The 55,949-nt window shown below is 72.7% G+C and carries 55 protein-coding genes, 1 pseudogene and 1 riboswitch (1 of these 57 only partly in view); of the genes and pseudogenes, 26 read left to right on the forward strand and 30 right to left on the reverse strand.

The window, feature by feature from the left end:
* Positions 1–3: 3 nt before the first annotated feature.
* Complete coding sequence (locus tag OG580_RS07635) at positions 4–120, reverse strand: SGM_5486 family transporter-associated protein (protein ID WP_267042871.1); 117 nt, start codon at positions 118–120, stop codon at positions 4–6.
* 17 nt (positions 121–137) lie between these two features.
* Complete coding sequence (locus OG580_RS07640) at positions 138–1,499, reverse strand: MFS transporter (RefSeq protein WP_267042872.1); 1,362 nt, start codon at positions 1,497–1,499, stop codon at positions 138–140.
* Between the two features lie 72 nt (positions 1,500–1,571).
* On the opposite strand from OG580_RS07640, the gene OG580_RS07645 reads away from it, so the two are divergent.
* Positions 1,572–2,279, forward strand: coding sequence for a FadR/GntR family transcriptional regulator (locus OG580_RS07645; protein WP_267042873.1), 708 nt, complete (start codon positions 1,572–1,574; stop codon positions 2,277–2,279).
* Here the strand turns inward: OG580_RS07645 and OG580_RS07650 are convergent.
* The 3 genes from OG580_RS07650 to fabG all read right to left on the reverse strand — a co-directional run bounded on the left by OG580_RS07650 (position 2,230) and on the right by fabG (position 4,286).
* Complete coding sequence (locus OG580_RS07650) at positions 2,230–2,634, reverse strand: hypothetical protein (protein WP_267042874.1); 405 nt, start codon at positions 2,632–2,634, stop codon at positions 2,230–2,232. The two genes, OG580_RS07645 and OG580_RS07650, sit on opposite strands and share 50 nt — an antisense overlap.
* Before the next feature lie 151 nt (positions 2,635–2,785).
* Entirely contained in the window at positions 2,786–3,562 is a 777-nt protein-coding gene (fabI, locus tag OG580_RS07655) for an enoyl-ACP reductase FabI (protein ID WP_267042875.1), read from the reverse strand.
* Positions 3,563–3,566: 4 nt separating this feature from the next.
* A complete protein-coding gene (gene fabG, locus OG580_RS07660) occupies positions 3,567–4,286 on the reverse strand; it encodes a 3-oxoacyl-[acyl-carrier-protein] reductase (RefSeq protein ID WP_267042876.1) in 720 nt (239 codons plus the stop codon).
* Positions 4,287–4,549: 263 nt separating this feature from the next.
* Between fabG and OG580_RS07665 the strand changes: the two genes are divergently transcribed.
* From OG580_RS07665 to tyrS, 3 genes are all read left to right on the forward strand, one after another.
* The gene (locus OG580_RS07665) at positions 4,550–6,073 is read left to right on the forward strand and encodes a TldD/PmbA family protein (RefSeq protein WP_267042877.1); all 1,524 of its coding nucleotides are present in this window, start codon (positions 4,550–4,552) and stop codon (positions 6,071–6,073) included.
* A gap of 82 nt (positions 6,074–6,155) precedes the next feature.
* Positions 6,156–7,547 (forward strand): metallopeptidase TldD-related protein, encoded by a 1,392-nt coding sequence (locus tag OG580_RS07670; RefSeq protein ID WP_267042878.1) that lies wholly within the window; start codon positions 6,156–6,158, stop codon positions 7,545–7,547.
* 65 nt (positions 7,548–7,612) lie between these two features.
* Positions 7,613–8,887 (forward strand): tyrosine--tRNA ligase, encoded by a 1,275-nt coding sequence (gene tyrS, locus OG580_RS07675; protein ID WP_267042879.1) that lies wholly within the window; start codon positions 7,613–7,615, stop codon positions 8,885–8,887.
* Between the two features lie 90 nt (positions 8,888–8,977).
* On the opposite strand, the gene OG580_RS07680 is transcribed toward tyrS, so the two are convergent.
* Entirely contained in the window at positions 8,978–9,253 is a 276-nt protein-coding gene (locus OG580_RS07680; RefSeq protein ID WP_267042880.1) for a GlsB/YeaQ/YmgE family stress response membrane protein, read from the reverse strand.
* Positions 9,254–9,422: 169 nt separating this feature from the next.
* On the opposite strand from OG580_RS07680, the gene OG580_RS07685 reads away from it, so the two are divergent.
* The gene (locus OG580_RS07685; RefSeq protein WP_267047930.1) at positions 9,423–9,767 is read left to right on the forward strand and encodes a DUF3099 domain-containing protein; all 345 of its coding nucleotides are present in this window, start codon (positions 9,423–9,425) and stop codon (positions 9,765–9,767) included.
* Positions 9,768–9,949: 182 nt separating this feature from the next.
* The gene (locus tag OG580_RS07690; RefSeq protein ID WP_267042881.1) at positions 9,950–10,189 is read left to right on the forward strand and encodes a hypothetical protein; all 240 of its coding nucleotides are present in this window, start codon (positions 9,950–9,952) and stop codon (positions 10,187–10,189) included.
* On the opposite strand, the gene moaA is transcribed toward OG580_RS07690, so the two are convergent.
* The 3 genes from moaA to OG580_RS07705 form a co-directional block, all read right to left on the reverse strand.
* Positions 10,172–11,161, reverse strand: a complete 990-nt coding sequence (gene moaA / locus OG580_RS07695) for a GTP 3',8-cyclase MoaA (RefSeq protein ID WP_267042882.1) — start codon at positions 11,159–11,161, stop codon at positions 10,172–10,174. The genes OG580_RS07690 and moaA overlap by 18 nt on opposite strands.
* A gap of 160 nt (positions 11,162–11,321) precedes the next feature.
* Positions 11,322–12,962, reverse strand: a complete 1,641-nt coding sequence (locus OG580_RS07700) for a cation acetate symporter (RefSeq protein WP_267042883.1) — start codon at positions 12,960–12,962, stop codon at positions 11,322–11,324.
* The gene (locus OG580_RS07705; protein WP_267042884.1) at positions 12,959–13,333 is read right to left on the reverse strand and encodes a DUF485 domain-containing protein; all 375 of its coding nucleotides are present in this window, start codon (positions 13,331–13,333) and stop codon (positions 12,959–12,961) included. The genes OG580_RS07700 and OG580_RS07705 overlap by 4 nt, the downstream gene beginning before the upstream one ends.
* Positions 13,334–13,606: 273 nt before the next feature.
* Between OG580_RS07705 and OG580_RS07710 the strand changes: the two genes are divergently transcribed.
* The gene (locus tag OG580_RS07710; RefSeq protein WP_267042885.1) at positions 13,607–15,145 is read left to right on the forward strand and encodes a S8 family serine peptidase; all 1,539 of its coding nucleotides are present in this window, start codon (positions 13,607–13,609) and stop codon (positions 15,143–15,145) included.
* 83 nt (positions 15,146–15,228) lie between these two features.
* A complete protein-coding gene (locus OG580_RS07715) occupies positions 15,229–16,572 on the forward strand; it encodes a CoA transferase (protein WP_267042886.1) in 1,344 nt (447 codons plus the stop codon).
* A 13-nt stretch (positions 16,573–16,585) separates the two neighbouring features.
* Here OG580_RS07715 and OG580_RS07720 read toward each other — a convergent pair whose 3' ends face one another.
* The 8 genes and pseudogenes from OG580_RS07720 to OG580_RS07755 all read right to left on the reverse strand — a co-directional run bounded on the left by OG580_RS07720 (position 16,586) and on the right by OG580_RS07755 (position 24,485).
* Positions 16,586–17,629, reverse strand: a complete 1,044-nt coding sequence (locus tag OG580_RS07720) for a zinc-dependent alcohol dehydrogenase family protein (protein ID WP_267042887.1) — start codon at positions 17,627–17,629, stop codon at positions 16,586–16,588.
* Between the two features lie 18 nt (positions 17,630–17,647).
* Positions 17,648–18,469: a lysoplasmalogenase gene (locus OG580_RS07725; RefSeq protein ID WP_323182680.1), complete on the reverse strand. Its 822-nt coding sequence runs from the start codon at positions 18,467–18,469 to the stop codon at positions 17,648–17,650.
* 72 nt (positions 18,470–18,541) lie between these two features.
* Positions 18,542–19,366, reverse strand: a pseudogene (locus tag OG580_RS07730) (sterol desaturase family protein); the annotation flags it as partial.
* A 114-nt stretch (positions 19,367–19,480) separates the two neighbouring features.
* Entirely contained in the window at positions 19,481–20,206 is a 726-nt protein-coding gene (locus tag OG580_RS07735; RefSeq protein ID WP_267042888.1) for a VIT family protein, read from the reverse strand.
* A gap of 24 nt (positions 20,207–20,230) precedes the next feature.
* Positions 20,231–21,454, reverse strand: a complete 1,224-nt coding sequence (locus OG580_RS07740; protein ID WP_267042889.1) for an amidohydrolase family protein — start codon at positions 21,452–21,454, stop codon at positions 20,231–20,233.
* Positions 21,454–22,737, reverse strand: coding sequence for an amidohydrolase family protein (locus tag OG580_RS07745; RefSeq protein WP_267042890.1), 1,284 nt, complete (start codon positions 22,735–22,737; stop codon positions 21,454–21,456). Before OG580_RS07745 ends, OG580_RS07740 begins: the two co-directional genes overlap by 1 nt.
* 12 nt (positions 22,738–22,749) lie before the next feature.
* Positions 22,750–23,688, reverse strand: coding sequence for an SDR family NAD(P)-dependent oxidoreductase (locus OG580_RS07750; protein ID WP_267042891.1), 939 nt, complete (start codon positions 23,686–23,688; stop codon positions 22,750–22,752).
* Positions 23,688–24,485 (reverse strand): acetoacetate decarboxylase family protein, encoded by a 798-nt coding sequence (locus OG580_RS07755; protein ID WP_267042892.1) that lies wholly within the window; start codon positions 24,483–24,485, stop codon positions 23,688–23,690. Before OG580_RS07755 ends, OG580_RS07750 begins: the two co-directional genes overlap by 1 nt.
* 95 nt (positions 24,486–24,580) lie before the next feature.
* On the opposite strand from OG580_RS07755, the gene OG580_RS07760 reads away from it, so the two are divergent.
* The 6 genes from OG580_RS07760 to OG580_RS07785 all read left to right on the forward strand — a co-directional run bounded on the left by OG580_RS07760 (position 24,581) and on the right by OG580_RS07785 (position 30,116).
* Positions 24,581–25,249, forward strand: coding sequence for a TetR/AcrR family transcriptional regulator (locus tag OG580_RS07760; protein ID WP_267042893.1), 669 nt, complete (start codon positions 24,581–24,583; stop codon positions 25,247–25,249).
* Positions 25,246–26,250, forward strand: a complete 1,005-nt coding sequence (locus OG580_RS07765) for a DEDDh family exonuclease (RefSeq protein WP_267042894.1) — start codon at positions 25,246–25,248, stop codon at positions 26,248–26,250. Before OG580_RS07760 ends, OG580_RS07765 begins: the two co-directional genes overlap by 4 nt.
* Before the next feature lie 63 nt (positions 26,251–26,313).
* Complete coding sequence (locus OG580_RS07770; protein ID WP_267042895.1) at positions 26,314–26,547, forward strand: hypothetical protein; 234 nt, start codon at positions 26,314–26,316, stop codon at positions 26,545–26,547.
* 84 nt (positions 26,548–26,631) lie between these two features.
* A complete protein-coding gene (locus OG580_RS07775; RefSeq protein ID WP_267042896.1) occupies positions 26,632–27,537 on the forward strand; it encodes an SURF1 family protein in 906 nt (301 codons plus the stop codon).
* 34 nt (positions 27,538–27,571) lie between these two features.
* Positions 27,572–29,356, forward strand: a complete 1,785-nt coding sequence (locus OG580_RS07780; protein ID WP_267042897.1) for a glycoside hydrolase family 15 protein — start codon at positions 27,572–27,574, stop codon at positions 29,354–29,356.
* Positions 29,357–29,360: 4 nt separating this feature from the next.
* Positions 29,361–30,116: an SDR family oxidoreductase gene (locus OG580_RS07785; RefSeq protein ID WP_267042898.1), complete on the forward strand. Its 756-nt coding sequence runs from the start codon at positions 29,361–29,363 to the stop codon at positions 30,114–30,116.
* Between the two features lie 7 nt (positions 30,117–30,123).
* Here the strand turns inward: OG580_RS07785 and amaP are convergent, their stop codons facing one another.
* Genes amaP through OG580_RS07810 form a run of 5 tightly spaced genes read right to left on the reverse strand, consistent with a single transcriptional unit; the run spans position 30,124 to position 32,418 of the window.
* Entirely contained in the window at positions 30,124–30,711 is a 588-nt protein-coding gene (gene amaP / locus OG580_RS07790; RefSeq protein ID WP_267042899.1) for an alkaline shock response membrane anchor protein AmaP, read from the reverse strand.
* Between the two features lie 6 nt (positions 30,712–30,717).
* A complete protein-coding gene (locus tag OG580_RS07795; RefSeq protein WP_267042900.1) occupies positions 30,718–31,356 on the reverse strand; it encodes a DUF6286 domain-containing protein in 639 nt (212 codons plus the stop codon).
* Positions 31,353–31,697 carry a hypothetical protein gene (locus OG580_RS07800; RefSeq protein WP_267042901.1) on the reverse strand — a complete coding sequence of 115 codons (345 nt, stop codon included), beginning with the start codon at positions 31,695–31,697 and terminating at the stop codon, positions 31,353–31,355. The genes OG580_RS07795 and OG580_RS07800 overlap by 4 nt, the downstream gene beginning before the upstream one ends.
* Before the next feature lie 6 nt (positions 31,698–31,703).
* Positions 31,704–31,895: a hypothetical protein gene (locus tag OG580_RS07805; protein ID WP_024756245.1), complete on the reverse strand. Its 192-nt coding sequence runs from the start codon at positions 31,893–31,895 to the stop codon at positions 31,704–31,706.
* A 46-nt stretch (positions 31,896–31,941) separates the two neighbouring features.
* Entirely contained in the window at positions 31,942–32,418 is a 477-nt protein-coding gene (locus tag OG580_RS07810) for an Asp23/Gls24 family envelope stress response protein (protein WP_267042902.1), read from the reverse strand.
* Between the two features lie 93 nt (positions 32,419–32,511).
* Between OG580_RS07810 and OG580_RS07815 the strand changes: the two genes are divergently transcribed.
* Positions 32,512–33,225: a hypothetical protein gene (locus tag OG580_RS07815; RefSeq protein ID WP_267042903.1), complete on the forward strand. Its 714-nt coding sequence runs from the start codon at positions 32,512–32,514 to the stop codon at positions 33,223–33,225.
* 31 nt (positions 33,226–33,256) lie between these two features.
* Here OG580_RS07815 and OG580_RS07820 read toward each other — a convergent pair whose 3' ends face one another.
* From OG580_RS07820 to OG580_RS07830, 3 genes are all read right to left on the reverse strand, one after another.
* Positions 33,257–34,057: an enoyl-CoA hydratase/isomerase family protein gene (locus OG580_RS07820; RefSeq protein WP_267042904.1), complete on the reverse strand. Its 801-nt coding sequence runs from the start codon at positions 34,055–34,057 to the stop codon at positions 33,257–33,259.
* Positions 34,058–34,187: 130 nt separating this feature from the next.
* Positions 34,188–34,409 (reverse strand): helix-turn-helix domain-containing protein, encoded by a 222-nt coding sequence (locus OG580_RS07825; RefSeq protein ID WP_267042905.1) that lies wholly within the window; start codon positions 34,407–34,409, stop codon positions 34,188–34,190.
* A gap of 375 nt (positions 34,410–34,784) precedes the next feature.
* On the reverse strand, positions 34,785–36,383 hold the full coding sequence (locus OG580_RS07830) for an ABC-F family ATP-binding cassette domain-containing protein (protein ID WP_024756250.1): 1,599 nt from the start codon (positions 36,381–36,383) through the stop codon (positions 34,785–34,787).
* 264 nt (positions 36,384–36,647) lie between these two features.
* On the opposite strand from OG580_RS07830, the gene OG580_RS07835 reads away from it, so the two are divergent.
* Positions 36,648–37,538, forward strand: coding sequence for a neutral zinc metallopeptidase (locus OG580_RS07835; RefSeq protein ID WP_267042906.1), 891 nt, complete (start codon positions 36,648–36,650; stop codon positions 37,536–37,538).
* An 81-nt stretch (positions 37,539–37,619) separates the two neighbouring features.
* Positions 37,620–38,021: a VOC family protein gene (locus OG580_RS07840; RefSeq protein ID WP_267042907.1), complete on the forward strand. Its 402-nt coding sequence runs from the start codon at positions 37,620–37,622 to the stop codon at positions 38,019–38,021.
* 36 nt (positions 38,022–38,057) lie between these two features.
* Here the strand turns inward: OG580_RS07840 and OG580_RS07845 are convergent, their stop codons facing one another.
* Both OG580_RS07845 and OG580_RS07850 read right to left on the reverse strand, forming a co-directional pair.
* On the reverse strand, positions 38,058–39,410 hold the full coding sequence (locus OG580_RS07845) for a hypothetical protein (protein WP_267047932.1): 1,353 nt from the start codon (positions 39,408–39,410) through the stop codon (positions 38,058–38,060).
* 274 nt (positions 39,411–39,684) lie between these two features.
* Positions 39,685–40,812, reverse strand: coding sequence for an alpha/beta hydrolase (locus OG580_RS07850; protein ID WP_267042908.1), 1,128 nt, complete (start codon positions 40,810–40,812; stop codon positions 39,685–39,687).
* 408 nt (positions 40,813–41,220) lie between these two features.
* Between OG580_RS07850 and OG580_RS07855 the strand changes: the two genes are divergently transcribed.
* The 7 genes from OG580_RS07855 (at position 41,221) to OG580_RS07885 (ending at position 49,674) form a co-directional block, all read left to right on the forward strand.
* Complete coding sequence (locus OG580_RS07855) at positions 41,221–42,498, forward strand: inorganic phosphate transporter (RefSeq protein ID WP_267042909.1); 1,278 nt, start codon at positions 41,221–41,223, stop codon at positions 42,496–42,498.
* 12 nt (positions 42,499–42,510) lie between these two features.
* Entirely contained in the window at positions 42,511–42,732 is a 222-nt protein-coding gene (locus tag OG580_RS07860; RefSeq protein ID WP_267042910.1) for a hypothetical protein, read from the forward strand.
* 124 nt (positions 42,733–42,856) lie between these two features.
* Positions 42,857–42,989: riboswitch (cobalamin riboswitch) on the forward strand.
* Positions 42,990–43,022: 33 nt separating this feature from the next.
* The gene (locus OG580_RS07865) at positions 43,023–43,997 is read left to right on the forward strand and encodes a cobalamin biosynthesis protein (protein ID WP_267042911.1); all 975 of its coding nucleotides are present in this window, start codon (positions 43,023–43,025) and stop codon (positions 43,995–43,997) included.
* Positions 43,994–45,502 (forward strand): cobyric acid synthase, encoded by a 1,509-nt coding sequence (locus OG580_RS07870; protein WP_267042912.1) that lies wholly within the window; start codon positions 43,994–43,996, stop codon positions 45,500–45,502. Before OG580_RS07865 ends, OG580_RS07870 begins: the two co-directional genes overlap by 4 nt.
* A 91-nt stretch (positions 45,503–45,593) precedes the next feature.
* Positions 45,594–47,666 (forward strand): putative cobaltochelatase, encoded by a 2,073-nt coding sequence (locus tag OG580_RS07875; RefSeq protein ID WP_267042913.1) that lies wholly within the window; start codon positions 45,594–45,596, stop codon positions 47,664–47,666.
* Positions 47,666–48,274, forward strand: coding sequence for a cob(I)yrinic acid a,c-diamide adenosyltransferase (gene cobO / locus OG580_RS07880; RefSeq protein ID WP_267042914.1), 609 nt, complete (start codon positions 47,666–47,668; stop codon positions 48,272–48,274). Before OG580_RS07875 ends, cobO begins: the two co-directional genes overlap by 1 nt.
* On the forward strand, positions 48,268–49,674 hold the full coding sequence (locus OG580_RS07885; protein ID WP_267042915.1) for a cobyrinate a,c-diamide synthase: 1,407 nt from the start codon (positions 48,268–48,270) through the stop codon (positions 49,672–49,674). The genes cobO and OG580_RS07885 overlap by 7 nt, the downstream gene beginning before the upstream one ends.
* A gap of 2 nt (positions 49,675–49,676) precedes the next feature.
* Here OG580_RS07885 and OG580_RS07890 read toward each other — a convergent pair whose 3' ends face one another.
* On the reverse strand, positions 49,677–50,405 hold the full coding sequence (locus OG580_RS07890) for a ZIP family metal transporter (protein ID WP_267042916.1): 729 nt from the start codon (positions 50,403–50,405) through the stop codon (positions 49,677–49,679).
* 21 nt (positions 50,406–50,426) lie between these two features.
* Between OG580_RS07890 and cobC the strand changes: the two genes are divergently transcribed.
* Positions 50,427–51,977: an Rv2231c family pyridoxal phosphate-dependent protein CobC gene (cobC, locus tag OG580_RS07895; RefSeq protein WP_267042917.1), complete on the forward strand. Its 1,551-nt coding sequence runs from the start codon at positions 50,427–50,429 to the stop codon at positions 51,975–51,977.
* A 158-nt stretch (positions 51,978–52,135) separates the two neighbouring features.
* Here cobC and OG580_RS07900 read toward each other — a convergent pair whose 3' ends face one another.
* Positions 52,136–53,161, reverse strand: a complete 1,026-nt coding sequence (locus tag OG580_RS07900) for an SCO1860 family LAETG-anchored protein (protein WP_267042918.1) — start codon at positions 53,159–53,161, stop codon at positions 52,136–52,138.
* A gap of 319 nt (positions 53,162–53,480) precedes the next feature.
* Positions 53,481–54,200 (reverse strand): siderophore-interacting protein, encoded by a 720-nt coding sequence (locus tag OG580_RS07905; RefSeq protein ID WP_267042919.1) that lies wholly within the window; start codon positions 54,198–54,200, stop codon positions 53,481–53,483.
* Between the two features lie 90 nt (positions 54,201–54,290).
* Here OG580_RS07905 and OG580_RS07910 point away from each other — a divergent pair, with 90 nt between their 5' ends.
* Positions 54,291–55,949, forward strand: the 5' portion of a protein-coding gene (locus OG580_RS07910; RefSeq protein WP_267042920.1) for a penicillin acylase family protein. It continues 549 nt past the right edge of the window; the window shows 1,659 of its 2,208 coding nt (coding positions 1–1,659); it begins with the start codon at positions 54,291–54,293; its stop codon lies off the right edge, out of view.

The following is a 55,949-nucleotide window of genomic DNA, read 5'->3' on the forward strand; positions in this document are numbered from 1 at the left end:
GGGTCACGGCGAGGCGAGAGAGGCGATGACGGCGATGACCACCGTGATGCCGAGCATCGCGCCGAGCACGACGAGCAGCTTCTTCTGGCCGTTCTGGGGATTGGGTTCGAGGACTGGCATGGGACCAGTCTCGCATCTCAGCATTCGTCCTCGACCGTCCGGTCCCTCCCCGCGAGGGTGCCCACGATCATCTGCGGCACCATCAGGCCGCCCATGAGCGCGATGGGCAGTCCCCAGCCGCCGCTGTGCTGGTAGAGCACGCCGACGAGGAGGGGGCCGGGGATGGAGATGAGGTAGCCGACGCTCTGCGCGAAGGCGGAGAGCCGGACGACGCCGACGCCGGTCCGCGAGCGCATCCCGATCATGGTGAGGGCGAGCGGGAAGGCGCAGTTGGAGACGCCGAGCAGCACCGCCCAGACCCAGGCTCCGGCGGCCGGGGCGAAGAAGAGGCCGGTGTAGCCGCCGAGTCCGCACAGGCCGAGGGCGACGACGATCGGGCCCTGGTTCTTCATCCGGGTCGCGAGCCGGGGGATGACGAAGGCGAGCGGGACGCCCATGACCATGGTGACGGCGAGGAGCACGCCGGCGGTGGAGGCGGGGACGCCGGCGTCACGGAAGATCTGCGGCATCCAGCCCATGGTGATGTAGGCGCCGGTGGCCTGGAGGCCGAAGAAGCAGCCGAGGGCCCAGGCGGTGCGGCTGCGGGTGACGCGGGGGGCGGGTGCGGTCGTCTTCTCCGTACGGGGCGCCCGGTCGCGGTCTCCGGCGCGGTCGCGGTCGCGGTCGCGTACGAGCGGGATCCAGGGCAGGACCGCGAGTGCGGCGACGACGGCCCAGATGCCGAGGCCGACGCGCCAGTCCCCGCCCAGGGCCGCGGTCATCGGGACGGTCGCCGCCGCGGCGACGGAGGTGCCGAGGGCGAGCGCCATGGAGTAGAGGCCGGTCATGGTGCCGACGCGGTCGGGGAAGTACCGCTTCACGATCACGGGCATCAGGACGTTGCTGACGGCTATGCCCATGAGGGCGAGGGCGCTGGCCGCGAGGAAGGCGGCCGTGCCGGAGGCGAAGGGGCGGGCGGCGAGGCCCACGAAGATCGCCGCCATGCCGGCGCAGACGACGGCGGCGGGGCCGAAGCGGCGGGCGAGGCGCGGGGCGGTGATGCCGAAGACCGCGAAGCAGAGCGGGGGGACGGAGGTGAGGACGCCGGCGACGCTGCCGCTCATGTGGAGGCCCGCGCTCACCTCTTCGAGGAGCGCGCCGAGGCTGGTGATGGCGGGGCGCAGGTTCAGTGCGGCGAGGACGAGGCCGACGGTGACGAGCCCGAGGGTCCAGCGGGACGCGGAACCCGGCACGGGCGTCGGACCCTCGGGGGACGCGGCGACGGACCGGTCCCGTGCGGAGGGCTTCCCCGCGCCGGCGGTCGGTACGGCGGTGGCCGTGTGTGCGGTGGTCCGGGCCGGCGGTGCGGCGGGGTCGAGGGTCTTCGGCTCGTCGGGCATGAGGCCATCATAGAATCATGGGATGATTGGTTGTCCAATCTCGAACATCTCGCACGAATGGGAAGGTGCCCCATGGCCCTCGGCCACCCCCGGCGCGCAGGACTCTCCGATCAGGTGATCGCCGAACTGCGGAACCAGATCACCTCCGGCGAGTGGCCGGTGGGTTCACGCATCCCGACCGAGCCCGAGCTGGTCGAGCAGCTGGGCGTGGCGCGCAACACCGTGCGCGAGGCGGTCCGGGCGCTCGCGCACAACGGGCTGCTCGACATCCGCCAGGGCTCGGGAACGTACGTCATCGCCACCAGCGAGCTGGCGGGCGTCATGCACCGGCGGTTCGCCGGATCCGATCCCCGGCACGTCGCCGAGCTGCGCTCGACCCTGGAGTCCGCCGCGGCGCGCTTCGCGGCGGAGCGGCGCACGGAGCGGGACCTGAAGCAGCTCGACGCCCTGCTGGTACGGCGCGAGGAGGCCTGGGAGTCGGGTGACGCGGAGCGGTTCGTGACGGTCGACGCGGCCTTCCACCACGCGGTGGTGGCGGCCTCGGGCAACGACGTGCTGACGGAGCTCTACGCGGACCTGGGCGATCTCCTGCGGGAGTGGCTGCGCGGCGACGTGGGGCAGGAGCTGCGGCCGGAGAACCACATGGACCACGCGCGACTGGTGGAGGCGATCCGCGAGGGCGATGCCGAGCGGGCCGGCACGGAGGCGGCCGGCTATCCGTTCATGTGCCTCAAGAGCCCGGAACCCGCTCCTGAGGCAGGTCCGCCGGCTGGTGGGTGACCCAGGCGGACCGGACCTCCTTCCAGCAGCGGCCGGTGAGCTTGGCGTAGTCCGCGGGTCCGACGTCGACGGGGGCGCTGTCGGTGTCGACGTCCCACCAGCGGTCGCACTCGACGTGGAGCCGGACGCGGTCGGTGCCGGGGTACGGGTTCTGGCAGCGGGCGGTGACCTTGGAGCCCTGGACGACGGTGCGGCAGGAGGCCCCGAAGTACTCCGGCTCCTCCGCCGCCGGGGCGGTGGCGGGGAGCTCCTCGGCCGGCGCGGGAGCCACGCGCACCTCGGCGGCGACGGCTATCCCGGTGAGCAGCACGGCGACCGAGGCGAACGCGCCGAACCCGTTACGTATCGCGCGCATGCCCGTACCTCCTCCCCGTCAGCAGCAGAACGTCACGCTCTGCCCCAGTCTGGGGTGATTCGCGCGACTTTTCGAGTCGGGGACGGAAGAGGGCCCGTGCGTCCGCCCCGCCAGGGGAGACACACGGGCCCTGCTGCCGTGCTGTGGGCGCTTACGCGCCGATCGCGTGCAGGCCGCCGTCGACGTGGATGATCTCGCCCGTCGTCTTCGGGAACCAGTCGGAGAGCAGCGCCACGATGCCGCGGCCCGCCGGCTCCGGGTCGGCGAGGTTCCACTCCAGCGGGGAACGGCTGTCCCAGACCGCGGCGAGCTCACCGAAGCCGGGGATGGACTTCGCGGCCATCGAGCCGAGCGGGCCCGCCGAGATCAGGTTGCAGCGGATGTTCTGCTTGCCCAGGTCACGGGCCATGTAGCGGCTGGTGGCCTCCAGGGCGGCCTTGGTCGGGCCCATCCAGTCGTACTGCGGCCAGGCGTACTGCGCGTCGAAGGTGAGACCGACGACGGAGCCGCCCTCGCTCATCAGCGGCAGCAGCGCCATCGTCAGCGACTTCAGGGAGAAGGCGGAGACGTGCATGGCGGTGGCCACGGACTCGAACGGCGTGTTCAGGAAGTTGCCGCCGAGGGCGTCCTGCGGGGCGAAGCCGATCGAGTGGACGATGCCGTCGAGGCGGTCGCCGAACTGCTCACGGACCTGGCCCTCAAGGCGCGCGAGGTGCTCGGCGTTGGAGACGTCGAGCTCCAGGACCTTCACGTTCTCGGGCCTGGGGAGCTTCTTGGCGATGCGCTCGGTCAGCGTCGGCCGGGGCCAGGCGGTGAGGATGATCTCCGCGCCCTGCTCCTGGGCCAGCTTCGCGGCGTGGAAGGCGATGGAGGACTCCATCAGCACGCCCGTGATCAGGATGCGCTTGCCCTCGAGAATTCCGCTCATGTGATCAGTGACCCATGCCCAATCCGCCGTCAACCGGGATGACGGCTCCAGTGATGTACGAGGCGTCGTCGGAGGAGAGGAACTTCACCGCGGCGGCGACCTCCTCCGGCTTCGCGTAACGGCCCAGCGGCACCTGGGCCACGATGCCCGCGCGCTGCTCGTCCGAGAGCACCGCGGTCATGTCGGTGTCGACGAAACCGGGGGCGACGACGTTGAACGTGATGTTGCGCGAGCCGAGCTCACGCGAGAGGGAGCGGGCGAAGCCGATCAGGCCGGCCTTGGAGGCGGCGTAGTTGGCCTGGCCCGCGGAGCCCAGCAGACCGACGACCGAGGAGATCAGGACGACGCGGCCCTTCTTGGCGCGCAGCATCCCGCGGCTGGCGCGCTTGACGACCCGGAAGGTGCCGGTGAGGTTGGTGTCGACGACGGACGTGAAGTCCTCCTCCGACATGCGCATCAGGAGCTGGTCCTTCGTCACGCCGGCGTTGGCCACGAGGACCTCGACCGGACCGTGCTTCTCCTCGATCTCCTTGTACGCCTGATCCACCTGCTCCGTGTCGGTGATGTCGCACTTGACGGGAAGGCAGCCGAGTTCGACCAGGGCGACCGGCGGCTCGCCGGAGCGGTACGTGATCGCGACCTTGTCGCCGGCTTCGGCGAACGCGCGGGCGATGGCGAGGCCGATGCCCCGGTTTCCTCCGGTGACGAGAACCGAGCGGCTCAACGGATCACCCTTTCGATAGCGGTCTGATAGCCGAAAACCTATCGGTATCGCTCCCGACATGAGGAATCGACCTCCGACAGTGGCGTAGGAGCGTCACTGTCGGATCCCTACAGCTCGGGGGTGGTGCGGGGACCCCCGGGGAGGGCACTCGGGGACGCGGCTCGCGACGGCGCCCCGGCGCGCCCACCCGGCCGCCCTGTCCCGTGATTGACTTCCCGGACAGCTCAATTGCCGTCTTCCGATCACCGAGAGCGAGGCCGCTCGTGGTCCATCAGATCGACCCTACGTTCGTCGCGCTGCCGCTGCGGGCGCTCGCCGACGCGGCGCTCGCCCGGGCGCGCGCGCTCGGCTCCGAGCACGCGGACTTCCGCCTGGAGCGCGTGCGCAGCGCCTCGTGGCGGCTGCGGGACGCGAAACCGTCCGGTTCCTCGGACACCACCGACCTCGGCTACGCGGTCCGGGTGGTGCACGGCGGCGCCTGGGGGTTCGCGTCCGGGGTCGACCTGACCATGGACGGTGCCGCGCGGGTCGCCTCGCAGGCGGTGGCCATGGCCAAGCTGTCGGCGAAGGTGATCGCCGCGGCGGGCTCCGCCGAGCGCGTGGAGCTGGCGCAGGAGCCGGTGCACTCCGAGCGCACCTGGGTCTCCTCGTACGAGATCGATCCGTTCTCCGTCCCCGGCGAGGAGAAAGGTGCGCTGCTCGCCGACTGGAGCACGCGGATGCTGCGGGCGCCGGGCGTGGCGCACGTGGACGCCTCGCTGCTGACCGTCCATGAGAACAAGTTCTACGCGGACACGGCGGGCACGGTCACCACGCAGCAGCGCGTGCGGCTGCACCCGCAGCTCACGGCGGTCGCCGTCGACGAGACGACCGGCGAGTTCGACTCGATGCGGACGATCGCGCCGCCGGCCGGGCGGGGCTGGGAGTACCTGACGGGCACCGGCTGGGACTGGGACAAGGAGCTGGACGAGATCCCGGGGCTCCTCGCCGAGAAGATGCGGGCGCCGAGCGTCGAGGCGGGACGGTACGACCTGGTCGTGGACCCGTCGAACCTGTGGCTGACGATCCACGAGTCGATCGGGCACGCCACGGAGCTCGACCGGGCCCTCGGTTACGAGGCGGCGTACGCCGGCACCTCCTTCGCGACCTTCGACCAGCTGGGCAAGCTGGCGTACGGCTCGTCGATCATGAACGTGACGGGTGACAGGACCGCCGAGCACGGGCTGGCCACCGTCGGGTACGACGACGAGGGCGTCGAGGCGCAGAGCTGGGACCTGGTGAAGGACGGCACGCTCGTCGGCTACCAGCTGGACCGGCGTACCGCGAAGCTCACGGGCCTCGGCCGGTCGAACGGCTGCGCCTTCGCGGACTCCTCCTCGCACGTGCCGGTGCAGCGGATGGCGAACGTCTCGCTGCGGCCGGATCCGGGCGGGCTGTCGACCGAGGACCTGATCGGCGGGGTCGAGCGGGGCATCTACGTGGTCGGCGACCGGTCGTGGTCGATCGACATGCAGCGCTACAACTTCCAGTTCACCGGGCAGCGCTTCTTCCGCATCGAGAACGGCCGGCTCGCCGGGCAGCTGCGGGACGTGGCGTACCAGGCGACGACCACCGACTTCTGGGGCTCGATGGAGCAGGTCGGCGGCCCGCAGACGTACGTCCTCGGCGGCGCGTTCAACTGCGGCAAGGCCCAGCCGGGCCAGGTCGCCGCGGTCTCCCACGGCTGCCCCTCCGCCCTGTTCCGGGGCGTCGACATTCTGAACACGACGCAGGAGGCCGGTCGATGAGCGCACGCCACCAGATTTGCCGGGGGTCCGGGGGTCGCCCCCCGGGCAAGCACAGCCTGAACACGACGCAGGAGGCCGGTCGATGAGCCGCGTCAGCAAGCCGTACGAGATCGTCGAGCGGGCCCTTGAGCTGTCCCGCGCGGACGGATGTGTCGTCATCGCCGACGAGGAGTCCTCCGCGAATCTGCGCTGGGCCGGGAACGCGCTCACCACGAACGGCGTCACGCGCGGCCGCACCCTCACCGTCGTCGCGACCGTCGACGGCTCCCAGGGCACGGCCTCGGGTGTCGTCTCGCGGTCGGCCGTGACCGCCGACGACCTGGAGCCGCTGGTCCGGGCCGCGGAGGCCGCCGCCCGGGCAGCCGGGCCCGCCGAGGACGCCCAGCCGCTGGTCGGGGGCGTGCCCTCCTCCCCCGACTTCACGGACGCCCCGGCCGAGACCTCCTCCGCCGTCTTCACCGACTTCGCCCCGGCGCTCGGCGAGGCCTTCGCCCGGGCCCGGGCCGGTGGCCGTGAGCTCTACGGCTTCGCCAACCACGAGCTGACCTCCACCTACCTGGGTACGTCGACGGGGCTGCGGCTCCGTCACGACCAGCCCAACGGGACGCTCGAGATCAACGCCAAGTCCCCCGACCGGTCGCGTTCCGCCTGGGCGGGGCGCGCGACGCGGGACTTCAAGGACGTCGACCCGGCCGCGCTCGACGCGGAGCTGGCGACCCGGCTCGGCTGGGCGGAGCGGCGGATCGAGCTGCCCGCCGGGCGGTACGAGACGCTGCTGCCGCCGTCGGCCGTGGCCGACCTGCTGATCTACCAGCTGTGGTCGTCCACGGCCCGGGACGCGGCGGAGGGCCGTACGGTCTTCTCCAAGCCCGGCGGCGGCACCCGGATCGGCGAGACCCTCTCCCCGCTGCCGCTGACCCTGCGCAGCGACCCGAACGAGCCGGGCCTGGAGTCCGCGCCGTTCGTGATCGCGCACTCCTCCGGTGACGACTCGTCCGTCTTCGACAACGGGCTGCCGCTCGGCCCGACGGACTGGATCCGGGAGGGGAAGCTGGAGCGGCTGGTCACCACGCGGCACACCGCCGGGCTCACGGGGATGCCCGTGTCGCCCGGGGCGGACAACCTGATCCTGGACGGCGGCGGCGAGCGTTCGCTGGGGGAGATGGCCGCCTCCATGGAGCGGGGCCTGCTGCTGACCTGCCTCTGGTACATCCGCGAGGTCGATCCGGCGACGCTGCTGCTCACCGGACTGACCCGGGACGGCGTCTACCTCGTCGAGAACGGCGAGGTCGTCGGCGCGGCGAACAACTTCCGGTTCAACGAGTCGCCGGTGGACCTGCTGTCGCGTGCCTCGGAGGCGGGCCGTACCGAGAAGACGCTGCCGCGCGAGTGGAACGACTGGTTCACACGGACCGCGATGCCGGCCCTGCGGGTGCCGGACTTCAACATGAGCTCGGTCAGCAAGGGGGTCTGACCACCTGGTCCGACCCACCTAGACTGAGCCCTCGTACCACCAACAACCTGAGGAGACTGACGGTCGTGACGGACATCGTCGACGAGCTGAAGTGGCGCGGGCTCTTCGCCCAGTCCACCGATGAGGACGCACTGCGCAAGGCTCTCGCGGACGGTCCTGTCACGTTCTATTGCGGTTTCGACCCGACCGCGGCCAGTCTCCACGTCGGCCACCTGGTCCAGGTCCTCACCGTCCGCCGGCTCCAGCAGGCCGGGCACCGGCCGCTGGCGCTGGTCGGCGGGGCCACCGGGCAGATCGGTGACCCGCGGCCGACGGCCGAGCGCACCCTGAACGACCCCGAGACGGTCGCGAACTGGGTGAACCGGCTGCGCTCGCAGATCGAGCCCTTCCTCTCCTTCGAGGGGGAGAACGCGGCGGTCATGGTGAACAACCTGGACTGGACCTCCGGTCTGTCGGCGATCGAGTTCCTGCGGGACATCGGCAAGCACTTCCGGGTCAACAAGATGCTGACCAAGGACTCCGTCGCCCGGCGCCTGGAGTCCGAGCAGGGCATCAGCTACACGGAGTTCAGCTACCAGCTGCTCCAGGCCATGGACTTCCTGGAGCTGTACCGCCGCTACGGCTGCGTCCTCCAGCAGGGCGGCTCGGACCAGTGGGGCAACCTGGTGGCCGGTCTCGACCTGATCCACCGTCTGGAGCCGGGCGCCGACGTGCACGCGCTCGCGACCCCGCTGATGGTCAAGGCGGACGGCACCAAGTTCGGCAAGACCGAGGGCGGGGCCGTCTGGCTCGACCCGGAGATGACCACGCCGTACGCGTTCTACCAGTTCTGGCTGAACGTGGACGACCGGGACATCTCGACGTACATGCGGATCCTCTCCTTCAAGTCCCGCGAGGAGCTCGAGGAGCTGGAGCAGCAGACGGCCGAGCGGCCGCAGGCGCGGGCCGCCCAGCGGGCGCTCGCCGAGGAGCTCACCACCCTCGTGCACGGCGCCGGGCAGTGCGCGGCCGTCATCAACGCCTCCAAGGCGCTGTTCGGGCAGGGCGACCTGGCCGAGCTGGACGAGGCGACGCTCGCGGCCGCCCTGTCCGAGCTGCCGCACGCGCGCGTGACCGAGCTCGGCCAGGTCGTGGACCTGTTCACCGAGGTCGGCCTCGCACCGAGCAAGTCGGGCGCGCGCCGCACGGTGAAGGAGGGCGGGGCGTACGTGAACAACGTGAAGGTCACCGCCGAGGACGCCGAGGTGTCGGCGGAGGAGCTGCTGCACGGCCGCTGGCTGGTCCTGCGGCGCGGCAAGAAGAACCTGGCGGCGATCGAGTTCGCCGGCGCGGAGGGCTGACGAGGCCCGCCCCGCGAAACCGGGAGGCCCGGTACGGCACCTGAGGTGCCGTACCGGGCCTCCCGGTTTCTCCGGCGCGTTCCGGCGAGGTCACGCGCGTTGCTTGTTGCCCTTCATCGTGGCCCACAGCATGTCGCCCACTCCCACCACGGCGACGGCGCCGATCAGCTGGAGCAGGTGGCGGGTCCAGTCGATGCCCTTGGTGTCGTTGACACCGATCCAGGTCGCGACCGCGTTGCCGAGCACACTGCCGAGAATGCCGAACACGGTCGTCAGCCAGAGCGGGATCTGCTGCTTCCCCGGCAGGACCGCTTTCGCGATCAGACCGAGGACGAATCCCACGATGATCGCCCACAACCAACTCATCGTCGCCTCCTTGTACGCGTCTGGGCCCAGTCTCGGCTCCTCCGCCATACGGCGCATGTCGGACAGCTCCATCCGTGCCCCGGTCTCGTCGGCGCGGAGGGCCGGGCGTACGGTGGAACGAGGTCCGGACCGGGGAGGGTCCGGCATGACCGGCGGGTGGTGGACGGCGATGCCGAAGCGTGGCGGAACCGAGGTCTTCCGGATCACGGGGGCCCGGCAGGGGCTCGCGGACGACGTCCGGGGGCGGCAGCGGCGCTACATCATCTCGATGTCGGTCCGAACGCTCTCCGTGATCGCCGCCGCCGTGCTGTGGAACGTCGAGCGGCATGTGGCGATCGTGGCGCTCGCCCTGGGGATCCTGCTCCCGTACATCGCCGTGGTCATCGCCAACGCGGGCCGCGAGAACGCTCCGTCCCTTCCCTCCACCTTCGTACCGGCTCCGGTGCGTCCCGCGCTGGGCGCCGCGGAGGCGACGGAGGGGGCCGCGACGGAGGGCCCGTACGGCCGGAACTGATCACGGACAGTGGCCGGAAACCTCAAGAAAAGCTCAGATCAATCATGAGGTTCCAGTGCCCCGTACCCCATGTGCCGTGACATACTGCCTACGCGCTCCGCATCCCCCGTCGGAGCGACGGACCGATGCCGGGCAGCTCCCCCCGTGGCTGCTCGGCATCGCCCTTGCTGGACAATGATCAGGTGAGCGAAGAGAAGCCGATCTGTTCCGCCAAGGGCTGCCGCGTCGACGCCGTCTGGGTCCTCGCGTGGAACAACCCCAAGCTGCACACGCCCGAGCGTCGCAAGACCTGGCTCGCGTGCGAGGAGCACCGCGAGCACCTCTCCCAGTTCCTGGGCGTGCGGGGGTTCCTCAAGGACGTCGTCCCGCTGGGCGACTGGGTCGGGCCGGAGGAGTCCGGGGACTCAGCCGCCGATCGCTGACATCGGGCGGTCGGGCTGGAGGAAGCTCGGGTCGTCGAGGCCCGAGCCGGCCTTCTTGCCCCACATCGCCTGCTTCCAGATCCGCGCGACCTCCCCGTCGGAGGCGTCGGAGCGGAGCGTCGCCCGCAGGTCCGTCTCCTCGGTGGCGAAGAGGCAGGTGCGCACCTGTCCGTCGGCGGTGAGCCGGGTGCGGTCGCAGGCCCGGCAGAACGGGCGGGTGACGGAGGCGATGACACCGACCGTGTGCGGCCCGCCGTCGACGACCCAGCGCTCGGCGGGGGCCGAGCCGCGCTCGTCGGCGCCCTCGTCGGTCAGGGTGAAGCGGGTGCGCAGGGACTCCAGGATGTCACCGGCGGTGATCATTCCGTCGCGCTTCCAGCCGTGCTGGGCGTCGAGCGGCATCTGCTCGATGAAGCGGAGCTCGTAACCCTCCGCGATCGCCCAGGCGAGCAGGTCGGGGGCCTCGTCGGCGTTGAGCCCGGGCATCAGGACCGCGTTGACCTTCACCGGGGTGAGGCCGGCGTCCCGGGCGGCGGCCATGCCGTCGAGGACGTCCTGGTGCCGGTCGCGCCGGGTGAGGGTCTTGAAGACCTCGGGGCGCAGGGTGTCCAGGGAGACGTTGACCCGGTCGAGGCCGGCGGCCTTGAGGGCGGTCGCGGTGCGCTTCAGCCCGATGCCGTTGGTGGTGAGGGACATCCGGGGGCGGGGTTCCAGGGCGGCGCAGCGCTCGACGATCCCGACGAGGCCGGGGCGGAGCAGCGGCTCGCCGCCGGTGAAGCGGACCTCGGTGACGCCGAGGTCGGTGACCGCGATGCGGATCAGCCGGACGATCTCGTCGTCGGTGAGGAGGTCGGGCTTGGCGAGCCACTGGAGGCCCTCTTCCGGCATGCAGTACGTGCACCGCAGATTGCACCGGTCGGTGAGTGAGACGCGCAGGTCTGTGGCGACCCTGCCGTAGGTGTCGATGAGCACTGTGGGCCCCCTCCCCGTCTTGCGGATGCGTGTGTTTCGAAGACTACGTGAGCCCACGGACAACGAGCAGGGCAGATTGTCACGGGACCGGCGCGGCCGCGTCGTAGAACTCTACGACGCGGCCGGTGTTTCGCTGCGGAACGTATACGGCACGCTCCGGTCAGTGCTTGACCGCGGCGGCGACCCCCACTCCGGTGAGGGACTTGACCTCGAGCTCCGCGTACTTGCCCGCGTCCGGCTCCTCCTTGGACAGGAGCGAGCCGAGCCAGCCGAGGAGGAAGCCGAGCGGGATCGAGACGAGGCCGGGGTTCTCCAGCGGGAACCAGTGGAAGTCCACGCCCTTGAACATCGAGGCCGGGCCGCCGGAGACGACCGGGGAGAAGAGGACGAGGACGACGGAGGAGATCAGTCCGCCGTAGATCGACCAGAGCGCTCCCTGGGTGGTGAACCGCTTCCAGAAGAGCGAGTAGAGGATCGTCGGCAGGTTGGCCGAGGCGGCGACCGCGAAGGCGAGGGCGACCAGGCCGGCGACGTTGAGGTCGCGGGCGAGGGCGCCGAGCGCGATCGACACGATGCCGATGAAGACCGTGGACCAGCGGGCGGCCCGCATCTCCTCCTTCTCGGTGGCCTTCCCGCGCTTGATCACGTTCGCGTAGATGTCGTGCGCGAAGGACGAGGACGAGGCCAGCGTCAGACCGGCGACCACGGCGAGGATGGTGGCGAAGGCGACGGCGGAGATGACGGCGAGGAGGATCGCGCCGCCGGTGGAGCCGGCGCCGCCGCCGACCTCCAGGGCGGTGAGCGGGGCCGCCGTGTTGCCCGCCTTGTTGGAGGCCTTGATGGTGTCGCCGCTGAGCAGGGCGGCGGCACCGAAGCCGAGGACGATCGTCATCAGGTAGAACCCGCCGATGATGCCGATGGCCCAGTTGACCGACTTACGGGCGGCCTTGGCGGTCGGCACCGTGTAGAAGCGGATCAGGATGTGGGGCAGGCCGGCGGTGCCGAGGACGAGGGCGATGCCGAGGGAGAGGAAGTCGAGCTTCGAGAGGGCGCTGGCTCCGTACTTGAGGCCGGGCTCCAGGAAGGCGTCGCCCTTGCCGCTGTTGGTGGCTGCGGCGCCGAGCAGCTGCGAGAGGTTGAAGTCGAACTTCAGCAGGATGAGGAAGGTGATGAGGAGCGTGCCCGCGATGAGCAGGACGGCCTTCACCATCTGCACCCAGGTGGTGCCCTTCATGCCGCCGATCGTCACGTAGACGATCATCAGGACGCCGACGAGGGCGACGATCCCGATCTTGCCGCCGTCGCTGGTGATGCCGAGCAGCAGCGAGACGAGCACGCCCGCGCCCGCCATCTGGGCGAGCAGGTAGAAGATCGAGACGACGATGGTGGACGTGCCGGCGGCGGTACGGACGGGCCGCTGGCGCATCCGGTAGGCGAGGACGTCGCCCATCGTGAACCGGCCGGAGTTCCGCAGCGGTTCGGCGACCAGGAGCAGTGCGACGAGCCAGGCGACCAGGAAGCCGATCGAGTAGAGGAAGCCGTCGTAGCCGTAGAGGGCGATGGCGCCGCTGATGCCGAGGAAGGACGCGGCGGACATGTAGTCGCCGGAGATCGCGAGGCCGTTCTGGAAGCCGGTGAACTGGCCGCCGCCGGCGTAGAAGTCGGCGGCGCTGCGGGTCTGCCGGCCGGCCCAGATGGTGATGACCAGGGTCGCGATGACGAAGGCGCCGAAGAGGGCGATGATCAGCGGTCGGTGCTCGCTGGTGGCGTTGCCCGCCGCGAGCAGGACGGGGGTGCTCATGCGTCGCCCTCCATGCGCTTTCTGATGGCGTCGGACTTGGGGTCGAGCCGGTTCGCCGCGTGCCGCGAGTAGAGCCAGGCGATGAGGAAGGTGGTCGCGAACTGGCCGAGGCCGAGGACGAGGGCCACGTTGATGTTGCCGAAGAGCTTGGTCCCCATGAAGTCGCCCGCGTAGTTGGAGAGCAGCACGTACAGCAGGTACCAGGCGATGAAGGCCAGGGTGAGCGGGAAGGCGAAGGAGCGGTACGTACGGCGCAGTTCGCCGAACTCCGCGCCTTCCTGCACCTCGACGAACTGTTCCGTCGTGGGCGGTACGGGGCCTGATGCGGCTTCCGTCCCGTTTCTGGGCGGCGGCGGTGCTTCGGTAGCCACGGAATCTCCTCGTGACGCGGGGACGGACGGCATGGTCAAGGGGGCCTCACCAGGGGTGCGGGAACCGGGACTCCGGTCGGAGCCCCTCCCCTGTCCAACGGCACGGAGCCGGAACCGACGCGGTTCACACGAGGGATTTCTTCGCACAGATCTTCATGAAGTCTTCTCAACTCATTGAAGGGACGGGATGATCAGCGATAACTTCTCTCGTCATGCACCTGTTCACGCGTAAACCCGCGCGTGGACAGTACATACGGATGATGTGGAGAACCCATGGCTCATCTGGGATCGAGGCGCGGCCGAGCTCTTGCTCTGCCTGTCGGCCTCGCGCTCACGGCCTCGCTCGGCTTCCTTCCCTCCGGCGCCGCATCCGCCGCGGAACTGAGTGACGCTCCCGCGGCAGCCGCTGTCGCGACGAACGGGCCGAAGCTCTCGTACGTCGTCAACGTCGAGGGTGGCCGCTGGACCGCCGCCTCGGTGAGGAAGGCGATCGCCGCCGCCGGCGGCGAGGTCGTCATCTCGTACGACCAGATAGGCGTGATAGTCGTCCACTCGCAGAACCCCGAGTTCGCGAAGACGATCCGCCAGGCGCGTGGCGTGGTGTCGGCCGGTTCGACCCGTACCGCCCCGCTCTCCGTCCAGTCCGACGACTCCGTCGACGAGGGCGCGCAGACGCTGACCGCCGCCGAGGCCAAGGCCGCCGCGGCCAACGCCACCGACGCGCAGGACCCGCTGGAGCCCCTGCAGTGGGACCTGCCGGCCATCAAGGCGGACAAGGCGCACGAGAAGACGCTCGGCAGCAAGCGCGTCACCGTCGCCGTCATCGACACGGGCGTCGACGACACCCACCCGGACCTGGCGCCGAACTTCGACGTCGCCGCGTCCGCGAACTGCGTGACCGGCAAGCCGGACACCACCGCCGGTTCGTGGCGTCCGAACCCGGGCGAGAGCGACCACGGCACGCACGTCGCCGGCACGATCGCCGCCGCCAAGAACGGCATCGGCATCACCGGTGTCGCCCCGGGCGTCAAGGTCTCCGGCATCAAGGTGTCCACCCCGGACGGCTTCTTCTACACCGAGGCCGTGGTCTGCGGCTTCATGTGGGCGGCCGAGCAGGGTGTCGAGATCACGAACAACAGCTACTACACCGACCCGTGGATGTTCGCCTGCAAGACCGACGAGGACCAGAAGGCCCTCATCGAGGCGGTCACCCGTGCGACCCGCTACGCGGAGCGCAAGGGCACGGTCAACGTCGCCGCGGCCGGCAACTCGAAGTTCGACCTCGCTGCCGACTCGATCGTCGACAACAGCAGCCCGAACGACACCACTCCGGGCGACCGGGTCATCGACCCGAAGGAGTGCTTCGACTACCCGGCCATGCTGCCGGGTGTCGTCACGGTCTCCGCGACCGGAGCCAAGGACCTCAAGGCGTCCTACTCCAACTACGGTCTCGGCGTGATCGACATCGCCGCCCCCGGCGGTGACCGCACCGAGTACCAGACGCCGGACGCCCCGGCGGTGAACGGCCGCATCCTGTCGACCACGGTCAACGGCGGCTACAACTACAAGGCCGGTACGTCGATGGCCTCGCCGCACGCGGCGGGTGTCCTGGCGCTCATCAAGTCGACGCACCCCTACGCGAGCCCGGCGGCCCTCAAGGCGCTGCTGTACGCGCAGGCCGACGACCGCGCCTGCACCAACCCGTACGACATCAACGGCGACGGCACCGTCGACGCCGTCTGCGAGGGTGGCAAGGACAAGAACGGCTTCTACGGAGCCGGTCTGATCGACGCGCTGGACGCCGTGAAGTAAGCGGCACCGCGTGAACGAGGGGCCCTGGTGCGGTACGCCACACCAGGGCCCTTTCGCGTGGCACTGAGTGCCATAGTTCGTTCATGGACAACGCGATGGGTACGGGTACGGAGTTGCTGTGGTCGGCGCTGGGCGGCGATCCCGCGCTGGTCGACCGGGTGGAGTACGGCGGGACCCCGGGGCAGCTGCCCGCGCGACTGCCCGTGATGGACCTTTCCCGGGCCGCGGTCGCGGTCGCCGGACTCGCGGCGGTCGAACGGGCGGGGCTGCGGGGACCGGTACGGGTGGACGACGGGGCCGTCGCCACCGCCTTCGTGAGCGAGCGTCATCTGCGGGTCGACGGGCGGGCGCCGGTGAACTTCGCACCGCTGTCGCGGTTCTGGCGGGCGGCGGACGGCTGGGTCCGTACCCACGCCAACTACCCGCACCACCGGGCGGCACTGCTCGCCGCGCTCGATGTGCCCGCCTCCGTGGACTCCGTGGAGGCCGTCGCGGCGGCGATCGGTGAGCGGAAGGCCGTCGAGGTCGAGACGGCGGTGTACGCGGCCGGGGGCCTGGCTGTCGCCCTGCGCACGCCCGCGGAGTGGGCGGAGCACGAGCAGGGCCGGGAGGTCGCCGCGCGGCCGCTGCTGACCCGGGAGCGGCTCGACGAGGCTCCGCCGCGGCGCCGCTCGGGACCCCTGCGGGTGCTCGACCTGACCCGGGTGATCGCCGGTCCTGTCGCGACCCGGACGCTGGCACTGCTCGGCGCGGACGTGCTGCGGATCGACCCGCCGGGCAACCCGGAACTGCCGGACCAGCACGCGGACACGAACGTCGGCAAGCGGACGGCCGCCCTCGACCTGGACAGCCCTTCGGACCGGCGTACCTTCGGTGAACTCCTCGACTCCGCGGACGTCCTGGTCACCGGCTACCGCCCCGGCGCGCTCGACCGCTTCGACCTCGACCGGCCCGGCCTGGTCACCGCGCGGCTCTCCGCGTGGGGCGACTACGGCCCCTGGGGCGGCCGGCGCGGCTTCGACAGTCTGGTGCAGGTGGCCACCGGCATCGCCGTGACCGAGGGCTCCGCGGAGGAGCCGGGCGCGCTGCCCGCGCAGGCCCTGGACCACGGCACGGGCTATCTGCTCGCGGCGGCCGTGCTGCGCTCGCTGACCGAGCAGGACCGGGACGGCGGCACCCGGCTCGTACGCCTGGCGCTGGCGCAGACGGGGCACTGGCTGACCCACGGGCTGCCCCTCCCCCATGGCCGTGAGGGCCTGGGGGGTACCCCCGTCGAGCCCGCGCGGTACCTCACGGAGACGGACGGCCCGCTGGGCCGGCTGCGGTACGCGCAGTCCCCCGTCGCGTACGAGGGCGGCCCGGCGGACTGGTCGCGCCCGCCGGGCGTGCAGGGCGGGGACGAGCCCGTGTGGCTCGCCCGGCCCTGATCCGCGAAACGTTCTACGGCTTGACGAGGACCTTGAGGGCCGTACGCTCGTCCATCGCCTTGTAGCCGCCGGGGACGCCGTCGAGGCCGACGGTCAGGTCGAAGACCGGGGACGGGTCGATGGTGCCGTCGAGGACGTCCGGGAGCAGCTCCGGGATGTACGCGCGGACGGGGGCGACGCCGCCGCGCAGCGCGATGTTCCGGTCGAACATGACGGAGAGGTCGAGTCCGGTGCCGCTGCCGTGCGGGACGCCGACGTAGCCGATGGAGCCGCCGTCGCGGGCGATGGCGACGGCGGTGCGCATGGACTGCTCGGTGCCGACGGCCTCGATGACGGCGTGGGCTCCCTGGCCGCCGGTGAGTTCGCGGACGGCGGCCTCGGCGGCCTCGCCGCGCTCGGCGACGACGTCGGTGGCGCCGAAGAGGCGCGCGATGTCGGTACGGGCGGTGTGCCGGCCGAGCGCGATGATCCGCTCGGCGCCGAGGCGCTTGGCGGCGAGGACCCCGCAGAGGCCCACGGCGCCGTCACCGACGACCGCGACGGTGGAGCCCCGCGTCACGCCGGCGCCGAGGGCGGCGTGGTGGCCGGTTCCCATGACGTCGGAGAGGGCGAGGAGCGCGGTCAGCAGGTGGTCGTCCGAGGCGGCGTCGGCGGGGAGCTTGACGAGGGTGCCGTCGGCGAAGGGGACGCGGACGGCCTCGCCCTGGCCGCCGTCGGAGCCGACCGAGCCCCAGAAGCCGCCGCGCGGGCAGGAGGTCTGGAGCCCCTCGGCGCAGTAGTCGCAGGTGCCGTCGGACCAGACGAAGGGGGCGACGACGAGGTCGCCGACGGCGAAGCCGGTGACGTCGGAGCCCGCCTCCTCGACGATGCCGAGGAACTCGTGGCCGATGCGCTGGCCGGGCTGCCGGGCGGACTCGCCGCGGTACGCCCACAGGTCGCTGCCGCAGATGCAGGCGCGCAGGACGCGCAGGACGACGTCGGTGGAGTCCTTGATCACCGGGTCGGGCACGTCCTCCACGCGCATGTCGAACGGGGCGTGGATGGTGGTGGCGCGCATGGTGGACGGTCCTCGCTGTCAGTCGGTTGTACGACGTTCACCGTACATCGCGGAGAGCACTCCCACGGTCAGCAGGTACTGCGCCGCGATGTAGGTCAGCATGACCCAGAAGTCGGGCGCGGGCAGCTGGGGCCACTCGGCGACGCCGGTGGCGATGAGCGTGTCGGACAGCAGGAACAGAGCGCCGCCGAGGCCGGCCGCGAGCCCGAGGGAGCTCGCCCGGTAGGCCATCGCGGTGAGGAGCAGCGAGTACCCGGCCACGGGGATCCGCAGCTCGGCGGGGAGGTCGGGCCAGAGGAGCACGACGGTGCCGACGAGGGCGGCCGCGTATCCGGCGCCGAGGAGCGCCGACGTACGCCGTCGGCCGAAGAGGACCAGGTAGCAGACGTGCCCCGCGGCGAAGGAGCCCATGCCGACGAGGAAGGCCCAGTCGGCGTCGGAGAGCAGGAAGACGTCGCCACCCCAGCCGAGGAGGAGCGCGGCGGCGAGGAGCCTCGGGGCGGTGGGGGAACCCCCCGTGGCCTTGAGGCCATGGGCGAGGGTGAGGGCGTACGCGGCGAGCAGGGGCATCAGGAGCGGCTTGGCGAGCTGGTGGCCGAGCTCGGCGCCGGCGAGGAGGGAGATCAGGTCGACGGCGGCCGCGAGCCCGAAGGCGGCGAGCAGCGCGCGGGAGAGGGGCGAGGCGGGGCGGCCGTGCGGCGCGGGGGCGGCGAGGGTCGGCGCGGGGCCTGGGGCGGGGGGCGCAGAGAGGGCGGGACCGGCGAAGGCTGGCGCGGAGGCGGCGGGGGCAGAGGCAGCGGGTGCGGAGGAAGCGGGGGCGGGCATCGGGTCGGCGGTCATGCGGCGGCCTCCGGAACGGCACCGGTCTGCGGCGCCTGGGGGGGGTTGTGGGGTCTGTGGGGTCCGCGCGATCGGTTGCCAGCCCGGGCCGCGGAAGACCCGGCCTGCCCGCTCGCGCCAGTCGCTCGCCGAGCGGAGGTCGCGGGCGATGGCGGCGTACTCGTGGGTGGCGACCCGCAGCGGGTTGTACGTCTCGATGTTCTTGGTGAGCCCGTAGACGGGCCGGTCGGTCTCGCCGACCCAGGAGCCGAACATCCGGTCCCAGAGGATGAGGATCCCGCCGAAGTTCCGGTCCAGGTAGCCGCCCTGGGAGGCGTGGTGGACGCGGTGGTGCGAGGGCGTGTTGAGGACGTACTCGAAGGGCCGGGGCAGCTTCCCGACGCGCTCGGTGTGGATCCAGAACTGGTAGACGAGGTTGACCGAGTAGCAGAACGCGACGGCCGCCGGGTGCACGCCGAGGGCGATCATCGGCAGGTAGAACGGCCAGGAGGTGACGCTGGTCCACGGCTGGCGCAGGGCGGTGGTGAGGTTGAACTTCCGGCTGCTGTGGTGGACGACGTGGCAGGCCCAGAGGACGCGGACGACATGGTGTCCGCGGTGCTGCCAGTAGTAGAGGAAGTCCTGCGCGAGCAGCATCAGCGGGATCGTCCACCACAGGACGGGGACGCGGAGCGGGGTGAGTTCGTGGACGGCGGTGTAGATCGCGACCACGGGGATCTTCCACAGCGCGTCGAAGGCGAGGCTCCCGAGGCCCATGCCGATGCTGGTGGCGGCGTCCTTCGTCCCGTACCCGGCGGCGTCCTCGTCGGGGTGGATCCGGTGGCTGACCATCTCCAGGACGGTGAGCAGGACGAACGCCGGTATGGACCAGAGCACGACATCGGGCGGGTTCGTCATGCCGTCGACGGTAGGCGGGGCGGGCGGGCCCCGCCAGACGTTGTTACCAACAAGTATGCGAGACGACTTGTCAGCAAGCTTTGGCACCTTCCGACAAGCGGAACCGCGAGATCCCTACACCCCCGCAGCGCCGAGGAGCGAGCCCGCGCCGTACGTGATGGCCATCGCGAGGGCGCCACCGCCCATGGTGCGGAGGATCGCGCGGCCCGCGGGGGCGCCGCCGAGGCGGGCGCTCCACCAGCCGGTGAGGGCGAGGGCCACGAGAACGGAGCCGACCGTGACCCAGAGGCGGGCCGGCTCCGGCGGCAGGACGATCGCGAGGAGCGGGAGCAGCGCGCCGACGGTGAAGGCGAGGAAGCTGGCGCCGGCCGCGTGCCAGGGGTTGGTGAGGTCGTCGGGGTCGATGCCCAGCTCCACGCGCGCGTGGGCGCGCAGGGCGTCTCGCTCGGTGAGCTGCTCGGCGGCCTCACGGGCCACGTCCTGGGAGAGTCCGCGGGCGGCCAGGAGCCCGGTCAGCTCGTCGAGTTCGGCCTCGGGCCGGTCGCGCAGTTCGCGCCGCTCCTGCACGAGCGCGGCCTTCTCCGAGTCGCGTTGGGTGGAGACGGAGACGTACTCCCCCGCCGCCATCGACATCGACCCGGCGAGCAACCCCGCGAGGCCGGCGGTCAGCAGGGCGGCCTGGGACTCGGTGGCGCCCGCGACGCCGACGACGAGGCCCGCGGTGGAGACGACTCCGTCGTTGGCTCCGAGCACAGCGGCCCGGAGCCAGTTGAGACGGGAGCCGAGCCCTCCGCCGTGGGCCTCGTCGTGGGCCTCGTCGGGTACGGGGGGTGCGGTCACGTCAGGAGGGTCGCACCCCTCGGGTCACCAGACGCGGACCGACCCGCCCGGGGCGAAGGCCGGGCTGGTCGCCTCCTCCGGGATCTTCTCCAGGGGCGTGGCGATCTCCGCGACCTCCGGACCGTGGACGGCGGCGACGGCGTCGAGGAGGGCGAGGTCGAAGCCGTAGACGCGGGCGGCGTTGCCCCCGACCATGGCGGCGACCTCGTCCCTCGGCACTCCGGCGTAAGCGACGCGGAGGCCTTCGCGGGAGTACGGGGCGGTGCCCTCGTCGTGCGGGTAGTCGCTGCCCCACATGATCTTGTCGAGGCCGATCCGGTGGCGCAGCGGCACCTCGTGCGGGCGCATGAAGCTCGCGCCGACGAAGCAGTTGTCGCGCCAGACCTCGCTGGGGCCCTTGCCCATGGACTCGGCGAGTCCGGCGCCGAACTTGGACTCGGCGGTGGCGGCGGCCGAGGCGGCCGAGACCAGGCGTCCGTGGTAGTAGTCCAGCATCTCCATGACCCCGGGGATCCAGCCGGAGCCCTGCTCCGTCAGGACGAGCTTGAGGTCCGGGTGGCGGCGGAAGGCGCCGCCGAAGATCAGGTGCCACAGGGCCCGGTGGGAGAACCAGGTGGCCTCCACCAGGTGGAGCGCGCGGGCGGCGGGTTCGTGCCCGAGCGGTGGCGAGGCCGAGCCGCCGTGGTGGTTGACCGGCACGTCGAGTTCCGCGCAGACCGCCCAGATCGGGTCGTACGTGTCGGAGTACAGCTCGGGCAGGCCGGAGCCCGGCGGGGTGCCCGGCAGCAGGACGCCGCCGGTCAGACCGGCCTCCTTGGACCGGCGGATCTCCCGTACCGCCTCGTCCACGTCGTTGAGGAGGATCTGCCCCACGCCCGCCCTGCGGCCCGGGGTGTCGGCGCAGAAGTCGGCCAGCCAGCGGTTGTGCGCGCGCAGGCCCGCCCAGCGGAGCTCGAACTCCTCGCGGGTCGGCGCCGGGGCCATCAGGGAGCCTGAGGGGAAGAACGGCGGGATGGTGTTGGGGAAGACGACCTCGGCGACGATCCCGTCCGCCTCCAGTTCGCGCAGGCGGCGCTGCGAGTCCCAGTTGCGTTCGGCGGCGGCGGCCAGCAGGTCCTCGTACGGGTTGACGTAGCCGGCGGCCCAGGCGTCGAAGGCCTCGTGGTGCTTCTTCTCCAGGTAGGGCCGGTAGTCGAGGAGGTCGGCGCCGGCGTGGCAGTCGGCGGAGATGACGGTGTACCTGTCCATCAGTTGGCCCCCAGTACCGGGAAGTCGTGGTCGGTGAGCCAGTGGCGGCCGACCTCGCGGGAACGTGCCCAGGAGGCCTCCACGGCCGTCTGGTCGGGAGACTGGCCGAGGTCGGCGGGGGTGGGGCCGATCCGGCGGGCGATCGGTTCGAGCGCGGGGAGGTCGAAGCCGAAGACCTCCGCCGCCGCCAGGCCCAGGATCCGCCGGGTCTCCTCCACCGGGATGTCGTGGAAGGTGTTCCGCAGCCACGCGCGCGTGGCGGGCCAGGTGCCCTCCGGGTGCGGGAAGTCCGAGCCCCACAGGATGTTGTCGACGCCGATCTCGTACCGCTGGGCGAGCTCGCGCCGCTTGGTGTTGGTCGCGCAGATGAAGACCTGCCGGTCCAGGTACTCGCTCGGCGGCCGCTTCAGCTCCGCGAACGGGGACAGCTTCTTCCCGCCGTGCGCGCCGAGGTAGAGCCGGTCCATGAACCAGAGCAGGTTGGGCAGCCACCAGCAGCCGGACTCGGCGACGCCGAACCTCAGGCCCGGGTGGCGCTCGAAGACCCCGGACCAGAGCAGGAACCACAGCGGCCTGGCCGGCCAGAAGGTGACCTCGGAGACGTAGATCCCGAGGTGGTCGCCGTACTCCTCGCGCGGCGCGGCGCCGGAGTGGGTGACGACCGGCATGCCGGTCTCGGCGGCGGCCGCCCACACCGGGTCGTAACGCCGGTCGTGGTAGGGCGCCTTGTCCACCCACATCGAGGGGATCATGAGCGCGCCGAGGCCGGACTCCTTGGCCCGGTGGATCTCGGCGACGACCTCGACGGGGTCGGCGGTGACGGGGAGCAGCGCCACTCCGCAGTGCCGCTGCGGGTTCTGGCCGACGAACTCGGCCAGCCAGCGGTTGTGCGCCTTCGCGCCCGCCATGCCGAGCTCGGGGTCCTGGTCGCCGGAGAGGCCGAGGCCGACGCCGAAGGGGGCGGCGGTCTGGCTGTCGACGGCGTCCGCGTCGGGGAAGACGACCTCGGCGGCGACGCCGTCGCCGTCGAGCTCCTTGAGCCGCTGGGCGGCGTCCCAGCCGCCGCGCAGGCCCTCCTCGTTGTCGTGGAACCACTTGTCGGCGAAGGCCTCGTTGCGCACGCCGAGGCGGGTCATCGCCTCCCGGCGCGCGTCCCGCCCGGCGAGGAACTCGTCGAAGGCGCGGTGGTGGCGGGATTCCAGGTAGGGCCGGTACCGCTCGGTGGGCAGCCCGGCGTGGCAGTCGGAGGAGATGATCAGATACGGATCCTCGTACGTCGTCATGGCGGTGCCTCCTCAGTCCCGGTCGCTGTCTCGGTCGCTGTCCCGGTCGCCGTCCCGGGAGGCGTCCCGGTCGAGGATGAAGCTCTCCAGGTACGCCGGATTGGCGCGGTCGAGCATCGAGCGCGAGCGCGCCCGGATCTGGCCGTCGCTGTGCTCGCTCTCCGGCAGCATCCAGAACCGGTCGCCGCGGATGCCCTCGACGACCAGCTCGGCGACCTCCTCCACCGGGGTGAAGGCGATCTCCTGCCCGGCCTCCTTCATGGCGGCCTCCCACTGGTCGAGGCTGCGGTACGGACTCTTGCGCGGGCGCTCCTTCGCGAACCGCTCGGGCCGGTTGCGGTGCGACTCCCACAGTCCGGTGCGGAGCATGTGCGGGCCGGGGAAGAGCACGGAGGCGCCCACGTCCGCCCCCTCGGCCCGGAGGTGGGCGTAGAGCGACTCGGTCATGGTGACGACGGCCGCCTTGGTGACCGCGTACACGGAAGCGGTGGGCAGCGGGGCGATGCCGCCGTCGGCGGAGGAGGTGTTGACGATGTGGCCGGGCTCGCCGCTCGCGATCATCCGGGGGACGAAGGCCTGGATGCCGTGGAAGACGCCCCAGACGTTGACGGAGAAGGCCCACTTCCAGTCGTTCGGCTCGTGCTCCCACATCCGGCCCTCGGCGCCGGAGCCGACGCCCGCGTTGTTGCAGAGGACGTGGACGGCGCCGAAGGTGTCGTACGCCGCGTCCGCGAACGCCCGGACCTCGTCGGGGTCGGAGACGTCGACCGTCCGGGCGAGGACCTGCGCCCCGCCCTCCATCAGCTCGTCGGCTGCCCGCGCGAGCGCACCCGGCTCGACGTCCCCGAGGACGACGGCCATGCCCTCGGCGGCGAAGCGGCGGGCCATGGCGAGGCCGATGCCGCTCGCCGCGCCGGTGACGACGGCGACCTGTCCCGTGCGCAGTTCCATCAGGCACTTCCTTCCGGGGGTCCGTCGAGGATCTGCAGCGGGTCGTCGTACCGCTGGTGGATGTAGGGCAGCAGCGCCTGCGCGGAGACCCGTTCGGCGACCGTGCCCCGCTGGTCGGTGGTCTTCTCGCCGATCGTGATCTCGACGATCCGGCGTACGGGGAGGTCGGCCACCGGGTCGAACATGGACTCGCGCAGGATCACGTCACCGGTGATCCGCTCCAGCTTCCGCACCTTCTCGTTGCGGAGGCAGTGGACGAGGACGGGATCGGCGTCGAAGCCGGAACCCTCCACGCCGGGGAGGAACTTGAAGTAGAAGTCGGTCTTCTCGACCGGCTCCGGCAGCGGCAGCGGGCCGGAGACCGCGCCGCGCACCTCGACGAAGGCGATGCCGTGCCGGGCGAGGGCCGCGCGGACGACGAGCCCTTCGCGCTCGACCGTGACCTCGCCGAGCTTCTTCGGCTCGCCGAAGACCTCACGGCCGCCGATCAGGGCCCGCTCGTGGGTCATCGGCATGACCAGCGGGTACCAGCCCTCGCGGTCGCCGTGGGCCGCGGCGACGGCCACGGAGCCGGCGCCGAGGGGGTAGCCGGGCAGGTCGACCTGGCTGATGTTCGCGCGGACGAGCGGGCGCCCGGTGGGCTTCAGCGGGGGCGGCAGGACCGCCGCGACGACGTCGGGATCGGTCTCCCAGACGGCGACCACCCCCGTGGACCAGATGTCGGGGAGTCGGGAGCTCCGCTCGCGCGCCGCCGCCGCATCGGCCTCGCTGCGCGCCCCGTACCGTACTCGTGCCATGAGGTACCACCCTTCGTGACAGTCGGCCTGTAACACAGTTACACCGTCGGCGATGAAGGGTAAAGACCCGTGCACGCAGAGGAGTGGGGGAAGCGATGGCACGCTCGGCGCTGAGCCGTGACGAAGTCCTGGACACGGCGGCCGCGTTGGTGAGGGAGCACGGCCCGGGCGCCCTGACCATGCGCAGGCTCGCCGCCGAACTGGGCACGGCGGTCACCTCGATCTACTGGCACGTCGGCAACCGCGAGTCGCTCCTCGACGCGCTCGTCGCCCGCACGGTCACCGACCTCGGCACGATCGACCCGCACGGCACGACCCCCGCCGAGCGGATCGTCTCGGTCGCCCGCACGCTCCGCCGCGCGCTGCGCGAGCGCCCGCACCTGGTGGCGATGGTCCACGAGCGCGGTCTGACCGAGCGGATGTTCCTGCCGGCGCAGCGCGCCCTGGTCCACGAGGCCCACGCGGCGGGACTGCGCGGGGAGGACGCGGCGCGGGCCGTCCGCGCGCTGCAGTTCCAGGTCGTCGGCTACGTCCTCGTGGAGCGCAACCGCGAACGGGCCCCGGCGCAGTCCCCCGCCGAGGAGGAGCTGTGGAGCGAGGAGCCCGCCGGGGCCGACCCCGTCCTGGCGCGCGCCCTGGCCGCCCCGATCGACACCGAGGCCCTCTTCGTCGACTCCGTACGTGCCCTGGTGGACGGTCTGCTCGCCGGGCCCTCCGGGGAGACCGGGGACAGTGCTGTCGGTCGCGGGCCGTATTCTCATTGACCATGCTCGACGACCGTACGACCGCAGCGCCGTGGCCGACCGCCTACCCACAGGGGTACGCGGTCGTCGACGTGGAGACCACCGGCCTCGCCCGCGACGACCGGATAGTGTCGGCTGCCGTCTACCGGCTCGACGCCCAGGGGAACGTCGAGGACCACTGGTACACACTCGTCAACCCCGAGCGCGACCCCGGTCCCGTCTGGATCCACGGGCTGACCAGCGACGTCCTGGAGGGTGCGCCGCTCTTCCCGGAGATCGCGGCGGAGTTCGCGACCCGCCTCGACGGCCGGGTCCTGGTCGCGCACAACGCGATGTTCGACTGGCAGATGATCGCCAGGGAGTACGCGCGCGCCGAACGGACCGCGCCCGTGCGGCAGCGCCTGTGCACGATCGCGCTCGCCAAGGAGCTGTCGCTGCCGCTGCCCAACCACAAGCTGGAGTCGCTCGCCGCGCACTTCGGCGTCGTCCAGCAGCACGCGCACAACGCGCTCGACGACGCTCGGGTCCTCGCCGAGGCGTTCCGGCCGAGCCTGCACGCGGCGGCCGAGCGGAACGTCCGGCTGCCGCTCCTGGAATGCCGGCCGCTGACGGAGTGGGCCTCGTCGCCGGCGCCGCCCCGGGTCGGCCACCAGGGCTCGTACCCGGGCTCGGCCGCGTCCTCCGCGTCGTACCGCATGAACAGCTGGCGCCCCTCCCGGAAGCGCCCGGCCTGCCCGTACCCCAACCCCGGACGGTACGACAAGGACCGGCCGCTCCGGCAGGGCATGCGGGTGGCCTTCTCCGGCGACACCTCCGTCGACCGCGAGCTCCTGGAGGACCGCACGGTCGACGCCGGGCTCCACGTCGCCACCAGCGTCTCCCGGCTGACGAGCCTGCTCGTCACGAACGACCCCGACGCGCACACCTCCAAGACGCTGAAGGCGAAGTCCTTCGGTACGCCGGTCGTCGACGAGGCGGCCTACACGCAGCTCCTGCGGGACGTGGCCCCGGCAGACGGGTGACGCACGCGGCCGGCTGGGCGTGGCTCGCTGCGCCCGCCCGGCCGGAGCCCCACCCTGTGGCCCATGGCACGTTGTGAGGTCTGCGGAAACGATTACGGCATGTCCTTCGAGGTGCACGCGCAGGGCGCCGTGCACGTCTTCGACTGCTTCTCCTGCGCCATCCACCGCATGGCGCCCATCTGCGAGCACTGCCGGGTCCAGATCATCGGACAGGGCGTCGAGGTCGAGGGCAGCTGGTACTGCGGCGCCCACTGCGCACGCGCGGAGGGAAAGGTGGGCATCGTCGACAGGGTGTGAGGAAACGATCCTGGGGGTCGGGCCTCCCCGAGTCGGCCGAACCCCGCCGCGTGCACCCCATGACCCCGGTTGTACCGTCATGGGGTGTACCGCTTCCTGTTGTCCCGGCAGTGGGTGATCCTCACCCTCGTCGCCCTCGCCCTCATCCCCACGATGATCGAGCTGGGCTTCTGGCAGTTCCACCGGCACGAACGCCGAGTGGCCCAGAACGCCCTGATCGCGGAGAACCTCAAGGCGAAGCCGGTCCCCGTCGAGGAGCTCACCTCCCCCGGCCACACCGTCCCGCGCGCCGACTACTGGCGCCAGGCCACCGCGACCGGCACCTTCGACACCACCCACGAGGTGGTCGTCCGGCGTCGCACCAACGCCGACGACAAGCAGGGTGTGCTCGTCCTGACGCCGCTGGTCCTCCGGGACGGCAGCGTCGTCCTGGTCAACCGCGGCTGGGTGCCGGCCGCCGCCGACCAGCGCGCGTACCCGACGGTGCCGCCCGCTCCCAAGGGCGAGATCACCGTCACCGGCCGCCTCAAGGCCGACGAGACGACCGGCGCCAGCGGCATCAGGGACCTGAAGGGTCTGCCCGACCGCCAGGTCATGCTGATCAACAGCGAGCAGCAGGCCGCGCTCATCGGCCGCGAGGTGCTCGGCGGCTACCTCGAACAGATCACGCCCGAGCCGGCCGGCGACACCCCCGAACCGATCGCCGAGCCCGACCACGACTCGATCGGCGCGCACATGGCGTACGCCGTGCAGTGGTGGCTCTTCACCGCCGGGGTACCCGTCGGGTGGGTGATCCTCGTACGGCGCGAGAAGCGCGACCAGGAGGCCGCCGCCCGCACCGGGACCTCCGCCGGCGGAGCCTCCGGTGGCGGGGACGACGATGAGGACGGTTCCGAGGAAGGGCGCGGGGAGGGCGGCGCGGACGCTTCCGGCGCCACCGGGGTCCCGGCCGGGGACACGGCCGCGGCCCAGGCCACCCCGTCCCTCTGATTGACGGACGCCGCTTCCGGGAACAGCCCAAAGCGTGACGCAACGTATCGACGACTACGCCCTCATCGGCGATCTCCAGACCGCCGCGCTCGTCGGCCGCGACGGGTCGGTCGACTGGCTGTGTCTGCCGCGGTTCGACTCGGGCGCCTGCTTCGCCGCGCTGCTCGGCGACGAGGAGAACGGCCACTGGCGGATCGCACCCAAGGGCGCCACGACCTGCACCACCCGTCGCTACGCCGACGACTCCCTCGTCCTGGAGACCTACTGGACGACCCGGACCGGCACCGTCAAGGTCGTCGACTTCATGCCGCAGCGGGACAAGTCCCCCGACCTCATGCGGATCGTGGAGGGCGTCAGCGGCACCGTCGAGATGAGCTCCGTCCTGCGGCTGCGCTTCGACTACGGCTCGATCGTGCCGTGGATGCGCCGAGCCGACGGCCATCGGGTCGCGGTCGCCGGGCCGGACGCCGTCTGGCTGCGCAGTGTGCCGCCCGTGAAGACCTGGGGCCAGCAGTTCGCCACCTGCTCCTCCTTCACCGTCGCCGCCGGCGAGAAGGTGGCGTTCGTGCTGACCTGGCACCCCTCCCACGAGCCGCGCCCCGAGCTCGTCGACCCCTTCACGGCCCTGGAGCAGTCGCTGCAGGACTGGCGGGAGTGGTCGGCCCGGTGCACGTACCGGGGCCCCCACCAGGAGGCGGTGCTGCGCTCCCTCATCACCCTCAAGGCGCTCACGTACGCCCCGACCGGTGGGATCGTCGCCGCCCCCACCACCTCCCTGCCGGAGGAGCTCGGTGGCGTACGGAACTGGGACTACCGCGCCTGCTGGCTGCGCGACTCCTCCCTCACCCTCGGCGCGCTGCTCGCCGCCGGGTACGTCGAGGAGGCCGCCGCATGGCGGGACTGGCTGCTGCGCTCGGTCGCGGGCGACCCGGCCGACCTCCAGATCATGTACGGCCCCGCCGGGGAGCGTCGGCTGCCCGAGACGACCCTGCCGTGGCTGCGCGGCTACGCCGACTCGGCGCCGGTACGGACCGGGAACGCGGCCGTGGAGCAGTTCCAGCTCGACGTGTACGGCGAGGTCATGGACTCGCTCTACCGCGCGCGCGAGGCCGGGATCCCCGCCAAGCGGCACGCCTGGAACCTCCAGTTGAGCCTGCTCGGCTTCCTGGAGTCGACCTGGCGGAACCCCGACGAGGGCCTGTGGGAGGTGCGCGGGCCGCGCCGCCACTTCACCCACTCGAAGGTGATGGCCTGGGTCGCCGCCGACCGTGCGGTGCGCACCCTGGAGGCCGACCCCTCCCTGCCGGGGGACGCGGCGCGGTGGCGGGCGATGCGGAACGAGATCCACGAGGACGTCTGCGCCAAGGCGTACGACCCCGACCGGAACACCTTCACCCAGTCGTACGGCTCCCGGGAGCTGGACGCCGCCACGCTGCTCATCCCCCAGGTCGGCTTCCTGCCGCCGGACGACCCCCGGGTGGTCGGGACGGTGGACGCGGTACGGGCGGAACTGCTGCACGGCGGGTTCCTGCGCCGGTACAGCACGGATTCCGGCACCGTGGACGGGCTGCCCGGGAAGGAGGGGACGTTCCTCGTCTGCTCCTTCTGGCTGGCGGACGCGCTGCGGCTGACCGGCAGGACCGAGGAGGCGCGCCTGCTCTTCGACCGGCTCGTCGCCCTCCGCAACGACGTGGGGCTCCTCGCGGAGGAGTACGACCCCGTGGCAGGGCGTCAGCTCGGCAACTTCCCCCAGGCCTTCAGCCACATCGGCCTGGTGGGCACCGCCTTCGCGCTCGCCGCCGAGGAGGCGGCAGGATAGGCCCATGGATCTGGGACTGAAGGACCGTGTGTACGTGGTGACCGGCGCGACCCGGGGGCTCGGGAGGGCCTCGGCGGAGGCGCTGCTCGCCGAGGGCGCGAAGGTGCTGATCACCGGGCGCGAGGAGAAGGCGGTCGCGGAGGCGGTGGCCGAGCTGGGCACGGGCGCGGAGGGCGTCGCCGCCGACAACACCGACCCGGAGACCCCGGCCCGGCTGATCGCCGAGGCCCGGGCGCGGTTCGGCGGCTTCGACGGCATCCTCATCAGCGTCGGCGGCCCGGCGCCCGGCTTCGCCGCCGACAACACCGACGAGCAGTGGGCGGCCGCGTTCGACACGGTCTTCCTCGGAGCCGTACGGCTGGCCCGCGCGGCGGCCGAGACGCTCGTCGAGGGCGGTGTCATCGGCTTCGTCCTGTCCGGTTCGGTCCATGAGCCGATCCCGGGCCTGACCATCTCGAACGGGCTCCGCCCCGGGCTCGCCGGCTTCGCCAAGTCCCTCGCCAACGACCTGGGCCCGCGCGGGGTCCGGGTCATCGGACTGCTGCCGAGCCGGATCGACACGGACCGGGTGCGCTCCCTCGACACGCTCTCCGGCGACGCGGACGCGGCACGCGCGGCGAACGAGGCCGCGATCCCGCTGCGCCGCTACGGCACGCCGGAGGAGTTCGGGCGCACGGCGGCCTTCCTGCTGTCGCCGGCCGCCTCGTACCTGACGGGGCTGATGCTCCCGGTGGACGGCGGGGCGCGCGGCGGCTTCTGAGCCGGGCTCAGGTCACGCGGCGGGCGCGGTGCTTCACGGCCCGCAGGCGCGCCTCCGTCGGCAGCGCGGGCAGTCCCGTGGACGTACGGGCGTGCGCGAGGGCCTCGGTGCTGAGGGTGCGCAGGGCGTCCCCCGGTGCGGCGTACGGCTCCAGGAGGAGCGCGACGCGGGTACGGGGGGCACCGCGGCGGCCCGTGAGGGAGACCTGGGCCCGGGCCACGCCCTCCTGGGCGGTGGCGTCGGCCTCCAGGACGGCCTCCAGGGCGCGGCCCCGGAGGACCGCCTCCTCGCCGTCACCGGTGTCGACGACGACCTCGCGCAGCCGGGCCCGCCGGAACTGGACGAGCAGCCACCACAGGGCGAGCAGGACGACGAGCCCGAGGACCGCGATGACCACGGGCCACCACCAGCCCTCGTCGCGCCAGCGCTGCCGGTCGGCGGCGGAGAGCAGGACGTCGGAGGGGCCGGACCAGGGCCACCAGGACGGTACGGGGGCGTCGAGGCCGGCGGCGAGGACGGCGCCGCCGGCGAGGACGAGGAGCAGCCCGGCGAGCCCGAGCAGGACGCGGTTCACGCGCCGGAGGACGACCGTCACTCCGGTTCACCCCTTCCTGGGCGGGCGGGACACCCGTACCGACAGCGCGGGTGGATGGGCGAGGCCGAGTTCGTCGACGCCGGTGGCGAGGACGGTCTCCACGTCGGCGCGGACCTCGTCGAGCGGCCGGAAGTGCGAGACCGCGCGGACGGCGACCTTGGCGCGGCCGACGCGCACCCGGACGGACCGCACCCCGGAGACCTCCATCGCGCGGTCGCGCAGGGCGAGGGCTGCGGCCTCGCGGTCGAGCCCGGCCCGTACGTCGGCGTGGTCGCGGCGCATGGGAAGGACGGCGCGCAGGCCGGGGGTCGCGGCGAGGATCAGCAGCCAGACGCCGAGGACGACGGCGAGGGCGGCCCCGGTGAGGACCGAGGCGCTGTCGAGCGGCCGGCTCGCGAGCGCGTCGGCGAGCTCACGCCGCCAGGCCATCGCGGACCGCTCGGCCCGCACGGACGCCACGTCGTACAACAGCAGCCCGGCCCCACCGAGGACGACGGCCGCCAGCACGGCGGCGGGAATGCGCCGCACCGCCCAGAAGCGACGCACGGGCCGCGCGGGGACGTCGGCGAGGACGGGTACGGAGTCGGGGTGCGGGGGGTCGTCGGCCTCGTCCCCCGTGGGGTGCGGGTCCGGGGTGGTGGTCATGAGAGGCGGCCCCTCGGGGTGCTCTGGCGGGTGTGCGCGGAGTGGAGGCGCTCCACGTGGACGACGACCTCGTGGACCTCCATGCCCACGAGGCCCTCCACGCGGCTGCGGACCCGGCCCCGGACGGCCCCGCACTGGCGGCCGATGTCGGACGGGTAGGCGAGTTCGAGGCTCACCGACACCCTGGCGACGTCCCGGTGGACGACGACCGAGGCGTGCGGCGCGGAGCCCCCCTCGGGGACGCCGTCGATCGCCTCCCGTGCCGCCTGGGACGCGATCTTCGCGGCGACACGGTCGGCGATCGTGGTCGCTCCTCGGTCACGGACCGGGTCCGCCGCCACCCCCGGTCACCGCCGCCGGTCGCCGCGTTCGCGGCCCCGGAACAGGTCGCCGGGTTCGAGGTCGCCGTCGAGGAAACGGCCGGCCACGAAGCCGATCGCGCCCAAGGCCGCGACCAGCAGAAACGCCCCGAAGCCGCCGAAGTACCCGGCGAAGCCGAGGGCCATGCCGGCCACCAGGCCGACCACCGCCATGCTCATTCCTGTCCCCTTTCGAGGCCTGTTCGACGGACGGGTGCCCGACGGACTACTGGAGCCTCTGCTCCGGCTCGTCCTCCTCCTCGTCCGGGAGCTTCACGTCGCTGACAGCGATGTTGACCTCGACCACTTCGAGGCCGGTCATCCGCTCCACCGCGGCGATGACGTTCTCCCGGACGTCGCCGGCGACGTCGGCGATGGACACGCCGTAGTCGACGACGATCTCCAGGTCGAGCGCGGTCTGCACCTCGCCGACCTCGGCCTTCACCCCGCGGGTGACGCTCGCCTTGCCGCCGCCCCCGCCGGGCACCCGGTCGCGTACGGCTCCGAAGGTGCGGGAGAGGCCGCTGCCCATGGCGTGGACGCCGACGACGTCGCGGGCGGCGAGGCCGGCGATCTTCTCCACGACGCCGTCGGCGATCGTGGTCCGGCCCCTGGAGGCCGGGGCGCCACCGCCCCGCTTGGTCACGGAAGTACGGCGCGGGTCGTCGGTCGAGGTGTCGCCGGAGTGTGCACTGTCCGTCATGAGGTTTCGCCCCTTCTGGGATATTTCGGGGTTCTTTGTCCACACTAAGGGCGGCTGCCCGGTCCCGCGCCGGGGATACGGCAGGCTGGGGTAATGACGACGGCTGAGGGTTGGACGACGGCGGTACGGGATCGCCTCGCACCGGGCAGGCTGCTGCCACTCGGGGCGGCGGCGGACGGCGCGTGGATCACGGAACGTGCGGCGCGGACCGTCCTCGACGGGGCCGCGGCGGCGGTACGGGGCGTGGTGCCGGGCGAGCTCCGGATCGGGCCCGCAGAGGAGACCACCGAGGAGTCCACCGAAGGGACCGCCGACGAGACCATTGGGGTGACGGAGGCGTTCACGGTGCCGCCGGGCGGGCTGCCGCCGGGGCCGCTGCGGATCTCGGCGGGGTTCGGGGCGGTGGCGGGGCGCCCGCTGCCCGAGCTCGCCGGTGAGCTCCGGGAGGCACTGCGCGCGGCGGCGGAGGACGGTCTCGGGCTCGTGGTGGCGGCCGTGGACCTGCGGGTGACGGACCTGCTCGACTCGGCACCGCCGCCTTCCGGGCCGACCGCGCCCCCACCCGGGCGCCCCTCCCCCGCCACGGACGACCCCGCCGCCCTGACGGCGCTGCGGGTGGAGGGGGTGGCGGGTGTGACGGACGCGCTGGGCCCGCCGGTCGCCCTGACCCCGGGCCGGGTACGGATCGAGCTGGCGGTGACGGCCGGCCACCGCCCCCTGGACGTGGCCCGCGCCGTACGGAACGCCGTGACCGCCGCCACCCGGGAGGCGACGGCGGTCACGGTGCTGATCTCGGAGCTGCGGTAGGAGCGCCCGCGTGACGTCGGTCCGTGCGACGTCAGTCGCCGAGGCCCGCGAGGTCGCGCAGGCGGCGGGCCTGGGCGGCCCGCTCGGCGGTGCGCTGCTCCTCGTACGAGCGGCCGGAGGCAGCCTGGAGGAGCGCCTTGGTCTCGTTGACCGCGGCGCGCGGCGCCGCGAGCAGGGCGGCGCTCAGGTCCCGTACCGTCGCGTCGAGCTCGTCGACGGGCACGGAGATGTTGGCGAGACCGATGCGCTCGGCTTCCGCCGCGTGGACGAAGCGGCCGGTGGCGCAGATCTCCAGCGCGCGGGCGTAACCCACGAGCGAGACGAGCGGGTGCGTCCCCGTGAGGTCCGGGACGAGACCCAGGCTGGTCTCACGCATGGCGAACTGCACGTCCTCGGCCACGACCCGCAGGTCACAGGCGAGGGCGAGCTGGAAGCCCGCACCGATGGCGTGCCCCTGGACCGCCGCGATCGACACGAGGTCGCTGCGGCGCCACCAGGTGAACGCCTCCTGGTACTCGGCGATCTCGGCGTCGAGGTCCGCGTCGGAACCGCGTGCGAGATCGAGGAAGGACGGCTCTCCGTCGAAGCCCTCGGGCGTGAACGCCTGCCGGTCGAGCCCTGCGGAGAAGGACTTTCCCTCTCCGCGCAGGACGACGACCCGCACGCTGCCGGGCAACGACCGGCCGGCTTCCGTCAACGCCCGCCACAGAGCGGGAGACTGAGCGTTGCGCTTCGCCGGGTTGGTCAGGGTCACCGTGGCAACGGCGTCCTCGACGGTGAGCCGTACACCGTCCTTGTCGAACACGAGCTCAGAGTCGTCGAGCGTGGTCATGGGGCGCCTCCGGTTCCGGTGCAGCACTTGCAACGATGCTAAGTGACTGCACAGTAACCACCTGGCCGACCGCGAGGCCGACCGGGTGGCCACCGAGAGACCTCGGTGGCCCGGTCGAGCCGCCCCGATGTCAGACCGAGGCTTCCTTCTTGCCCCGTGTCGCTCCGCCGCGTCCGCGCAGCGTGACTCCGGACTCGCTCAGCATCCGGTGGACGAATCCGTAGGAGCGGCCGGTTTCCTCGGCCAGCGCCCGGATGCTCGCACCGGAGTCGTACTTCTTCTTCAGGTCTGCCGCGAGCTTGTCGCGCGCGGCGCCGGTCACCCGGCTGCCCTTCTTCAGAGTCTCGGCCACCCGTGCCTCCTCATGGGAAGTGCGCTCTGGACTTCTCATGATCACCCCTACCCGCCGTCCTGGCCACCCATTCGACAAGGTCCGTACCGACGGGTTCGTAAAGGAGCACGGCCCCGACACGATCGGAACCAGGAATTCCGCAGGGGCGGAAACCCTCCCCCGCATCGCCCGGCAGGGGAAGTACCAGGTCAGCAGCGCGGGGGGAACACACGTACGGCGCGGGTCTGCCGGAAGGATTCGGCAGAGCACCGCGCCGGGGTGTACGAGACGCCCTCACTCAGATGAAGGATCACCCATGAGCCGAATGATCCAGCCCTGAATGATCACTTCGGGCTCCGGGGCGCCCCGCGGGGGCGTCCGGAGCCACGAGCCGGGTCAGGCCAGGGCCACCAGGTCCGCGTAGTCCGCGCCCCACAGGTCCTCGACGCCGTCCGGGAGCAGGATGATCCGCTCCGGGTCGAGCGCCTCGACCGCGCCCTCGTCGTGGGTGACGAGGACGACCGCGCCCTTGTACGTCCGCAGGGCGCCGAGGATCTCCTCGCGGCTGGCCGGGTCGAGGTTGTTGGTCGGCTCGTCGAGGAGCAGCACGTTCGCCGAGGAGACGACCAGGGTCGCGAGCGCGAGACGGGTCTTCTCGCCGCCGGAGAGCACGCCGGCCGGCTTGTCGACGTCGTCGCCGGAGAAGAGGAACGACCCGAGGGTCTTGCGGACGGCGACGAGGTCGAGGTCGGGCGCGGCGGAGCGCATGTTCTCCAGGACGGTCCGCTCGGGGTCGAGCGTCTCGTGCTCCTGGGCGTAGTAGCCGAGCTTCAGACCGTGACCCGGGGTGACCTGGCCCGTGTCGGGCTTCTCGACACCGCCGAGGAGCCGCAGCAGGGTCGTCTTGCCCGCGCCGTTGAGGCCGAGGATGACGACGCGGGAACCCTTGTCGATGGCGAGGTCCACGTCGGTGAAGATCTCGAGCGAGCCGTAGGACTTGGAGAGTCCCTCGGCGGTCAGCGGGGTCCTGCCGCAGGGCGCCGGGTCCGGGAAGCGGAGCTTGGCGACCTTGTCGGAGGCGCGCACGGCCTCCAGGCCGGAGAGCAGGCGCTCGGCGCGCTTGGCCATGTTCTGCGCGGCGACGGTCTTGGTGGCCTTCGCGCGCATCTTGTCGGCCTGCGAGTTGAGGGACGCGGCCTTCTTCTCGGCGTTCTGACGCTCGCGCTTGCGGCGCTTCTCGTCGGCCTCGCGCTGCTGCTGGTAGAGCTTCCAGCCCATGTTGTAGACGTCGATCGTGGTGCGGTTGGCGTCCAGGTAGAAGACCTTGTTGACGACGGTCTCGACGAGGTCGACGTCGTGGGAGATGACAATGAAGCCACCGCGGTAGGTCTTCAGGTAGTCGCGCAGCCAGACGATGGAGTCGGCGTCGAGGTGGTTGGTGGGCTCGTCGAGGAGGAGCGTGTCGGCGTCCGAGAAGAGGATCCGGGCGAGCTCGACGCGGCGGCGCTGACCACCGGAGAGGGTGTGCAGCGGCTGGCCCATGACCCGGTCGGGCAGGCCGAGGGCGGCGGCGATGGTGGAGGCCTCGGCCTCGGCCGCGTAACCGCCCTTGGTCAGGAACTCGGTCTCCTGGCGCTCGTACTGCCGCATGGCCTTGTCGCGGGTGCCGCCGGAGCCGGTCGCGATGCGCTCCTCGTTGGCCCGCATCTTCTTGAGCAGGGTGTCGAGGCCGCGGGCGGAGAGGATGCGGTCACGGGCCAGCACGTCGAGGTCGCCGGTGCGCGGGTCCTGCGGGAGGTAGCCGACCTCGCCGGAGCGGGCGATGGCGCCGGCGGCCGGCTGGCCCTCGCCCGCGAGGCACTTGGTGAGCGTGGTCTTGCCCGCTCCGTTGCGGCCGACGAGGCCGATGCGGTCGCCCTTGGCGACGCGGAAGGAAGCGGACTCGAGAAGGACGCGGGCGCCGGCGCGCAGCTCGATGCCGGTGGCGGTGATCACGGACAGACTCCAGGGCGGTGGGAAACGGCGGAAGGACGGCTGGTGAAGGCTTCGACGCCGCTAATGCACGGGGAGAATGGCCATACGGCCAGTCTAACGGGCCCCTGCAACTGCTTTTCGGCCATACGGGGCTCCGGGCCGAGATCGGAGCTATCTCACATTTCTTCCCATGTCCCGCAAAAGGGGCGAGCCGGTGGAGATCGTCCGATACTCGGCGCAGGGCGGCGGCCACTGCCGCGGCAGTGACGCGGAGGGTGGTGGACCGTGCAGTTCGACGACGACGCCGACCTGGACACCTCGGAGGTCCGGGACGTCCGGAGCGGCCGCATCCCGGGAGGCAAGGCGACCGTCGGCGGCGGCATCATCGGCTTCATCGCGCTGATCCTGGGCGTGCTCTTCGGGGTCGGCCCCGACCAGCTCGGACTCACCTCCGGCGGTGACGAGCCCGTCGCGAGCGCGTCCTCCGCGACCCAGGTGAACCAGACCTGCAGGAAGGGCTCGGACGCCAACACCCGCGAGGACTGCCGGATCGTCGCCGTCGTCAACAGCGTCCAGGACTTCTGGCGGACCGAGTACGCGCGCCGGGGCGGGACCTACGGGGGCGCCGCCACCGTGATGTTCACCCAGCGGGTCGGGACCGCGTGCGGCTCGGCGACCTCCGCGGTCGGCCCCTTCTACTGCCCCGGGGACCGGCAGGTCTATCTGGACCTGGGCTTCTTCGACGAGCTGCGGACCACGTTCGGGTCGAGCGGCGGACCCTTCGCCCAGGCGTACGTGGTGGCGCACGAGTACGGCCACCATGTCCAGAACCTGATGGGGACCCTGAGCCGCGCCCAGGACGGGCGGACCGGCGCGAACTCCAACGCCGTACGGGTCGAGCTCCAGGCCGACTGCTACGCCGGGGTGTGGGCGCGGCACGCGACGTCCACCCCCGACGACAAGACGGGCCGACCGCTGCTGACCCGGCTCACGGACGAGGACATCCGGGACGGCCTGGACGCGGCGGCCGCGGTGGGCGACGACCGGATCCAGGAGAGGTTCCAGGGCCGGGTGACCCCGGAGAGCTGGACGCACGGCTCGGCGGCGCAGCGGCAGCAGTGGTTCCACCAGGGCTACAGGACCGGCGACATGGCCCAGTGCAACACCTTCCGCTGAGATGTCCGAGGGGACTGCCAGACTGAGATCCAGGTCACATTCGGAGGCATGAGGCATGCCGCATCGAGAGGAGTGATCGGGATGGCCGAGGCACCCCACATCTGTCCGACGCTGACGTACGAGGACGCGAAGGGCGCGATCAGGCTGCTCACGGAGGGCTTCGGTTTCACGGCGAGCGCCGTGTACGAGGCGGAGGACGGGCGGATCGCGCACGCCGAGCTGTCGTACGGGAACGGCATGGTGATGCTCGGCAGCAAGGGCACCGGCAGCGAGTTCGACAAGCTCATGGCCGGCGCGGGCCCGGTGGGCGTCTTCGTGCACGTGGACGACGCGGACGAGCACCACGCGCGGGCCGTCGCCCACGGCGTCGAGATCGTCATGCCGCCCACGGACCAGGAGTACGGCTCCCGGGACTACATGGCCCGGGACGCCGAGGGCAACATCTGGAGCTTCGGGACGTACACGCCCGGCGCCGCGGAGTAGCCGGGCGCCGGGCCTCGGGCCGACGGCCCGGGAGTGTCAGGCGCCGCCGGTGTGGACCTGGAAGGCGGCCCTGCGGACCGCCTTGGACAGGGCCGGGTCCGGATGGGCGGCGGCCAGGGCGACCAGGACCTGGACGGTCCGGGGGTGGCCCACGGCCCTGACCTCGTCGAGCAGCGCGGGGACGGTGCCCTGGACGGCGGATTCGAGGTGGCGGACGAGCAGCTCGCTCTCGCCGTGGTCGGCGACGGCGGCCGCGGTGTCCACCCAGAGCCAGGTGGCCTCCTCGCGGGTGAGGACCTCCTGGGCGTCGTCGGGGTCGGCACCCTCGTACTCCGCGAGCCAGAGCAGGGCGTACGGACGCAGGGAGGGCTCGGCGACGGTGGCGCGGACCTCGGCCTCGGCGGGGGCCCCGACGACGCGGAGCGCCTCGAAGGCGAGGCCGCGCAGCAGGGCGTCCTCACCGCGGGCCACGGCGAGGAGCTCGGCGACCGCGCTGGAGAGGGTGCGGGCGGCGAGCCAGGCGCGGTACTCGGCGCGGGCCGGGCCCGGGGTGAGCCGGGCGCAGCCGCGGAGCATGTCCTCGGCGGACTGCTCGATGTTGCCGGCGGGGCTCTGCGCGGCGACGCAGATCTGCTCCAGCTTGACCCAGACCGCCCAGTTGCCGAGCGGGGTCAGGGTGGCATGACGGCCGTCCGTACCGGGGTCGAGGGTGAGCGCGCCGACGGCCGCGAGGCCTTCCAGGGCCCAGTCGAGGAGGGCGGGCAGCCCGTCCGTGCCGGGGGTGTCCTGGGCGGTGGCGGAGGGGTCCGCCGGGGCGGGGGTCCGGTCGGGGGCCGGTCCGGCGACCGGGACCTCGCAGCGCTCCTCGCGCAGTTCCTCGACGCGCTGGCCGAGCAGGTCGAGGAGGGCCGGGACGAGGACCGGGCCCTGGGAGAGCTGGAGCAGCGAGAGCACCTGCGGGACGGCCTCGACGACCTCGGCGACGGCGCTCGGCGCGACCCCCTCGGGGGCCGGGTGGACCAGGGACCAGGCGTCGAAGAGGGCGACCCAGCCGCGCAGGACGGCGGAGTCGTCGCGGTCCCAGGCGTGCAGCCGCCAGCCGGGGCGGGCGGTGTCGCCGTGGAGCTCGACGAGCCCCGCGAGCCGGGCGCGGTCCCAGCCGGCCCGGATCTGGCCGGAGGTCAGGTTCAGCGCCGCCGCGGCCCGTTCCTGGGCGGGGACGGCGTCGACGCCGGTACGGAGCGCGGATTCGGGACCACGCTCGACGGCGGCCCAGCGGGCGATCCGTACGGCGTCGGCGAGGACGTGCCGGGCCTGACGGGCGAGTTCCGCGCGGGGCGGAGTGCCCTCGGGCGGCCGCGGCGCCGGACGGGTGCGCCGGGTCGTCACGGCCCGTCGGGCGGTGGCCAGCGCCCGCGGGCGGACGAGTCGGAGTCTGGAGTTGCGCGCCAATGGTTCATCGGGCTTTCGAGACGTCACGGGGGCAGTCTTCCCGCTGACGGCCCGAAAGCCCAATCGGAATCCACGGCCCCGTCGGAACGGCCGTCGGAGAGGCCGTCGGAGTGCTGCCCGGGCGGCCTTCCGGACGGCCGTCGGAGCGCTGCCCGGACGGCTGTCGGACCGGCTGCCCGGGCGGCCCTCGGGGCGGCTGCCCGGGCGGCCCTCAGAGCAAGGGGGTGAGGAAGCGGCGCAGGGCCTCCTCGTAGGCGACGGGGTCGGCGTTCCACATCGACGCGTGCGGGGCGTGCCGGACCGTCTGCAGGGTGACCAGGTCGGGGCGGCGGGCCGCGAGCTCGATGGACGGCCCCCAGGGGGCGATCGTGTCGTCGGGGCCGTGCAGGAGGAGGACCGGAACGCGCAGCGCTCCCGGTTCGGAGGCGGCCTGGAGCAGGTCGCCGTGCGGCCCCGTCCTGCCCTGGGCGGCGCGGACGGCGAGCGGGAGCAGCGGGCCCGGGACCCGGTGGGCCGAAGCGAGGCTGCGCGTGGTGGCCTCCCAGTCCAGGACCGGGGAGTCGAGGACGAGGCCGCTGATCCGGTCCCGTACCCCCGATTCGGCGGCGGCGCGCAGGGCCATCGCGGCACCGGTCCCCCAGCCGTGCAGGACGACCTTCTCGGCGCCCCGGCGGACGGCGTAGCGGATGGCGGCGTCCACGTCCCGCCACTCGGAGTCGCCGAGGTGCGCGAGGCCGTCCGGGGAGGCGGGCGCCCCCTCGTCGCCCCGGTAGGCGGGGATGAGGACCGGGACCTTCCGCCGGCTGAGGAAGGGGACGAGATTGAGGGGGTGCTCCCGGGTGGTGCCGATGCCGTGCAGGGCGATCACCCACGTGGTGCGCGGGCCGGCGACGAGCCAGGCGGGCAGCGGGCCGAGCTCGCCGGGGATCTCGACGTCCTCGTGGGCGAGCCCGAGGGCGGAGACCGGTGTGCCGCGGTGCAGCTGAGGGGTGAGGCGGACGCGGGCGCCGGGGCCGAGGACGCCGAACTCGACGCGTTCGAGGCGGCGGACGACGGTGTCGGCGGTGTGGGGGACCCGTTCGAGTACGGGGCCGAGGACGGCGTGCAGGCCTGGGGCCTCCATCCCGTAGGTACCGGGGCGCAGGGAGGCGAGGCTGCGGGTGAGGGTGATCCGTTCGGGGCCCGTGGCGTGCACGGTGAGTTTGGGGTCTCCGGGCAGGGGTCGTCCGGACGGCGCCCTGAGGGCGACGTCGCTGGCGTACCGGCCGGCCGCTACCGCGACCGCGCCGACACCGATCAGAGTGGTGACGGCCGCTGCCGTCGCTGTAGCCGGGCGCACGCTCCCAGTGTCGGCAGGACCGGGCCGGCCTGCCACCGGGCGGACCCGGCCGGGGGGTGTTCCGCGCGCCTCCCGTGACCTCCTGGGCCCCGTGCCCCTCAGCGTCCCGCACCCCCCTGGGGAGTGACATGGGTCTCCTCGACGGGGTCCCCCGGTCGGATGGTTCGGTCCAGGGGGCGGAACCGGGTGGCGGGGGAGGAACCGGGTCACGTCGCGGATGCCCCGCGATCGCCCGGATTACCCGGGGTTGCGGGGTGACCGCATCGTGGACGGCGTCGCCGTCCGGGCGCTAAGCGGAATCTCTTGACACCGGATGGGGACACCACGTCGCCCGACCCAGTTCACCTTCCGTTCACTCAGGTTGCCTACGTTCGTCGAGCCACTGACGTCAAACGATTGCCTGGGTAAATGGAACACATCACGCTGCTGCTCGCCATTGTGGTCGTGACAGCTCTCGTGTTCGATTTCACGAACGGTTTCCACGACACCGCCAACGCGATGGCCACGACCATCTCGACCGGTGCACTCAAGCCCAAGACGGCGGTGGCCATGTCCGCCGTGCTGAACCTCGTCGGGGCGTTCCTGTCCGTGGAGGTCGCCAAGACGATCTCCGGCGGGATCATCAACGAAGAGGGCATTCGCACAGAAGTGATCTTCGCGGCGCTCGTGGGCGCCATCCTGTGGAACCTGCTGACCTGGCTCCTGGGCCTGCCGTCCAGCTCCTCCCACGCCCTCTTCGGCGGCCTCATCGGCGCCGCGGTCATGTCGGCCGGCTGGTCGGCCGTGAACGGCCCCACCATCGTCACCAAGGTCCTCATCCCCGCCGTCGCCGCGCCGCTCGTCGCCGGTCTCGCCGCGATGCTGGCCACCAGGCTGACGTACAAGATCGGCGCCAACACCGACACGAAGCACACCGCCAAGGGCTACCGGGTCGGCCAGATCGCCTCCGCCGGTCTCGTCTCCCTCGCCCACGGCACCAACGACGCCCAGAAGACGATGGGCATCATCACCCTCGCCCTGGTCACCCAGGGTGTCGTCGCCCCCGGCTCCAACCCGCCCCTCTGGGTCATCGTCGCCGCCGGTGTCGCGATCGCGCTCGGCACCTACCTCGGTGGCTGGCGCATCATCCGCACCATGGGCAAGGGCCTCACCGACCTCCAGCCGCAGCAGGGCTTCGCCGCCCAGACCAGCGCCGCGACGGTCATCCTGGCCTCCTCGCACCTCGGCTTCTCCCTCTCCACCACCCAGTCCTGCTCGGGTGCCGTGATGGGTGCCGGCCTCGGCCGCAAGGGCGGTGTCGTCCGCTGGTCGACCGCCACCCGGATGTTCGTCGCCTGGGGTCTGACCCTGCCCGCCGCGGGCCTGGTCGGCGCCGGTGCCGAGTTCCTCACCAAGCAGGGCCCCTGGGGCATCGCCGCCGTCGCGGTCCTGCTGGTCTCCGGCTCGGCCGTCATCTGGGCGCTGTCCCGCCGCAAGCCGGTCGACCACCACAACGTCACCGACGACGACGACCTCGACGGCGGGTCCGAGCCCGCGGGTGTGGTGACCACCGCCATCGCGGCCGTCACCCCGCCGCCGGCCGCCGGCTCCGTCGCCGCCGTCGCGGACGAGGACCTGAAGACCACCATCCCCTCGCCGGTTCCCACGGACCCGGCCGCTCCCCCGGCCCCCGCCGCAGCGGTGTAAGGAACCAACGACATGAAGATCGACTGGGCAGCTCTCGGCTCCGTCTTCGGAGTCAGCCTCGTGGCGACCGTCGCCCTCGTGGGCCTCTTCACCCTCGGCATCATCGGCCTCTCCAAGCAGGAGCAGGCCGCCGCCCAGGGCGGTTCGGCCACGATGGCCCGGACCGGCGCGTACGCCTGCTTCGCCCTGTGCCTGGCGGCCGTGGCGTACGGCATCTACCTGATCGTCGTCTGACGGTCCCCTCTCTCACGGCGGCCGGGCGGTCCGCACCTTCGGGTGCGGGCCGCCCGGCCGCCGTGTTTGTGGTGCTTCGCACAGTGACCCGTCGCAGGTCAAGGGTGGGTTGACGGGTGTTCGCGGAGCGTGGTGGACTGCCGAGGCCATTACGGCGGCAGCAGAGGAAGTCCGGTGCGAATCCGGCGCGGTCCCGCCACTGTGACCGGATCCGAAGGGTCCGGGAGTCAGGAACTCTCGCCGCCCGTCACGTCGATCCAGGGCGCGGACCCTGAGTGAGGACATGCGCCATGCCCGGCCGCATCAGATCCAGCCGCCTCTCCCGGGACGGGTTCGCGTACGGCGCCGCCCTCGGGCTCGCCGTCGACCAGCTCGTCGGCGACCCCCGCCGCGGACACCCCGTCGCCGTCTTCGGCCGCGCTGCCGCCGCCGTCGAGCAGCGCCTCCACCACGACCACCGCGGCTGGGGCGCCCTGCACACCGCCGTCTGCGTCGGCTCCACCGCCGCCCTCGGCGCGCTCGCCACCCGGGTCGTACGGGACCGGCCGGCCGCCGCCGTGGCGCTGACCGCCGCCTCCGTCTGGGCCGTCGTCGGCGGTACGACCCTGGGGCGGGAGGCCCGCGCGATCGGCGGGGCGCTCGCCGTCGGGGACCTGGAGGTGGCCCGCGAGCGGCTGCCGCACCTGTGCGGGCGCGACCCGCAGTCCCTGGACGGTCCCGCGATGGCCCGCGCGGTCGTCGAGTCCGTCGCCGAGAACACCTCCGACGCCGTGGTCGGCGCCCTCTTCTGGGGCGCCGTCGCGGGCGTGCCGGGCCTCGTCGCCTTCCGGGCCGTCAACACCCTCGACGCGATGGTCGGCCACAAGTCCCCGCGCCACCGCCGCTTCGGCTGGGCCTCGGCCCGGCTCGACGACGTGGCCGGCTGGCCCGGGGCCCGGCTGACGGCCGCCGCCGCGACGCTCGCCGGAGGGAATCCGCGGGGCGCCGTACGGGCCTGGCGGGCGGACGCGGAGAAGCACCCGAGCCCCAACGCGGGGCCCGTCGAGGCCTCCTTCGCGGGCGCTCTCGGCGTACGGCTCGGGGGCACCCTCTCGTACGCCGGGCGGGTCGAGCACCGGCCCGTGCTCAACGGGGAAGGGCGGCCCGTCGAGGTCGCCGACATCGAACGGGCGGTCCGGCTCTCCCGCCGGGTGACCGCGCTGACCCTGGCCGCCTGTGTCGGCGGCCGTCTGATCATCGGTGCCATGAAGCGGAGGAACGCATGAGGGGTGGGGGCCTGCTTGTCGCCGGGACCACGTCCGACGCCGGCAAGAGCGTCGTGACGGCCGGCATCTGCCGCTGGCTGGTCCGCAAGGGCCTGAAGGTGGCGCCGTTCAAGGGGCAGAACATGTCCCTGAACTCCTTCGTGACCCGCGAGGGCGCCGAGATCGGGCGGGCCCAGGCCATGCAGGCGCAGGCCGCCCGGGTCGAGCCGACCGCGCTCATGAACCCGGTGCTACTCAAGCCGGGCAGCGACCGCTCCAGCCAGGTCGTCCTGATGGGCAAGCCGGTGGGCGAGCTCAGCGCCCGGGGCTACCACGGAGGGCGGCAGAAGGAACTCTTCGAGCCGGTGATGGCGTGCCTGGAGGAACTCCGGGGCATGTACGACGCCGTGATCTGCGAGGGGGCGGGCAGTCCGGCCGAGATCAACCTGCGGCGCACGGACATCGTGAACATGGGCATCGCACGGGCCGCGCGGCTGCCCGTCGTGGTGGTCGGGGACATCGACCGGGGCGGGGTCTTCGCGCAGTTCTTCGGGACGACGGCGCTGCTCGCGCCGGAGGACCAGGAGCTGATCGCGGGCTACCTCGTGAACAAGTTCCGGGGTGACGTGACCCTCCTGGAGCCCGGGCTCGACATGCTGCACGGGCTGACCGGGCGCCGGACCTACGGTGTCCTGCCGTACGCGCACGGGCTCGGCATCGACGAGGAGGACGGGCTCCGGGTCTCGCTGCGCGGCACCGTGCGCGAGTCCGTCGTCGCGCCGCCGGTCGGCGCGGACGTGCTGCGGGTCGCCGTCTGCGCCGTACCGCTCATGTCGAACTTCACGGACGTGGACGCGCTGGCCGCCGAGCCGGGCGTCGTCGTCCGGTTCGTGGACCGGCCGGAGGAGCTCGTCGACGCGGACCTCGTCGTCGTGCCGGGCACCCGGGGGACGGTGAAGGCCCTCGCGTGGCTGCGGGAGCGGGGGCTCGCGGACGAGCTCGCGCGGCGCGCGGCCGAGGGGCGGCCGGTGCTCGGGATCTGCGGCGGCTTCCAGGTGCTCGGTGAGCACATCGAGGACGACGTCGAGTCGAAGGCGGGAGCCGTCGCCGGGCTCGGGCTGCTGCCCGTACGGGTGCGGTTCGCGCCCGAGAAGACCCTCGCCCGGCCGGTCGGCGAGGCGCTCGGGGAACGGGTCGAGGGGTACGAGATCCACCACGGCGTCGCCTCGGTGGACGGTGGAGAGCCGTTCCTGGACGGCTGCCGGGTCGGCTCCGTGTGGGGCACGCACTGGCACGGCTCGCTGGAGAGCGACGGGTTCCGCCGGGCGTTCCTGCGGGAGGTCGCGGCGGCGGCGGGGCGGCGGTTCGTGCCGGCCCCGGACACGTCGTTCGGCACGCTGCGGGAAGAGCAGCTGGACCGGCTCGGCGATCTGATCGAGGAGCACGCGGACACGGACGCGCTGCTGCGGCTGATCGAGGAGGGGGCCCCGGCGGGGCTGCCGTTCGTGCCGCCGGGTGCGCCGTGAACGCGCCCGTGGGTGGTTGCCCGCCGTCGGCGGCCTTCGGGCCGGTGGGCCTGATGCAGCAGCGAATCAAACTTGAGGGAGTGACCAACCGATGAGCACCCGGTATCCGTTCACGGCCGTCGTCGGCATGGACGATCTGCGGCTCGCGCTGCTGCTGAACGCGGTCAGTCCGGCGGTGGGCGGTGTGCTCGTCCGGGGCGAGAAGGGGACCGCCAAGTCCACCGCCGTCCGCGCGCTCGCCGATCTGCTGCCGGTGGTACCGGTGGTGGCGGGCTGCCGCTTCAGCTGCGATCCGGTCTCGCCCGACCCCGGCTGCCCCGACGGTCCGCACGCCGCCGCCCCCGGGGCCGAACGGGCCGCGCGGATGGTCGAGTTGCCCGTCGGCGCCTCCGAGGACCGGCTCGTCGGCGCGCTCGACATCGAGAAGGCGCTCGCCGAGGGCGTGAAGGCCTTCGAGCCGGGGCTCCTCGCGGCGGCCCATCGGGGCATCCTCTACGTCGACGAGGTCAACCTGCTGAGCGATCACCTGATCGACCACCTCCTCGACGCCGCCGCCATGGGCGCCTCCCACGTGGAGCGCGAGGGCGTCTCCGTACGGCACGCCGCCCGCTTCCTGCTCGTCGGGACCATGAACCCCGAAGAGGGCGAGCTGCGGCCCCAGTTGCTCGACCGGTTCGGGCTGACCGTCGAGGTCGCCGCCTCCCGCGTGCCCGAGCAGCGGGTCGAGGTCGTCCGACGGCGGCTCTCCTTCGAGGACGACCCGGCCGTGTTCGCCGCGCGCTGGGCGGACGAGGAGAGCGCACTGCGGGACCGGATCGTCGCGGCCCGCACCCTGCTGCCGAAGGTGACCCTCGGGGACGCCGCGCTGCTCCAGATCGCCGCGACCTGTGCCGCGTTCGAGGTCGACGGCATGCGCGCCGACATCGTCATGGCGCGGGCCGCGACCGCCCTCGCCGCCTGGGCCGGGCGGACGGAGGTCACCTCCGACGACGTGCGGCAGGCCGCGCTCCTGGCCCTCCCCCACCGGCGGCGGCGCAACCCCTTCGACGCGCCCGGCCTCGACGAGGACAAGCTCGACGAGACCCTGGAGCAGTTCAAGGGCGAGGAGCCGCGGACCGACCCCGACGAGGACCCCGAGCCGGACGGTCCGGGCGACGGCGGTCCCGGCGGTGGTGGTCCCGGCGGTGGCGGCGGCATTCCGCCGCAGGGCGAGGGTCCGGCCCCCGAGACCGACGGTGTCCCGGAGGAGACCCCCGCCGAGGCGCCCGCACCCGCCGAGGCCCCGGCCCCGGCTCCCCAGGGCTCCGGCGCCGGTGAGCGTGGCGCCGTCAAGGCCGCCGAGCCCTTCCGTACGAAGATGCTGAGCGTGCCCGGGCTGGGCGAGGGCGCCGCCGGGCGCCGTTCCCGGGCCCGTACCGAGCACGGCCGCACCACCGGATCCACCCGGCCCCGGGGCGCGCTCACCAAGCTGCACCTCGCGGCGACCGTGCAGGCCGCCGCCCCGCACCAGCGGGCGCGCGGGCGGACCGGCCCCGGGCTCGTCGTCCGGCGGGACGACCTGCGGCAGGCCACCCGTGAGGGGCGCGAGGGGAACCTGGTGCTCTTCGCCGTGGACGCCTCCGGCTCGATGGCGGCCCGGCAGCGCATGAGCGCCGTGAAGGGCGCCGTCCTCTCGCTGCTCCTCGACGCCTACCAGCGGCGCGACAAGGTCGGCCTGATCACCTTCCGGGGCCGGGCCGCCGAGCTCGCGCTGCCGCCGACCTCGTCCGTGGACGCGGCCGCCGCCCGGTTGGAGAAGCTGCCGACCGGTGGCCGTACGCCGCTGTCGGCCGGGCTGCTCAAGGCCCATGACGTCCTGCGGATCGAGCGACTGCGGGACCCCTCGCGCCGTCCGCTGCTCGTCGTCGTGACCGACGGACGGGCGACCGGCGGCGGCGCCGACCCGGTGGCGCTGGCCGCCCGCGCGGCGCGGCTGCACGCCGCCGACGGCACGGCGAGCGTGGTCGTGGACTGCGAGACCGGTCCGGTGCGGCTCGGCCTCGCCGGGAGCCTCGCACGCGAACTCGGCGGCACCGCCGTCACCCTCGACGAGCTGCGCGCAGACTCGATCGCCGGCCTCGTCAGGGACGTACAGGCAGATCAGACAACCAGGAGGGCCGCTTAATGCCGCAGGGACAGCCGACCGTCGTGCCCGACGACGGACTCACCACGCGTCAGCGCCGCAACCGGGCACTGGTGATGGTGCACACGGGCGTCGGCAAGGGGAAGTCGACCGCCGCCTTCGGCATGGCGCTGCGCGCCTGGAACCAGGGCTGGCCGATCGGGGTGTTCCAGTTCGTCAAGTCCGCCAAGTGGAGGGTCGGCGAGGAGAACGCCCTCAAGGCGCTCGGCGAGACCGGCAAGGGCGGCACGGTCACCTGGAACAAGATGGGCGAGGGCTGGTCCTGGATCCAGCGCGAGGTCGCCGAGGGCGAGCAGTCGCACGAGGAGAAGGCCCGTGAGGGCTGGGAGCAGGTCAAGCGCGACCTCGCCGAGGAGAAGTACACGTTCTACGTCCTCGACGAGTTCGCCTACCTGCTGCACTGGGGCTGGATCGACACCAAGGAGGTCGTCGAGGTCCTCCGCGACCGTCCCGGCCACCAGCACGTCGTCATCACCGGGCGCAACGCGCCGCAGGAGCTGGTCGACTTCGCCGATCTCGTCACCGACATGTCCAAGGTCAAGCACCCGATGGACGCCGGTCAGAAGGGCCAGCGGGGCATCGAGTGGTAGCACGTCTCGTCATCGCCGCGCCCTCCTCGGGCGCGGGAAAGACCACGGTCGCGACCGGCCTGATGGCCGCGTTCGCCGGCCGTGGTCTGGCCGTCTCCCCGCACAAGGTCGGCCCCGACTACATCGACCCGGGCTACCACGCGCTCGCGACCGGCCGGCCGGGCCGCAACCTCGACGCGTACATGTGCGGTACGGGGCTGATCGCGCCGCTCTTCGCGCACGGGTCGCGCGGCTGCGACCTGGCCGTGGTCGAGGGGGTCATGGGCCTGTACGACGGGGCCGCCGACCAGGGGGAGCTGGCGTCCACCGCGCAGGTGTCGAAGCTGCTCAAGGCGCCGGTGGTGCTCGTCGTGGACGCGTCGTCGCAGTCGCGGTCGGTGGCGGCGCTGGTGCACGGGTTCGCGTCGTGGGATCCGGAGGTGCGGATCGGGGGCGTGATCCTCAACAAGGTCGCCACGGATCGGCACGAGCATCTGCTGCGGGAAGCCCTTGGGGAGTCGGGGGTGCCGGTGCTGGGTGTGCTGCGGCGGGCGCCTGCCGTCGCCACGCCTTCTCGGCACCTGGGCCTGGTACCTGTTGCCGAGCGGCAGGCCGCGGCGGTGGAGGCGGTGGCCGCGCAGGCGGAGCAGGTGCGCCAGGGATGCGACCTGGAGGCCCTTCTGGCGTTGGCCCGCAGCGCGCCTGAGCTGCACGCCGAGGCCTGGGCGCCTGAGCTTGCGGGGCGGGTGTCCGCCGGTGGGTGGGCTGTGCCCACCCGTTCCGCCCTTGCGGAACGTATGCCCACAGCCAGGCCGGTGGTCGCACTCGCAGGCGGGGCCGCGTTCACCTTCTCGTATGCCGAGCACGCCGAGCTGCTCACCGCTGCCGGGGCCGAGGTCGTGACCTTCGATCCGCTGCGGGACGAGAGCCTTCCCGAGGGGACCTCCGGGCTCGTCATAGGGGGCGGGTTCCCCGAGATGTACGGTTCCGAGCTGTCCGCCAACGAGCCGCTGCGCAAGGCCGTCGCCGAGCTCGCGGCGACCGGGGCGCCGATCGCCGCCGAGTGTGCCGGGCTGCTGTACCTGTCGCGGTCCCTCGACGGGACGCCCATGTGCGGTGTGCTCGACGCGGACGCGCGGATGTCGGAGCGGCTCACGCTCGGGTACCGGGACGCCGTCGCCGTGAGCGACAGCGTGCTGGCGCCGGCCGGGGCGCGGATGCGGGGGCACGAGTTCCACCGGACCGTGATCGAGCCGGGCGCCGGGGCCACCGCCGCCTGGGGGCTGCGGCAGCCCGAGCGGCGCGTCGAGGGCTTCGTCCAGCAGGGGGTGCACGCCAGTTACGTGCACACGCACTGGGCGGGTGCTCCCGAGGTGGCCGCACGGTTCGTCGAGCGTTGCGCGGGCGGTCCGGTCGCGTGAGATCAACCGCCGGAGACGCCCACCACGAGCCAGATGAAGGCCACGCCCGCGACCGTGCACAGCAGGGTCGAGCGGGCGGGGTGTTCGTGGTGGGCCTCGGGCAGGATCTCGGCGGCGGCGAGGTAGAGCAGGGCACCGCCGAAGAAGCCGAGATAGCTGCCGAGCAGTTCCTCCGGAAGGGTGAACAGCAGGGTGGAGGCGGCGCCGAGGATCGGGGCGACGGCGTCGGCGACGAGCATGCCGATGGCCTTGCGGCGGGCGTTCCCGTAGAGGCTCGTGATCGTGTACGTGTTGAAGCCGTCGGCGAAGTCGTGGGTGATGACGGCGAGGGCGACGGTGGCGCCCATGCCGCCGCCGACCTGGAAGGCCGCGCCGAGGGCGATGCCGTCCATGAGACTGTGCAGGACCATCGCGGCGGCGGCGGTGAGGCCGACCTGCGGGACCCGCTCGTCGGACCCGACCCCGTGTGCCGCCTGACGGACGGCGAGGAGGCGCTCCACCACATGGGCGAAGAGGAAGCCTCCGACGAAGAGCAGCAGCGCCTCGGGGACACCGAAGACCTCCTCCCCCGCGGCCTCCAGGGCCTCCGGCAGGAGGTCGAGTCCGACGACGCCGAGCATGAGTCCGCCGGCGAGGCCGAGGACGAGGTGGCGGCGGTCGGTGACGCGTTGCGCGACCCAGCCGCCGAAGAGCGTCATCAGGAACGCGCCGAGCGCGACGACTACAGCCATGCGCCTTTGCTATCGGATGGGGTGGTGTGCGCGCACCTCGGCGTCGGGGCCCGGCCGGGTGCCGGGACGGACGAAGTGCTCGCGCTCGTCGACGCGGTGCTGCGGGAGGCGGGGTTGACGCGGGCGTCCGTGCGCTCGCTCGGGACGCTGGACGCGCGGGTCACGAGATCGGGGGTCGCGGACGCGGCCGGGGAGTTGGGGGTCCCGGTGCGCGGGTTCCCGGCCGGGGAGCTGGCCGCCGTCTCCGTACCGAACCCCTCGGCGTCGCCGCTGGTCGCGACGGGGACGGCGTCGGTGGCGGAGGCCGCGGCGCTGCTCACGGCGGGGGCGGGGGCCGTACTGCTCGTGCCGAAGCGGAAATCCCGGCGCGTAACGTGCGCGGTTGCCACATGCGTCACGGTTTGTCCGGACGAACGTGCCCCAGGCGTACGGTTGTTGCCCCTGCCTCACGGGTACATCGCTGGCGAGCCTGGCTCACCCCCCACCATCCCCACCCCCCACACGACGGCGGCCATGGACACGCACACACCCACCGACGCCCACGACCTGCGCCACCACGGTGACGCCGAGGTCCGGGACGAGAAGTTGATCGATCTCGCGGTCAACGTCCGGACGAACACGCCTCCGGACTGGCTGCGCAGACGGATCGCCGATTCGCTGACCGGCCTCGCGGCCTATCCCGACGGCCGTGCCGCACGGGCCGCGGTCGCCGTGCGGCACGATCTGCCGCCGGGCCGGGTGCTGCTCACCGCCGGCGCCGCCGAGGCCTTCGTGCTGATCGCGCGAGCGCTGCCGGCGCGCCGGCCGGTGGTGGTGCACCCGCAGTTCACCGAGCCGGAGGCGGCGCTGCGCGACGCCGGGCACGAGGTGGGCCGGGTGCTGCTGCGCGAGGAGGACGGCTTCCGGCTGGATCCGGCGGCGGTCCCCGAGGACGCGGACCTGGTGGTGATCGGGAACCCCACGAACCCGACCTCCGTCCTGCATCCCGCCGCCTCGATCGCCGCCCTGGCCCGCCCCGGACGGACGCTGGTGGTGGACGAGGCGTTCATGGACGCGGTGCCGGGCGAGCGGGAGTCGCTGGCCGGGCGGACCGACGTGCCGGGGCTCGTGGTGCTGCGCAGCCTCACCAAGACCTGGGGACTCGCGGGCCTGCGGATCGGGTACGCGCTGGCCGAGCCGGAGACGATCGCCGCCCTTGAGCGGGCGCAGCCGCTGTGGCCGGTGTCGACGCCGGCGCTGGTGGCGGCGGAGGCCTGTATGACGCGGGCGGCGCTCGCGGAGGCCGAGCACGCGGCGCACCGGATCGGGGTGGAGCGGGCGCATCTGCTCGCCGGTCTGGCGGAGTTCGACGAGGTGCGGACGGTGGACGGTGCGGAGGCCCCCTTCGTCCTGATCCGGATCGAGGGGGCGGACGCGATACGGGACCGGCTGCGGCTGCTCGGCTTCGCGGCCCGCAGGGGGGACACGTTCCCTGGGCTCGACCGGAACTGGCTGCGGCTCGCGGTCCGGGACCGGATGACGACGAACCGTTTCCTCCAGGCCTTGGACCAGGCGCTCCTGCTGGGCGGCTGAGAACCCGTACGGGAAGGGGTGCGGGGAGGGCGACGTCGTCACCGTCGCCCTCCCCGCACCCCTGCTTTCCCTACGTGCCCTGCGTTTCCCGTCTCCCCTCGTGCCTTCCTTGCATCCCCTGCTCTTCCGGCACCCCCCGGCGCCTCCCCCTCGGGCCGTCAGCCGCGCGAGCGGGCACGCGAGCGGGTGAACGCCAGCGCACCGCCGCCCGCGACCAGGAGGGCGAGCGCGCCCGCCGCGATGTACGTGGTGGCGGAGCTGCCGCCGGTCTCGGCGAGGTTCTCGGTGGGGGTGATGCCGCCGTTGTTCGTCTTCACCCCGCCGTCGCTGCTCGGAGCCGGGGTGGAGGGCTGCTGCGAGGGCTGCTCGGACGGCCGCTCGGAGGGCTCCCGCGTGGGCTGCTCCGTGGGCGCCTCGGTCGGCGTCTCCGTGGGCTTCTCGGTGGGCTTCTCGGTGGGGGCCACGCCCTCGGGCGTCTCGCAGGTCGCCTCGGCGAGCGTGACCGTGCCGTTGACCTCGGCCACGCCGAGCTTCAGCGGGTCGACCTCCACCTTGAGTTCGAGGGCGGTCGCCGCCGCGGTGCGGGAGGTCGTGGACGTACGGGAGAGGTCCAGGGTCACCTTGCCGATGCCCGGCACGCTCACCTGGGTCCGGCCGCCGGTGGACAGGGTGGTCTTCTTGCCGAAGACGGTCACGTGCCCGAGGACGTTGGACTCGGCGACCGGCTCCTTCCCCGCCTCGCACAGCGCCTTGGACGTGACCTTCTCGACCTCGATGAGGGAGAGCAGCGGAATGCCGGGGACGTGGACCTGCGCCTTGACGAGGTTCACGTACCCCTCGGCCTTCGTCTCGTCCACGGTGGCCTTCGAGGTGGCGACCTCGGCGGCGAGGATGTCGATCGGCTGACCGCCCTCGGCCCCCTGCACCTTCACGGTGAGCGCGGTCTCGCTCTCGGTCTCCGGCGCCTTGACCTCGTTGAGGGAGGTGCGCACGGGCACGTTCACCGTCTTGCCCAGGAGGGAGACGTCGAGGCCCGCCCGCAGGACGACGGCGGTGGCACGCCCTTCGCCGCCCGTGGCGTGCGCCGCCGGGGCCGCGAGGAGCACGGGGCCGACGGCCAGGGCGGCGACGGTCGCGGCGGCGGCGGTACGGCGTACGGGCGTGCGGAAGGTGTTGCTGTTCAAGATGGTGGAACCCCCACAAGAGACATGGCGTCGCCGGCCGCTCACCACGGGGACGGTGGGTCGGCGCGGCCTCGGCGACTTGAGACACCGGAATCTTTACGCACGGAGAGTGAACCGACAGTCGCCTGACGTGAGTTCACCCCAAAGGGGGGTTTCCGTGTTCATATTCGATTTTTCTCGACACAACCGTTCCCGCACGCCCCGCGTCTTTCGTACGAGCGGACGCATCCGGGCGCGTACGGGGGCGCGCGGGGAAGGGTGACAACGACCCGCCACGGCTCCGGGTAACGGATCGTCAACCCGGCGCCCCGGCGCGCGATCAGCTCGCGCGCCAGTACCCGAGCGCGTGGACGCGCTCCTTGGGAAGGGCGAGCTCCTTGCGGGCGTACGCGGCGAGGGTGCGGGTCGTCGTCGTGTCGCAGGCGATCCAGACGTACGAGGCCGCGTCCGCGAGCTCGGGCAGCTCGGCCTTCACGCGGGCGACGAGTTCGGCGCCGCCGCCCTGGCGCGGGATCCGGCGCAGCTCGTGGTGCTCGGGATCGAGCCGGACCGGCAGGTCGTCGTCGGAGGCGTGCTGCGTCTCGAACCAGACGGTGGCGGGGACGCCGGGGAGCGCGTCGAGCAGGGAGTTGACGGCCGGCAGGGAGGCCGGGTCGCCGACCACGAGGAGCCGCGCCGGGAGCGGGTCGGGGGCCTCGAAGCCGGTGCCCTGGAGCGTGGCTTCCACGGTGTCGCCGGGGGCGCAGGTGCGGGCCCAGCGGCTGGCTATGCCGTCATGGAGGGCGAATTCGAGACTGAAGGTGCCCGCGGCGAGGTCGGGGTCGACCAGGGTGTACGCGCGCTGGTGCGGCTTGCCGGCGTCGTCGAACCAGAGACGGACCCACATCGTCGGGTGGATCCCGGCCGCGGCGAGCAGCCCGCCGTCGGTGAAGCTCACCCTGCGGTAGTCCTCGGTGACCTGCTCGGCCCCCGTCACCGTGAACGTGAAGTCCTTGCCGCGAAACAGTTTGAGGACCGCCCCCTGCCAGCCATGACCCACCGTGATCTCCTCCCCTGGACTCCTGTTAGATTTACTTAGGTCAGCCTAACCTAAGGCTTCGGAAAAGATACGGACGGGATCGGGGTCTCCGTGAGCATCGAGATCTACCGGGACGCCTGGGGCGTCCCTCATCTGCGCGCCACGGACCCGGAGGAACTCGCCTTCGCCCAGGGGCGCGTCACCGCCCGGGACCGCGCCTGGCAGCTGGAGGTCGAGCGGCACCGGGCCCAGGGCACCACGGCCGCCTTCCTCGGCGCCGCCGAGCTCGGCTGGGACACCTTCGTCCGGCGGGCGCGGCTCGCGGACACCGCGCGCCGCTGCTACGAGCGGCTCGAAGCCTCCGACGCTCCGACGGCCGCGTGGGTCCGGGCGTACGTGGACGGGGTCAACGACGGCCTGGCGGACGGGGCCCGGCGGGCACCCGAGTTCGCGGAGACCGGCCTCGCACCCGGGCGGTGGGAGCCGTGGACCCCGCTCGCCGTCTGGCTCTCCACCCACATCCTCTTCGCCGGCTTCCCCACGAAGCTGTGGCGGGAGCAGGTCGCCACGCGGCTCGGCGAGGAGTGGACGGAGCTCTTCGCGACGGACGGACCGGGCACGGCGGGCTCCAACGGCTGGGTGGTGTCCGGCGAACGGACCGCGAGCGGCGCGGCCCTGGTGGCCGGCGACCCGCACCGGTTCATCGAGGCGCCGGGCGTCTACCAGCAGATCCGGCTCGCCTGCCCGGCGTACGACGTGGTGGGCCTCGCCGTACCCGGCGTCCCCGGCCTCGCCCACTTCGGCCACACCGGCTCGGTGGCCTGGGCGATCACCAACGCGATGGCCGACTACCAGGACCTGTACCGGGAGCGGCTCCGCCGGCTGCCCGGGGGCGGGGTGGAGGCCCTCGGGCCCGAGGGCTGGCGCCCGGCGACGGCACACCGGGAGACGATCGAGGTCGCGGGCGGTGAGCCCGTCGTGATCGAGGTGGTCGAGACGGAGCGGGGCCCCGTGATCATCGGGGTGGACGGGGAGCCCGGGAGCGGGGACGGGGTGGTCGGCGAGCCCGGGAGCGGTTCCGGGACGGACGGCGAGCCCGAGAGCGGGAACCGGGTCGACGGCGAGCCCGGGAGCGGTTCCGCCGGGCCGTCCGAGTGGGAGGCCGTCGCCCTCCGGTACCCGCCGCGGGTCACCGGTGAGCTCGGCTTCGGCGTCCTGCCCGGGCTGCTGCGCGCCCGGACCGTCGCGGACGTGGACGCGGCCCTCGACGGCTGGGTCGAGCCCGTGAACGTCGTCCAGGCCGCCGACACCCAGGGCGGCCTGCTGCACCGGGTCGCCGGGCACGTACCCGTACGGGACCGGGCCAACTCCCTGCGGCTCGTGCCCGCCTGGGAGCCGGCGCACGCCTGGGAGCCCGGGCCCGCGCCGCTGCCCCGCGCCGAGGTCCGCGGCCACGCCGTCATGGCCAACGCCCGGGGGCTCGCCGCGCCCCTCGGCGTCGAGTTCGCCCCGCCGCACCGGGCGGCCCGTATCGACGCACTCCTCGACGGCTCGACGGACTGGACCCCGGAGACGACGACGGCCGTCCACACCGACACCGACAATCCCTCCGCGGCCCGGCTCCTCGCCACGGTGGAGCGGGCGGCCGACGGCCTCTCCCCCGCCGCGGGCGCCGTGCGCGCGCGACTGCTCCGCTGGGACCGGCGGATGACGGCGGAGAGCACCGACGCGGGCCTGTACGCGGCGGTGCGCGGCGCCGTCGTGCGGCGG

The sequence above is a fragment of the Streptomyces sp. NBC_00094 genome (assembly GCF_026343125.1).
Taxonomy (GTDB): domain Bacteria; phylum Actinomycetota; class Actinomycetes; order Streptomycetales; family Streptomycetaceae; genus Streptomyces.

Bases quoted from the DNA above. Each gene is read 5' to 3' on its own strand.
- OG580_RS07645 (WP_267042873.1), top strand. From the start codon at position 1,572: ATGGCCCTCGGCCACCCCCGGCGCGCAGGACTCTCCGATCAGGTGATC.
- OG580_RS07865 (WP_267042911.1), top strand. From the start codon at position 43,023: ATGCCCGGCCGCATCAGATCCAGCCGCCTCTCCCGGGACGGGTTCGCG.
- OG580_RS07770 (WP_267042895.1), top strand. From the start codon at position 26,314: ATGGCACGTTGTGAGGTCTGCGGAAACGATTACGGCATGTCCTTCGAG.
- OG580_RS07840 (WP_267042907.1), top strand. From the start codon at position 37,620: ATGGCCGAGGCACCCCACATCTGTCCGACGCTGACGTACGAGGACGCG.
- OG580_RS07685 (WP_267047930.1), top strand. From the start codon at position 9,423: ATGCCGAAGCGTGGCGGAACCGAGGTCTTCCGGATCACGGGGGCCCGG.
- OG580_RS07815 (WP_267042903.1), top strand. From the start codon at position 32,512: ATGACGACGGCTGAGGGTTGGACGACGGCGGTACGGGATCGCCTCGCA.
- OG580_RS07740 (WP_267042889.1), bottom strand. From the start codon at position 21,454: ATGGACAGGTACACCGTCATCTCCGCCGACTGCCACGCCGGCGCCGAC.
- OG580_RS07870 (WP_267042912.1), top strand. From the start codon at position 43,994: ATGAGGGGTGGGGGCCTGCTTGTCGCCGGGACCACGTCCGACGCCGGC.
- OG580_RS07750 (WP_267042891.1), bottom strand. From the start codon at position 23,688: ATGGAACTGCGCACGGGACAGGTCGCCGTCGTCACCGGCGCGGCGAGC.
- OG580_RS07875 (WP_267042913.1), top strand. From the start codon at position 45,594: ATGAGCACCCGGTATCCGTTCACGGCCGTCGTCGGCATGGACGATCTG.
- OG580_RS07700 (WP_267042883.1), bottom strand. From the start codon at position 12,962: ATGAGCACCCCCGTCCTGCTCGCGGCGGGCAACGCCACCAGCGAGCAC.
- OG580_RS07855 (WP_267042909.1), top strand. From the start codon at position 41,221: ATGGAACACATCACGCTGCTGCTCGCCATTGTGGTCGTGACAGCTCTC.
- OG580_RS07785 (WP_267042898.1), top strand. From the start codon at position 29,361: ATGGATCTGGGACTGAAGGACCGTGTGTACGTGGTGACCGGCGCGACC.
- OG580_RS07640 (WP_267042872.1), bottom strand. From the start codon at position 1,499: ATGCCCGACGAGCCGAAGACCCTCGACCCCGCCGCACCGCCGGCCCGG.
- OG580_RS07720 (WP_267042887.1), bottom strand. From the start codon at position 17,629: ATGCGCGCCACCACCATCCACGCCCCGTTCGACATGCGCGTGGAGGAC.
- OG580_RS07805 (WP_024756245.1), bottom strand. From the start codon at position 31,895: ATGAGCATGGCGGTGGTCGGCCTGGTGGCCGGCATGGCCCTCGGCTTC.
- OG580_RS07795 (WP_267042900.1), bottom strand. From the start codon at position 31,356: ATGACCACCACCCCGGACCCGCACCCCACGGGGGACGAGGCCGACGAC.
- OG580_RS07755 (WP_267042892.1), bottom strand. From the start codon at position 24,485: ATGGCACGAGTACGGTACGGGGCGCGCAGCGAGGCCGATGCGGCGGCG.
- OG580_RS07725 (WP_323182680.1), bottom strand. From the start codon at position 18,469: ATGACCGCCGACCCGATGCCCGCCCCCGCTTCCTCCGCACCCGCTGCC.
- OG580_RS07680 (WP_267042880.1), bottom strand. From the start codon at position 9,253: ATGAGTTGGTTGTGGGCGATCATCGTGGGATTCGTCCTCGGTCTGATC.
- OG580_RS07710 (WP_267042885.1), top strand. From the start codon at position 13,607: ATGGCTCATCTGGGATCGAGGCGCGGCCGAGCTCTTGCTCTGCCTGTC.
- OG580_RS07810 (WP_267042902.1), bottom strand. From the start codon at position 32,418: ATGACGGACAGTGCACACTCCGGCGACACCTCGACCGACGACCCGCGC.
- OG580_RS07650 (WP_267042874.1), bottom strand. From the start codon at position 2,634: ATGCGCGCGATACGTAACGGGTTCGGCGCGTTCGCCTCGGTCGCCGTG.
- OG580_RS07860 (WP_267042910.1), top strand. From the start codon at position 42,511: ATGAAGATCGACTGGGCAGCTCTCGGCTCCGTCTTCGGAGTCAGCCTC.
- OG580_RS07890 (WP_267042916.1), bottom strand. From the start codon at position 50,405: ATGGCTGTAGTCGTCGCGCTCGGCGCGTTCCTGATGACGCTCTTCGGC.
- OG580_RS07670 (WP_267042878.1), top strand. From the start codon at position 6,156: ATGAGCCGCGTCAGCAAGCCGTACGAGATCGTCGAGCGGGCCCTTGAG.
- cobO (WP_267042914.1), top strand. From the start codon at position 47,666: ATGCCGCAGGGACAGCCGACCGTCGTGCCCGACGACGGACTCACCACG.
- fabI (WP_267042875.1), bottom strand. From the start codon at position 3,562: ATGAGCGGAATTCTCGAGGGCAAGCGCATCCTGATCACGGGCGTGCTG.
- OG580_RS07715 (WP_267042886.1), top strand. From the start codon at position 15,229: ATGGACAACGCGATGGGTACGGGTACGGAGTTGCTGTGGTCGGCGCTG.
- OG580_RS07635 (WP_267042871.1), bottom strand. From the start codon at position 120: ATGCCAGTCCTCGAACCCAATCCCCAGAACGGCCAGAAGAAGCTGCTC.
- OG580_RS07820 (WP_267042904.1), bottom strand. From the start codon at position 34,057: ATGACCACGCTCGACGACTCTGAGCTCGTGTTCGACAAGGACGGTGTA.
- OG580_RS07760 (WP_267042893.1), top strand. From the start codon at position 24,581: ATGGCACGCTCGGCGCTGAGCCGTGACGAAGTCCTGGACACGGCGGCC.
- OG580_RS07745 (WP_267042890.1), bottom strand. From the start codon at position 22,737: ATGACGACGTACGAGGATCCGTATCTGATCATCTCCTCCGACTGCCAC.